At 63.7% G+C, this 57,671-nt stretch carries 48 protein-coding genes and 2 pseudogenes (1 of these 50 running past the window's edge); 18 read left to right on the top strand and 32 right to left on the bottom strand.

Annotated elements, in window-relative coordinates; all coding sequences use genetic code 11:
• Positions 1-29: 29 nt before the first annotated feature.
• The 4 genes and pseudogenes from ACT3UA_RS14330 to ACT3UA_RS14345 all read right to left on the bottom strand — a co-directional run.
• Positions 30-416: pseudogene (locus tag ACT3UA_RS14330) on the bottom strand (IS110 family transposase); the annotation flags it as partial.
• Positions 417-485: 69 nt separating this feature from the next.
• On the bottom strand, positions 486-1,412 hold the full coding sequence (locus ACT3UA_RS14335; protein ID WP_141393582.1) for a DDE-type integrase/transposase/recombinase: 927 nt from the start codon (positions 1,410-1,412) through the stop codon (positions 486-488).
• A 29-nt stretch (positions 1,413-1,441) separates the two neighbouring features.
• Positions 1,442-1,681, bottom strand: coding sequence for a hypothetical protein (locus tag ACT3UA_RS14340; protein ID WP_217990411.1), 240 nt, complete (start codon positions 1,679-1,681; stop codon positions 1,442-1,444).
• A gap of 20 nt (positions 1,682-1,701) precedes the next feature.
• Positions 1,702-1,869 carry a hypothetical protein gene (locus ACT3UA_RS14345; RefSeq protein WP_217990410.1) on the bottom strand — a complete coding sequence of 56 codons (168 nt, stop codon included), beginning with the start codon at positions 1,867-1,869 and terminating at the stop codon, positions 1,702-1,704.
• A 176-nt stretch (positions 1,870-2,045) separates the two neighbouring features.
• Here ACT3UA_RS14345 and ACT3UA_RS14350 point away from each other — a divergent pair, with 176 nt between their 5' ends.
• Both ACT3UA_RS14350 and ACT3UA_RS14355 read left to right on the top strand, forming a co-directional pair.
• Positions 2,046-2,300 (top strand): hypothetical protein, encoded by a 255-nt coding sequence (locus ACT3UA_RS14350; protein WP_096254727.1) that lies wholly within the window; start codon positions 2,046-2,048, stop codon positions 2,298-2,300.
• A gap of 169 nt (positions 2,301-2,469) precedes the next feature.
• Positions 2,470-2,658: a hypothetical protein gene (locus ACT3UA_RS14355; RefSeq protein ID WP_141393581.1), complete on the top strand. Its 189-nt coding sequence runs from the start codon at positions 2,470-2,472 to the stop codon at positions 2,656-2,658.
• Positions 2,659-2,928: 270 nt separating this feature from the next.
• Here ACT3UA_RS14355 and ACT3UA_RS14360 read toward each other — a convergent pair whose 3' ends face one another.
• Positions 2,929-3,219 (bottom strand): MerR family transcriptional regulator, encoded by a 291-nt coding sequence (locus ACT3UA_RS14360; protein WP_255248504.1) that lies wholly within the window; start codon positions 3,217-3,219, stop codon positions 2,929-2,931.
• A 124-nt stretch (positions 3,220-3,343) separates the two neighbouring features.
• Here ACT3UA_RS14360 and ACT3UA_RS14365 point away from each other — a divergent pair, with 124 nt between their 5' ends.
• The gene (locus ACT3UA_RS14365; RefSeq protein ID WP_096254729.1) at positions 3,344-3,772 is read left to right on the top strand and encodes an Hsp20/alpha crystallin family protein; all 429 of its coding nucleotides are present in this window, start codon (positions 3,344-3,346) and stop codon (positions 3,770-3,772) included.
• Between the two features lie 350 nt (positions 3,773-4,122).
• A complete protein-coding gene (locus ACT3UA_RS14370; protein ID WP_096287963.1) occupies positions 4,123-4,416 on the top strand; it encodes a hypothetical protein in 294 nt (97 codons plus the stop codon).
• A gap of 267 nt (positions 4,417-4,683) precedes the next feature.
• Here the strand turns inward: ACT3UA_RS14370 and ACT3UA_RS14375 are convergent, their stop codons facing one another.
• The 6 genes from ACT3UA_RS14375 to ACT3UA_RS14400 form a co-directional block, all read right to left on the bottom strand.
• Positions 4,684-5,046, bottom strand: coding sequence for an integrase catalytic region (locus ACT3UA_RS14375; RefSeq protein ID WP_255248503.1), 363 nt, complete (start codon positions 5,044-5,046; stop codon positions 4,684-4,686).
• A gap of 415 nt (positions 5,047-5,461) precedes the next feature.
• Complete coding sequence (locus tag ACT3UA_RS14380; RefSeq protein ID WP_255248502.1) at positions 5,462-5,851, bottom strand: hypothetical protein; 390 nt, start codon at positions 5,849-5,851, stop codon at positions 5,462-5,464.
• 138 nt (positions 5,852-5,989) lie between these two features.
• On the bottom strand, positions 5,990-7,045 hold the full coding sequence (locus ACT3UA_RS14385) for a FecCD family ABC transporter permease (protein WP_096287961.1): 1,056 nt from the start codon (positions 7,043-7,045) through the stop codon (positions 5,990-5,992).
• On the bottom strand, positions 7,032-8,081 hold the full coding sequence (locus tag ACT3UA_RS14390; RefSeq protein WP_096254732.1) for a FecCD family ABC transporter permease: 1,050 nt from the start codon (positions 8,079-8,081) through the stop codon (positions 7,032-7,034). Before ACT3UA_RS14390 ends, ACT3UA_RS14385 begins: the two co-directional genes overlap by 14 nt.
• 1 nt (position 8,082) lies before the next feature.
• Positions 8,083-8,937, bottom strand: a complete 855-nt coding sequence (locus tag ACT3UA_RS14395) for a siderophore-interacting protein (RefSeq protein WP_096287959.1) — start codon at positions 8,935-8,937, stop codon at positions 8,083-8,085.
• Positions 8,938-8,961: 24 nt separating this feature from the next.
• Entirely contained in the window at positions 8,962-9,966 is a 1,005-nt protein-coding gene (locus ACT3UA_RS14400; RefSeq protein WP_096287957.1) for an ABC transporter substrate-binding protein, read from the bottom strand.
• 276 nt (positions 9,967-10,242) lie between these two features.
• Between ACT3UA_RS14400 and ACT3UA_RS14405 the strand changes: the two genes are divergently transcribed.
• Entirely contained in the window at positions 10,243-11,013 is a 771-nt protein-coding gene (locus ACT3UA_RS14405) for a 4'-phosphopantetheinyl transferase family protein (RefSeq protein WP_096287955.1), read from the top strand.
• 26 nt (positions 11,014-11,039) lie between these two features.
• On the opposite strand, the gene entS is transcribed toward ACT3UA_RS14405, so the two are convergent.
• The 11 genes from entS to ACT3UA_RS14460 form a co-directional block, all read right to left on the bottom strand.
• Entirely contained in the window at positions 11,040-12,398 is a 1,359-nt protein-coding gene (entS, locus tag ACT3UA_RS14410) for an enterobactin transporter EntS (protein ID WP_176484248.1), read from the bottom strand.
• On the bottom strand, positions 12,395-12,589 hold the full coding sequence (locus tag ACT3UA_RS14415) for an MbtH family protein (protein WP_096254737.1): 195 nt from the start codon (positions 12,587-12,589) through the stop codon (positions 12,395-12,397). The genes entS and ACT3UA_RS14415 overlap by 4 nt, the downstream gene beginning before the upstream one ends.
• A gap of 49 nt (positions 12,590-12,638) precedes the next feature.
• Positions 12,639-16,664 carry an amino acid adenylation domain-containing protein gene (locus ACT3UA_RS14420; RefSeq protein WP_443438994.1) on the bottom strand — a complete coding sequence of 1,342 codons (4,026 nt, stop codon included), beginning with the start codon at positions 16,662-16,664 and terminating at the stop codon, positions 12,639-12,641.
• On the bottom strand, positions 16,664-24,676 hold the full coding sequence (locus tag ACT3UA_RS14425) for a condensation domain-containing protein (RefSeq protein ID WP_444617070.1): 8,013 nt from the start codon (positions 24,674-24,676) through the stop codon (positions 16,664-16,666). The genes ACT3UA_RS14420 and ACT3UA_RS14425 overlap by 1 nt, the downstream gene beginning before the upstream one ends.
• A gap of 65 nt (positions 24,677-24,741) precedes the next feature.
• A complete protein-coding gene (locus tag ACT3UA_RS14430; RefSeq protein ID WP_096287947.1) occupies positions 24,742-28,017 on the bottom strand; it encodes an AMP-binding protein in 3,276 nt (1,091 codons plus the stop codon).
• Between the two features lie 38 nt (positions 28,018-28,055).
• Positions 28,056-28,301, bottom strand: a complete 246-nt coding sequence (locus ACT3UA_RS14435; protein WP_096287945.1) for a phosphopantetheine-binding protein — start codon at positions 28,299-28,301, stop codon at positions 28,056-28,058.
• Positions 28,298-29,638 carry a lysine N(6)-hydroxylase/L-ornithine N(5)-oxygenase family protein gene (locus ACT3UA_RS14440; RefSeq protein WP_096287943.1) on the bottom strand — a complete coding sequence of 447 codons (1,341 nt, stop codon included), beginning with the start codon at positions 29,636-29,638 and terminating at the stop codon, positions 28,298-28,300. Before ACT3UA_RS14440 ends, ACT3UA_RS14435 begins: the two co-directional genes overlap by 4 nt.
• The gene (locus tag ACT3UA_RS14445; protein WP_096254743.1) at positions 29,635-31,284 is read right to left on the bottom strand and encodes a (2,3-dihydroxybenzoyl)adenylate synthase; all 1,650 of its coding nucleotides are present in this window, start codon (positions 31,282-31,284) and stop codon (positions 29,635-29,637) included. The genes ACT3UA_RS14440 and ACT3UA_RS14445 overlap by 4 nt, the downstream gene beginning before the upstream one ends.
• Entirely contained in the window at positions 31,281-32,462 is a 1,182-nt protein-coding gene (locus ACT3UA_RS14450) for an isochorismate synthase (RefSeq protein ID WP_176484247.1), read from the bottom strand. Before ACT3UA_RS14450 ends, ACT3UA_RS14445 begins: the two co-directional genes overlap by 4 nt.
• Positions 32,463-32,514: 52 nt before the next feature.
• Positions 32,515-33,207: an SDR family oxidoreductase gene (locus tag ACT3UA_RS14455; RefSeq protein WP_444617074.1), complete on the bottom strand. Its 693-nt coding sequence runs from the start codon at positions 33,205-33,207 to the stop codon at positions 32,515-32,517.
• A gap of 62 nt (positions 33,208-33,269) precedes the next feature.
• Positions 33,270-33,818, bottom strand: a complete 549-nt coding sequence (locus tag ACT3UA_RS14460; RefSeq protein ID WP_444617076.1) for an isochorismatase family protein — start codon at positions 33,816-33,818, stop codon at positions 33,270-33,272.
• Between the two features lie 568 nt (positions 33,819-34,386).
• Between ACT3UA_RS14460 and ACT3UA_RS14465 the strand changes: the two genes are divergently transcribed.
• Positions 34,387-34,599 (top strand): hypothetical protein, encoded by a 213-nt coding sequence (locus ACT3UA_RS14465; RefSeq protein ID WP_096287935.1) that lies wholly within the window; start codon positions 34,387-34,389, stop codon positions 34,597-34,599.
• Between the two features lie 365 nt (positions 34,600-34,964).
• Here the strand turns inward: ACT3UA_RS14465 and ACT3UA_RS14470 are convergent, their stop codons facing one another.
• The 3 genes from ACT3UA_RS14470 to ACT3UA_RS14480 are packed head-to-tail and all read right to left on the bottom strand — an operon-like array spanning position 34,965 to position 36,297.
• Positions 34,965-35,144: an integrase core domain-containing protein gene (locus ACT3UA_RS14470; RefSeq protein ID WP_217990409.1), complete on the bottom strand. Its 180-nt coding sequence runs from the start codon at positions 35,142-35,144 to the stop codon at positions 34,965-34,967.
• A complete protein-coding gene (locus tag ACT3UA_RS14475; RefSeq protein ID WP_217990412.1) occupies positions 35,144-35,899 on the bottom strand; it encodes an IS3 family transposase in 756 nt (251 codons plus the stop codon). The genes ACT3UA_RS14470 and ACT3UA_RS14475 overlap by 1 nt, the downstream gene beginning before the upstream one ends.
• Positions 35,815-36,297 (bottom strand): helix-turn-helix domain-containing protein, encoded by a 483-nt coding sequence (locus ACT3UA_RS14480; RefSeq protein WP_217990407.1) that lies wholly within the window; start codon positions 36,295-36,297, stop codon positions 35,815-35,817. Before ACT3UA_RS14480 ends, ACT3UA_RS14475 begins: the two co-directional genes overlap by 85 nt.
• Before the next feature lie 58 nt (positions 36,298-36,355).
• Here ACT3UA_RS14480 and ACT3UA_RS14485 point away from each other — a divergent pair.
• The 3 genes and pseudogenes from ACT3UA_RS14485 to ACT3UA_RS14495 form a co-directional block, all read left to right on the top strand.
• Positions 36,356-36,841 (top strand): annotated as a pseudogene (locus ACT3UA_RS14485) (IS256 family transposase); the annotation flags it as partial.
• A gap of 875 nt (positions 36,842-37,716) precedes the next feature.
• On the top strand, positions 37,717-39,195 hold the full coding sequence (locus ACT3UA_RS14490) for a hypothetical protein (protein ID WP_096287933.1): 1,479 nt from the start codon (positions 37,717-37,719) through the stop codon (positions 39,193-39,195).
• A 25-nt stretch (positions 39,196-39,220) separates the two neighbouring features.
• The gene (locus ACT3UA_RS14495) at positions 39,221-39,796 is read left to right on the top strand and encodes a hypothetical protein (protein WP_096287931.1); all 576 of its coding nucleotides are present in this window, start codon (positions 39,221-39,223) and stop codon (positions 39,794-39,796) included.
• Positions 39,797-40,138: 342 nt separating this feature from the next.
• Here the strand turns inward: ACT3UA_RS14495 and ACT3UA_RS14500 are convergent, their stop codons facing one another.
• Together ACT3UA_RS14500 and ACT3UA_RS14505 are read right to left on the bottom strand one after the other, a co-directional pair.
• A complete protein-coding gene (locus ACT3UA_RS14500) occupies positions 40,139-41,953 on the bottom strand; it encodes a prolyl oligopeptidase family serine peptidase (RefSeq protein ID WP_176484246.1) in 1,815 nt (604 codons plus the stop codon).
• 8 nt (positions 41,954-41,961) lie between these two features.
• Complete coding sequence (locus tag ACT3UA_RS14505; RefSeq protein WP_176484245.1) at positions 41,962-43,194, bottom strand: hypothetical protein; 1,233 nt, start codon at positions 43,192-43,194, stop codon at positions 41,962-41,964.
• A gap of 98 nt (positions 43,195-43,292) precedes the next feature.
• Between ACT3UA_RS14505 and amiA the strand changes: the two genes are divergently transcribed.
• The 7 genes from amiA (at position 43,293) to ACT3UA_RS14540 (ending at position 51,312) form a co-directional block, all read left to right on the top strand.
• Positions 43,293-43,394 (top strand): streptamidine family RiPP, encoded by a 102-nt coding sequence (gene amiA, locus ACT3UA_RS14510; protein ID WP_243400284.1) that lies wholly within the window; start codon positions 43,293-43,295, stop codon positions 43,392-43,394.
• Positions 43,395-43,476: 82 nt separating this feature from the next.
• Positions 43,477-44,217 (top strand): hypothetical protein, encoded by a 741-nt coding sequence (locus ACT3UA_RS14515; protein WP_176484244.1) that lies wholly within the window; start codon positions 43,477-43,479, stop codon positions 44,215-44,217.
• Positions 44,214-45,245 (top strand): CocE/NonD family hydrolase, encoded by a 1,032-nt coding sequence (locus ACT3UA_RS14520; protein WP_176484243.1) that lies wholly within the window; start codon positions 44,214-44,216, stop codon positions 45,243-45,245. The genes ACT3UA_RS14515 and ACT3UA_RS14520 overlap by 4 nt, the downstream gene beginning before the upstream one ends.
• Positions 45,242-46,630: a YcaO-like family protein gene (locus tag ACT3UA_RS14525; protein WP_096287923.1), complete on the top strand. Its 1,389-nt coding sequence runs from the start codon at positions 45,242-45,244 to the stop codon at positions 46,628-46,630. The genes ACT3UA_RS14520 and ACT3UA_RS14525 overlap by 4 nt, the downstream gene beginning before the upstream one ends.
• Positions 46,631-46,635: 5 nt before the next feature.
• A complete protein-coding gene (locus tag ACT3UA_RS14530) occupies positions 46,636-47,913 on the top strand; it encodes a hypothetical protein (RefSeq protein ID WP_096287921.1) in 1,278 nt (425 codons plus the stop codon).
• Positions 47,900-49,609 (top strand): ABC transporter ATP-binding protein/permease, encoded by a 1,710-nt coding sequence (locus ACT3UA_RS14535; RefSeq protein ID WP_096287919.1) that lies wholly within the window; start codon positions 47,900-47,902, stop codon positions 49,607-49,609. The genes ACT3UA_RS14530 and ACT3UA_RS14535 overlap by 14 nt, the downstream gene beginning before the upstream one ends.
• Positions 49,606-51,312, top strand: coding sequence for an ABC transporter ATP-binding protein (locus tag ACT3UA_RS14540; RefSeq protein ID WP_096287917.1), 1,707 nt, complete (start codon positions 49,606-49,608; stop codon positions 51,310-51,312). Before ACT3UA_RS14535 ends, ACT3UA_RS14540 begins: the two co-directional genes overlap by 4 nt.
• 98 nt (positions 51,313-51,410) lie before the next feature.
• On the opposite strand, the gene ACT3UA_RS14545 is transcribed toward ACT3UA_RS14540, so the two are convergent.
• From ACT3UA_RS14545 to ACT3UA_RS14555, 3 genes are read right to left on the bottom strand one after another with little or no spacing between them, the layout of a single operon-like run.
• Positions 51,411-52,406, bottom strand: a complete 996-nt coding sequence (locus tag ACT3UA_RS14545; RefSeq protein WP_096287915.1) for an ABC transporter substrate-binding protein — start codon at positions 52,404-52,406, stop codon at positions 51,411-51,413.
• Positions 52,403-53,224: an ABC transporter ATP-binding protein gene (locus tag ACT3UA_RS14550; protein ID WP_096287913.1), complete on the bottom strand. Its 822-nt coding sequence runs from the start codon at positions 53,222-53,224 to the stop codon at positions 52,403-52,405. The genes ACT3UA_RS14545 and ACT3UA_RS14550 overlap by 4 nt, the downstream gene beginning before the upstream one ends.
• Complete coding sequence (locus ACT3UA_RS14555) at positions 53,221-54,345, bottom strand: FecCD family ABC transporter permease (RefSeq protein ID WP_255248500.1); 1,125 nt, start codon at positions 54,343-54,345, stop codon at positions 53,221-53,223. The genes ACT3UA_RS14550 and ACT3UA_RS14555 overlap by 4 nt, the downstream gene beginning before the upstream one ends.
• 277 nt (positions 54,346-54,622) lie before the next feature.
• On the opposite strand from ACT3UA_RS14555, the gene ACT3UA_RS14560 reads away from it, so the two are divergent.
• Positions 54,623-55,195 (top strand): recombinase family protein, encoded by a 573-nt coding sequence (locus tag ACT3UA_RS14560; RefSeq protein ID WP_096287908.1) that lies wholly within the window; start codon positions 54,623-54,625, stop codon positions 55,193-55,195.
• A 346-nt stretch (positions 55,196-55,541) separates the two neighbouring features.
• Here ACT3UA_RS14560 and ACT3UA_RS14565 read toward each other — a convergent pair whose 3' ends face one another.
• Together ACT3UA_RS14565 and ACT3UA_RS14570 are read right to left on the bottom strand one after the other, a co-directional pair.
• Positions 55,542-56,150: a recombinase family protein gene (locus ACT3UA_RS14565; RefSeq protein ID WP_096287906.1), complete on the bottom strand. Its 609-nt coding sequence runs from the start codon at positions 56,148-56,150 to the stop codon at positions 55,542-55,544.
• A 202-nt stretch (positions 56,151-56,352) separates the two neighbouring features.
• Entirely contained in the window at positions 56,353-56,739 is a 387-nt protein-coding gene (locus ACT3UA_RS14570; RefSeq protein ID WP_096287904.1) for a TipAS antibiotic-recognition domain-containing protein, read from the bottom strand.
• A 464-nt stretch (positions 56,740-57,203) separates the two neighbouring features.
• On the opposite strand from ACT3UA_RS14570, the gene ACT3UA_RS14575 reads away from it, so the two are divergent.
• Positions 57,204-57,671 carry the 5' portion of a recombinase family protein gene (locus ACT3UA_RS14575; RefSeq protein WP_096287967.1) on the top strand. It continues 138 nt past the right edge of the window, so 468 of the gene's 606 nt are visible here — the first part of the coding sequence; its start codon is at positions 57,204-57,206; its stop codon lies off the right edge, out of view.

Here is a 57,671-nt window from a genome sequence, read left to right on the forward strand (position 1 = left end):
CACGGCGGCATGATTTCCGGGACGGTTCAGTCCAAAGCGTCTGATTTGCCGACGCCTCGATTCTTTTTCGCATCCATACGTGGTGCTTCAGCGACAGAGAAACCGTGGGTGGCCACGGTGCCGGCCAGAATGGCGCCGTAAGATGCTGCGCCCTCGATTACCCAGAGGCTATCAGCATTGCCTTCGGTGCGGCGAGCCACCCATTTGATGGCCCTGTTGATGCCTGACCCTGTGGTGGGAAATTGTCGGGTTTCGAGTAATGCTCCATTTGAGGCGTTCACAATGGCATAGACGTGGTTGCGTACGTGAGTGTCGACACCCACGACAAATGGGTGGCTATAAGCGACGATAGACAATGCGGTTACTGTACTTTCCTGAGCTGGACTTGGTTGGTAGCCGTGAACGGCCGGTACCAGTCCGGGTAGGATCACTACGGAACAGAACTGTGACGAGTCACGCCCCCGCAAGGGCGGACAATCTTCTAATCAGGCTACCGAGGTGGGCCGGACAGGTACCGGCCGCTCCACACTCGATAAACGGACAAGTCCATAAGATGACACCTTCGGGTCAGTTGTACCATGAGTCACATCTATCAGACGGAGTGGCTGGTACCCATCCTGCCAGCCAGTCCCAGACCAGCTAGAACAAGTCTCACAGTTGTACCAAGGGACATACCCATTCAGGTAAGCCCGAGCGTCCTCAACCGAGACGAAGACTTTTGGATATCCCGGGCGATACTTCATCGTACGGAATCCCGATTCGCTGAACGGATTGTCATTAGACACATTGGGCCTGTTATGGCTCAGCCGCACATGTCGGGCCTCTAACGCGTTTTTCAGCGCGTTGGACTTCATTGCAGGCCCCGAGTCAGCGTGTACCACTTGCGGCACATCATAGTCCTTGAAGGCCTGCTCGAACATCTCCACGGCCATATGGTCCGCTTCGCGCTCCTCCACCCGGTAACCTACGATCTGCCGGGAGAAAATATCCATGATCGAATAGGCCTTGAACACGCAGTTCTTATATGGCGAATACAGATCAGTAATGTCCCAGCTCCAGATCTGTCCCGGTCCGGTGGCCTTCAAAACAGGTTTTTCCCCTCTCGTCCTGCGGTTTTGTTTCCGGGTTGGTACCTGTGGCCGCAACATCTGCTCTTCTAGCTGCGCGGCAATACGCCACCACGCGCGTCGGGAACCGAGCATGAGGCCTTCATCCCAGGCCGTGGCGAAGGAATGGTCCACAGAGTTGTCTCGAGCCCAGCCGGCAAGGATTCGCTCTTTGATGCGTTCACGATCAGCCGGGCTGATCCTAGTTGAATAAGCGCGGTCGGCTTGATGAACAGGATTCGGTGTTTTCGGTCGTGGGCTGATTCGGTAGTGCCAGGTTGAACGGGAGATCCCGGAAATTTTCAAGGCCTGGCGTTGCGAACCCGTCAGGTTCTTTAAGGTTCGGACGAGTTCGTTTTCCGCGGCGAGGAATTCTTCTGTTCGTTCGTCTTCGATGCGGCGGGCCCTTGCTCGTTCAGCGTGTGCAAGAGCCCGATAGCTTTTCCCAGGGCCTCATTGGTTCCTTCGAGCTGGCGGACACGTTCACGCAGTGCAGCGAGTTCAGCTTGCTGTTCTGCTTGTTCTTTGGCTCGTGCTGATTCTAGGGCTGAACGTTGGCTCGGGGTGGTGTTCATCCTTCCATGATCTCGTGGAACTAGGTTGCGGTCGAGGTCGCCTTCGAACACAAGGGGTTCCATCGGTAGAACGTGGCTTTGGAGAAGGGCTGTTGTGTGAGCCAGACGGTGCGAGTGCCGTGGGGCTGGAGGTTGTACTGGTGGACGTATTCCCTGATTTCTTCGCGAGTGACGCCGATGGTGCTCATGGTGTTTCCTTCTGTCAGTGGTGGGTCTTGGATGACTCACATACAGCCTGACCGAGAGGGGAGCTAGCTTCTCCTATGAGAAACTTCAAGCTTTAGGTGGAGCTGCAGCCGCTCTAGGAGCTGAGCTGTTGGGTATTGCTGCCATTAAAACTGCGTGTACTTAAGGAGTGAGTTCCATGAAGAATTATATTAGGCCTGTTCTGACCCTGCTGTGCGTTGCACTTGCTGCGGTGGCGTATTTTGCCTTCAGCAACATCTTTGTTGCTTTGATTTTCGCGGCGTGTGGCGTGATGCTCTGGGCCTTTTTCGGAGAGAAGTATGATGCCTCCGTGGAGATCACGAAGAAGGTTGATCCTCGGGAACTGAAGGAATATCGCCGTCAGCATCCTGGTGCGTCCATTACTGACGCGATTCGAGCAACTCAGCCTTAGATTCTCAAAAGCTATATCCAGAGGGTGCCCCATTCACTGGGGGTACCCTCTACTCATATTTAGAGATGGAGACATCGGCTAGGCGGGTTTTTCCTTGGTGCACGGTTGGCCCGTGAAAGATATGTTTGGTGGCTCGGTCAAGATCAGGGGCTAAGCCCTCCGGGTTTCAATGGATAAACAAGTCATCAGTCCAGAAGTGCAGCATCCTGCGTTTGAACGTGCGGCTCTTCTGAAGGGGTACGAGTTAGCCCTGATTGAAGAGCTTGTGGTGTGCGCACGTGATGTGGCAAGCATTCCGTTTTGTCCAGCCTTCGCGGGCGGCGCGCTTCGCTATGACGCACTGCGTCCTGCCACATAACGCTCGTGGATTGCGGTTGGCGTAGCGGTAGCCCGGGGACTGTAGAGAGCTCGCTGTTGGACCCGATACTGGCGCAAACCACGCTCTCCTGCAAGGTAAAACACGCCAAGCGTGGATCACGCGAAGCGCGAACGAGCCGCCAGGCGACTATAGTATGCACGCAGCGTGAATAAACTGTGCGCAATTGCGTCAGCACGAAATACAACTTGCGCACAGGCAATATTGCCGTGAATACCTGCGCTGGGACAAACCCGTCTGACAGGTACGCCCCTACCGTTTCGAGAGCCTTGCGCGCAAAAGGCGGTTCTCCTCTTCCAAGATCAGCACTCTCTCTATTCCAGCCAAATTCAACCCCTCACCAAGCAGCTCAACTATCCTTCCAATACGCGCCAAATCCACCCGCGAGTACTTTCGAGTACCTCCGTTGGTGCGCCGAGGAACCACCAACCCCCGTGACTCATAGAGCCTCAACGACTGCACACTCAACCCGACCGTACCCGCCGCATAGGAGATCGAATAGTTATCTTCACCTGGTAGGGCATGAGCTTTAGAAATTTCCAAAAAATTGATCTTTCTTCTTGCGCCATCTGATATTCATGTGATATAAAATCTACATCATTGGAGATAGATTTTGGATCTGGCTCCAAGTGCACCATCAGCAACATTGCCGAGGAAAGGAAGAACAATGATGATGCAAAATGATGTCCTGCGCGATTTCGACCGACTGGTCCAGCGGACTTTCAACACCCAGCTCAGCCCCGAACGCGTCAATGCCATGCCCATGGATGCGTGGCGCGACGAACAAGGATTCCACGCGGAAATCGATCTCCCAGGAATTGACCCGGAATCCATCGACGTGGCCATTGAACGCAACGTCATGACCATCAGAGCTCAACGTCCTAAGCCTGAAGGACGTCGCAACGTCTTGGGCAATGAACGAGTGTGGGGTCATTTCAGCCGGGAATTCATCCTTGGAGAGCACCTGGACACGGAGAACATCAGCGCGAACTACGCCGACGGGGTACTGAGTTTGGACATTGGTCTGGCCGAGTCAGCCAAGCCGCGGAAGATCAAGATTCTGCGCGGAAAGTCCACGAAGTCCATTACCAGGTAGAGCTGATGGAACAGTGCCATGGAAACGTTGCTCGTTTACCTGGAAGAACTGCTCGCTGAGGACGATAGGGACTTCTTAGCACAGCTCAGTGATCGGCTCGACCAGTTCATAGTACGGCGAAGCGTTGCGGACTAGGTTCGGCTTCAGACCGGTCGAGTAGCAGGAACATGATACCTAGCTGGTACCACCGGCAGTTCGGCTATCGCACTCAGGTGCTGACCTTCAGATTCCCAGAAAAGAACAGATCCCCACCCATAGGGCCACCATACTCGGTAGCGGCAGTGGGTCGAACGGGCCGGTGCCCAGCTTTAGGGCTGAGCACCGGCCCGAGAGCTTAGGAGCGTGAAAAAGTGAACGGATCACTACTCAGTATTCACCTGTCTGACGAACAGGCCACGGAACTGCAAAACGCTTTGTGCAGTCGTCGAGACCATTACGTGGAGTTGATCAACGGCCCAGGAACAGAAACCAGTGCTGCACGTCCAAAGGTCGAAAGGTACTGGAAGGGAAAGGTGCAGGACATCCAAACGCTGATCGACTCGATCAGCGTTCCCCTTTATGGGGCGCAAGAGAATGCGTCTATCTCTGCTCGCACCTCTAAGAGTGCAGAAGCGCTGCCAAACATTTATGAAGCGCCCGATTGAGGATTACGAGCTATCAAGCATTTGAAGCCTTGGAAGATGCCAGTAGCAGCATGAGCAGTCGACCATATTACGCTGCTGGCCCGTGTAGATGGCCTGAGCGATTGGAAATATAAGGCCGCCTGACCTTGAGGCAAGCCGCTAGTTTTCCGCTGACTAGTGAATTCATCACAATTGGTTCCATCGCAACGGGGCCTTGCCGCCAATCAGCTCATGATGGGGACCCGCCTTGCCTCATGTCAATATGCTTACGAAAATTAACCCCGTGCCTCAACTAAATTGCTCGCCAAACTCACTACTAGTTCCATTGCTACGGAACTTAGAGCGGGCAATTAGCTGCCCCTGAATCTCCGCGATCCGCCTGGTGAGCGCCGGATTTAAAGAATACTCGCGCGCTGCGAGCTCTGCCGTATGCCTTTCATCCATAGCCTTCAGCTCGATAATCCGTTGATAAGCGGTACGCGGAGCATTATGCGTCCGCTTTCTGCGCCCTGACCTCGCGGTGCCATACCCGCTGGCGTTCACCATGGGCAACAAATGGTTCTTCCGCTGGTCAACCAACACCCAAGGCTCATTGAGTAACGCCATTTCTTCCCGCGTTTCATACCGGAACCTGAAAGCGTGCTTGCGCACCCAACCACTATTTCATTGCTCCACATGCACATTATCGTTGTGCTTATACGGTCTGGCCCGCGTCAGCGCGAGGTGGTTCGTTTCGGCTCATTCAATGAATGGCACATTGATAAATCCGCCGCTGTTATCGAAGTCGAACCCTGTCACCGGACACGGCAAACCAGCTACAAGGCTCTGGATGCCGGCCATCACATTGCAGTAGGCGCGGTTCTTCACCGCAATAATCACCGTCCAGCCAGCGAATACGTCGGTGAGCGTGACGGAGTACAGATATTCGCCTTAGAGGTTATGCTCGCAGTGCGACAGTATCGACTTCAAAGAATCCGGGTTCTTGCTCCATTGGAGTACCTGAGCAGCGGACTTTAATTTCCGAGCGGAGCATTGAGCCGGCCTTAGTCGCGGAAAGAGACAATGGCTATCTAGCATCGAGAAACTGCTTCGGATGGCGATTCATCGTGGCAGCTGACATGCACTGCAGTTCCGCTTTCACCTCGTCGGTGAGTAGCACGGAGAGTTTTCCGAATTCATCGAAGCGTTCACGGCATTTGATGTCCTCGGAGATTGTTGCGGCGAGGTATTTGCCGCAAGGATCCCCGCAGAGCGGCCAGATGCGTTCCAGGATCCTGAAGGACGCCAGTTGATACTCGCTGGCCCTGCGCCGCGGGACGGTGTAGGTATCTAGCCGGTGATCCGTTGGTGTTCTGCGCTCAGACGGTGTCTGGTGTTGGCTCTGGATCAGCCGGTGGGCGCGCGGAGATAGTCCAGAAGAATTCCCTTTTCGCGTTTCGTGGCTTTGGCGAAGCATTTGATGATTTGATGTCGAGTGTTCATTCAGAGTCCTTATTTCATCACTTCAGCAGAACCCTTTGCTCGTTGGAACGCCAGAGTTTTCGCGAGCAGAAGTAAATGAGGCATGGGCTTCGTGTGGCGCTTTGATGAGGGGTCAACGCGCCCCCTTACGCGAAAGCACCCCCAGGATCCACACCAAGAACGGCGCGCCGGCAATGGAGGTGACCAGACCGACCGGCAGCAGCACCGGAAACAGGTTCTGTCCGATCAAATCCGCCAGCAGCATCAGCACCACACCGGTCAGCGCCGCCCTTCCGGGCGTGGGATGGGTCGTCCCGAACATTCGCTGGGCCAGCTGTGGGGCGACGAAGGCGATGAAACCCACTGGACCAGCGACCGACACCGTGGCGCCGGCAAGTAGCACCGACAGGGCCAGCATCAGCAGGCTCGCGGCACGCACCGGCAAACCCAGGGCCGCGGCCGCGTCGTCGCCCAGTGCCAGAACATCCAGCCACCGAGCGCACAGCCCGATTAGCGCGGCGCCTGCCACGAGGACCACCAGCGCCACCGGGGAGAGCAGGCCCCAGGTGGCCAGCGACAGGCTTCCGGTAAGCCAGACCATGGCGCTATTTAGGTCCGGCAGCTCCGCACGCAGTAGTAGCCAGCTGACCCCGGCACCCAGTCCAGCGTTCACTCCCAGCCCCACCAGCACCAACCGGAAGGAGCTGATGCCACCGCGGTAGGAAACGGCCAGGACGACCGCCCCGGCCAGCAGGGCGCCCAGTGTCGCCGACAGCGGCAGCCGCCATGGGCCCAGCAGGAGGATGGCGGGCACGGCGTTGGAGCCGACGATGGAGGCGACGGCACCAAGGCTGGCGCCCGAGGTCACCCCAATAATATCGGGACTGGCCAGCACATTGCGCAGTACCGCCTGGGTGACCGCACCGGAGATACCGAAGCCAACGCCCACCACGATCGCGGCTAGGGCACGCGGACCCCGCAGGTCGCGCACCAAGAACATGGTTCCCGAATCGGCTTGGCCACTGATCACGAGCCACCACAGGCGCAGGTCTAACCCCAGCCCCAGTGCGTTGACCAGCAGCAGCAGCCCGGCGGCGGATAACACGCCCCAGCACAGCAAGGAGCGCCAATGCAGACCGGTGGCGCGCACCGCCGGAGCCGCCGGACGGATGAACTCAGAGACTGTCAACGGCTCTCCTCATGCGCGGGCTGCGCGCGATCAGAATAAACAGGGGTGCGCCGAGAATAGCCAGCATGATGCCCACGCTCAGCTCGCCGGTGGGCAGCACCAGCCGGCCTGCGGTATCGGCCAGCAGCATGATAGCTCCGCCCAGGGCTCCGGAGAGCCACACCGCGCCAGGTAGCCCGCCAGGTGCAATCCGCTTGGCCAGGTGCGGGGCCGCGAGACCGAGAAAGGCAATGGCTCCCATCGAGGCGGTCGCCGCTGAGGCAAGCACTACCACGGCGAGCAGGCCTACGAGCCGGTCCCGGATGACGTTGCGCCCCAAGCTGGAAGCCACATCGTCGCCCAGCGCCAGCGCGTCAAGCGAGGAAGTATTCAGGACGGTGAGCAGCAGCCCAAGGGCCAGCCACGGGCCCACGTCCCAGAGCACGGAGGCGTCGCGTCCGGACAACGAACCGACGGTCCAGTAGCGGAAGCGGTCCATGGTGACCTTATCCAACAGCACGACGGCGCTGGAGACGGCATTCAACACTCCGGTGATGATGCTGCCGGCCAGAATCAGGCTGGTGGCGGCGTTGGCGAGCCGAATGCGCGCGGCCAGGCCGAGCACCATCGAGCCGGCAACTAGCCCCCCGAGCAGGCCGAAGACGGTGTATTGCGCGGGCGAAACAAGGTGGAACACGCTGATGGCCAGAACCACCCCTGCGGCCGCTCCTGAGCTTACGCCGAGCAGGCCCGGATCGGCCAGCGGGTTACGCGTGTGCGCCTGGCACAAGGCTCCGGCCACGCCCAGTGAGATGCCGCAGACCAGGCCGAGCACGGTGCGCGGCACTCGCAGAGCCATAACCGAGGCGTTGGCTTCAACGAGGTTTCCCTGCTGACCGCGCAGGTAGGCCAGGACATCGACTGCCGGTACCGGCTGGGAACCGTAGAGCAGGCTAGCGGCGACGGCAAGCAGCAAAGCCACGGCGCAGGCGACGAAGACCGGCAAGCCTTTGCGGGCCGGCCGGTCCACCGCCAGGTCGCGCAGACCGGCGCTCATGCTAGTCCTCGTCGTGATGGTGGTCGTGGTCTGTCTGGCCCCGGCGCCAGTAGCCGTCGACATCCCAGTTCTCGCGGTCCAGCCCCAGATCGTTCTTCAGGTAGCGACGCAACGGCTTAATGGACATCGACTCGCCGGCCACCCAAATGAAGCCCTCCCCCTGGGGCAGTTGCTGGGCTTTCACGGCCTGCACCAGCAAATCGGTTCTTCCTGCCGGGGACGAGCCGCGATGCAGCCAGCTGACCTGCAATTGTGCTCGGCTGTCCAGTACGATCTCATCGGCCGCGTCGTTGACCTCGATGAAGGCGAAAACCTTCGCCTCGGCGCGCAGGCCTGAAACCCATCGGGCCAACGCCGGCAGGGCGGTTTCGTCCGCGGCCAGCACATACCAGTCGAAGACGTCCTTCACCCGGAAGGAGCCACGCGGGCCGAGCAGGGCCAGTTGCTCGCCGGGTTGCGCGGTGCCCGCCCAGCGTCCGGCGACTCCGTGCTCATGCAGTACGAAATCCAGGTCCATCCATCCAGCCGCCGGGTCGGCATCCCGGATGGTGTAGTCTCGGCTGGTCATTGAGCGTCCATCAATCCACCGGTCGCCCACCACCGTGGGCAGCACGGCACGGCCTTGCTCATCGCGGTCAAAGAATACCTTGACGTGGTCTTCGGCTGCGACACTGCGAAGCGACTTCAGGTCCTCGCCGACTACGCGGATGCGCACCATGCGTGCTCCCAGCGGCTCCACCGATTCGACGGTCACTAGCCGGGGCACGAGCGGATGCGTATACGTGGCGTTCTTGGGATTTTCTTCGTCCGGTGCGATGAGTTCGCCGGAAGCCGGATCATGGGTCGTGATAATCATGGATAGGTCCTTTGGACTTGGGGACTAGAGGCTCTTGAGTGATTCTTCGATCTGCTCGGCCACACGCAGGGCGGCGCCATAGTTGTCTGGGAAGAAATGGGTCAGACCGAAGGCGTGCTTGTCCTTGAGCGCTGACAGCGAGGTCCAGGTAGCTTGTCCTTCGAGGGTGTCAAGCGCGTCGGAAGCACCGTCGGTGTACTGCGGGTAGTAGATCACCGTGGCGTCGTCGATCTTGGAGAGTTGCTCAAAGGAAAGAAACACGCCATTTTCGGCTTCTTCGTTCTTGACCGCCTCGACGGCCGGCGCCCCCAGATCATCCAGGACCTTGCCAATCCAGGAAATCTTGGAGTAAACAGTGACCTCCTCGTAGGCGTCCACGGCCGCGAAAGCATTCTCCGACAGCTGCTTGGCGTAATCGGACTTCATCTGGGCGATCTTGTCCTCGTAAGCCTTCTTTTGCACTTGGGCCTGCTCGCCGTTGCCCAGAATTTCGGCCATAGCCACCGAGGCGTCGCGGGTACCGGCAGAACCGTTGGTGCGGATCAGCACGGTGGGTGCGATGGCGTTGAGCTTTTCGAATTCGGCTTTCTTCTCGGAGCTCAGTTCCTCCGAAGCATCGTCACCGCCGCGGATGAAGCCGATCATCATGTCGGGCTTCAACTCAACGAGATGCTCGTAGTCCCATCCATCCGGGGTAAGAATAGACGGAAGCTTTTCCACGGCGTCGAAATCTGCCGCGTTGCCGAAGGAATCGTCGAAGGTGTCGCCGGCGGTGGCCAGCGGCGTCAGGCCGGCCTCAACGGCAGGCACGGAACCGCCTTCCAACGCCACCACTTGTTGCGGGTCTGACGGGATACTGACCTTTCCGAACGCGGTATCAACGATGACAGTGCCGTCAACATTCTGCGCTGCCGCGGTGGCGGAAGTACCGCTCTCGCCGTTGGCATTGGAACTGGCGGCACAGCCAGTGGCGAGCAAGGACAGAGACAAGGCCATAGCGGCCCAGCGGGCGCGTGGAGTGAATTTCATGTGCGAGTACCTTCGGAGTCGTCGAGTCTAGCGAAAACTTCGGTGACTGAGCAGATCACCTCGGCCAACGTTATCATAGGCTCACCTTACTCAAAAACGTTCTACTGTGTGTTCGTAATTATTCATCTTTATTGACCCGGTCCTGTCGACCGAAGCCCCACGGCCCAAGCGGTCGCGATTTGGCGCGTTGGATTCGGCGCGCTGGAAGTGGCATGGAAAGAGAATCAGTCGCGTGAGCCGTACCCGATGCGGCAGAATCCGCCGTAGGCTGGAGGTGTGGAACCCGCAGAACATCTCCGCCCCGCCCCGCAGCCCGCTGCACATCTGAGCTATCTCACCGCCACGGTCGACGAGGTCCGGGTCAAGGTCGCCGAGCTGGGGGGCTATGCGCAATTGCTAGGCCCCGAAGCGACCAAGGCCGGCACCTTCAAAGACCCTGCCGATGCCGCGGCGCTGCTCGCGTCCAGGGCGTTGCTGCGTCTGCTGCTGGCCCGGAAACTGCACGTCGATCCCCGCGCTTCACGTTTACTGCAACTTACCCGCCACTGCCCGAAGTGCGGCGTCGCAGACCACGGCCAACCGCGCCACCCGCAGCGCGCCGTATCGCTGTCCCGTACCAGGGAGCTGGCTATGGCGGCCGTGGCGCCTGCCGATGTCCTGCTGGGCGTCGATGTGGAACGTGGGCCGGGGCTGCACCCTCCGGGAGTATTCCCCGGGTTCGATGATGCGGTACTTTCTCCCGGCGAGCGCACCGCAGCGGGTGCCGCGGTGCGCCCCGACGCTCTGCGCTTGACCTTGTTCTCAGCTAAGGAGGCCCTGCTCAAGGCGGCGGGGGTGGGGCTGGCTGTTGACCCGGCCAGTTTCCAGGTTTCCACCGGCCCGCTGGGCCCGCCCGCTCGGTGGTCCCAGGTACACACGCCCGGCGTGGAATCCGGCCCGGTGTACCTGCAGCCAGTGGACGTCGGCCACGGGCATGTGGCTTCACTGGCCTGCACCGCGCCCCTGCCGGTCGAGCGGTTAGAAACCTGGCAACTGCTCGGTTCATGAACGTCAGGGACGACGCCGGAGCAGGCCTATGGGCCGTCAGCGCCCCGGAAGCTGGGATCAGCTTCCGGGACAATGATCTCTTCCGGCGTTTCGGACTCGATCCGGAGTGCGCGCAATTCGCGAGCACTCAATACCACCACGGCGCTGAGGCCGGCGGCTAGCGCGCCGCCTGCAGCGATCGCTCCGCCTGGTCCTAACACCTTGGCCAGCAACGAGAGTAAGGGCCCGCCCAAGGTATCACCCACGGTACCTTGGGCGCTCCATACGGCGCTGACCCGGCCGAGCAACCGGTCCGGGGTGCGCCCGACGATAATCGCATAACGGAATATCTCGGCCAGCACATCCCCCACGCCAGTCAAGGCCATGGCTGCCAGGGCCAATGGCAGCGAACTGGTCAGGCCCAGGGCCAGCACGCCCAGGCTGGAAGCGCACAGTACCACCAGCAGCACTCGGCCTGCGGGCCGCACCCGTCCGGTCCAGCCGCTGCTCAGCGAGGCGAGCAAGGCTCCGGCTGCCGGTGCTGAATACAGCAAGCCGGCGGCTTCAGGTCCCAGCCCCAGCTGGCGCTCGGCGAACTCCGGAATCAGCACGTACGGCGAGGCGCACAGCAGCTGGATGAACCCCAGCAGCATGATCGGGCCAACCACCCGGTCGCGCGCTACATATGCCATGCCCTCACGGGTATCGGCCCATGCCTGCGCGCAGGTGCGACGAATGGCACCGAGTGTTCCGGCCTGCCGGATCTGCGGATCAGCCGCTGCCTGTTCGTCGATGCCCGGCTGCAGTTCAGGCAGTCCCCAGAGCAGGGCCATGCTGGCCAGACTCGCGGCGATGACCCAGAGATACAGCCAGCCCGGGCCGATCACTGCGTATAGCAGGCCGCCCAGGGCGGGGGTGAGCACCATGCCCAAATCCATGCTGATCGCCATGAGCGCACTCGCGGCCGGGAGCTGGATCGGTTCCACCGTGCGTGGCACCGTGGCGGACAGTGCGGTGGCGCTGATGCCTCCAGCCAGCCCATCCACGGCCGCGGCCACGTGGAATGCGGCCAGCATCGGCTCAGCGGCAAAGGCATTAACTGCCAGGAGCGCGAAGCCGGCTATGGCTGAACCGCGGGCCGCCAGGATGATCTTGCGACGGTCCAACCGGTCCGCCATCAGGCCGCCGGACAGTGCCCCCGCGAAGCCGGCCAGGCCCATGACGGTTGCGACCAGGGCGACGTGGACGGACGAACCGGTCAGGGCATAAACCTGTAACGGAATCGCAGTGCTCAGCACGCCGATCCCCGCGATGGATACCAGACGCCCCCAAAAAATCAGGGTGAACGCTCTGCTGCTGCGCAGCGGACCCAGGTCGATTGAATGGCGGCGCAGCCACCGGATCACTGGGCGGATTCCCGCGGTGTGATATCAGTCCAGTGTTCCTGGACGTAGTTATTGGCCGCGTCCAGCTCGGACGGGCCGAATACCTGTGTCCAGCCGGCCGGGACCTGCGCGAAGTCGGGCCAGAGGCTGTGCTGATTCAACTGGTTGACCAGGACGAGGAAACTGCCGTCGGTTCGGTCGAAGGGATTCATGGTTTTGCTCCTTGTGCTATATGGAAAGTCAGGTAGGTCTGTTGACGGGTCAGCTGCCGGTGTGCCCGGCTTCGGTGCGGGCCAGGTCTTCGCGTAGCTGCGGCCCGACGATGCTCAGTGCTGCCGGGCTGGTCATCTCATGGTGCCCAGCCTCGATCAGCTGCTGGGCGAAGGGCCCGGCACTGTACTCGGACCAGCCGGCTGCGGTACGTGCCGGATCGCTGGCGACCACCCCATGGCGGCTCATCGTCGCGGTATACAGTCGGGTGTCCGCTCGGACCCGGTCGTAACGGGCACCGGGCAGCACTCCGACGCTATAGCCATAGGAGTCCATGATTGCCTCCAGCTTGTCGCTGGCGAAGTGGCTCCAGACTCCCTCGGCCTCTGCCAGAAACTCCAGCACATCCGCGCGCTGGTACGGGCTCCTGAGCCACTGGGGTAGCTCGCGCAGCGCCCCGGCCAGCAGAAAGTTCAGTGCTTCCTGCTCCAGCTCGGCGGCGTCCTCCGGGGCCGGTCCTTGGACGGGGTTCACGGTGACCGGGTCCGCATCAAGCAGCGAGAGCGTGAGCACCTGTTCCCCGTCCTTCTCCAGCGCACCGGCCACCATATGCGCCAGGTGTGCTCCGAAAGACCAGCCCAGCAGGTGGTACGGGCCGTGCGGATGGCGATTGCGGATCGCCTGCACCATGGAATCGCGCAACGCAGCCATGTCCTGCGGGGCCGGCCCAGTGAACCTCGGAGACTGCAACGCAATGATTTCGCGTCCACGGCCCAGATGCCCGGCCAACCCGGCGTAGCTCCAGCCCAGGCCACCGGCCGGGTGGAAGCAGTACAGCGGGGCGCCGGCCCCGCTGCCGCCAGCAAGCGGCAGTACCAGGTCGAAGGAGGAATCGGTGCCGGCGGACAGTTTGGAGGCCAGCAGTTCCACGGTGGGCGCCGCTGCCAGAGTGCCCACCGTCAGCGTCGTCTCGAAGCGCGAGCGCAGTAGCGAAACGGCACGCATGGCCTTGAGCGAATCCCCGCCCAGCAAGTAGAAGTCATCCTCCCCGTGCACCGAGTCCACGCCGAGTACGGCGCAGAACACCTCGGCTACCGCGGTCTGCGCGCCGCCAGACGGCGCCCTGCCCGCGATCGGGGCAGGAAGCGGCAGCGCGGCCACATCCAGCTTCGTGTTCGGGGTTAGCGGCAGCTTGCCGAGCAGCACCAGGTGGCTCGGGACCATGTAGTCCGGCAGCTCGCGGCGGGCCCTGGCCCGCACTGCGTCCACCAGCCCGGCGCGGTCCTCCTCGGTGTCCGCACCGGCGGCGGGTACCAGATATCCGATCAACGCCATGTGGCCCTGCGTCATCTGTCGAGCCAGCACTGCGCAGGAGCCGACGCGCGGATCCGCGGCGATCACCGCCTGTACTTCCCCCGGCTCGATGCGGTAGCCGCGGATCTTGATCTGGGCATCGGAGCGGCCGTGGAAGTGCAGCGCCCTGGAAGAATCGCGCGAGACAACATCCCCGGTGCGGTACATCAGCGTGCCCGGGGTGCCATAGGGGTTGGCTACGAAGCGGGAGGCGGTCAGTGCAGCGCGTCCCACGTAGCCATATGCCAGCCCGTCTCCAGCCAAGTACAGTTCGCCGGGCGCGCCCTCAGCGACCGGACACAGCGCGCTGTCCAGCACGTAAGCTTCGGTGTTTTCGATGGGCCCGCCGACCACCGGCACAGCACTGCTATCGGTGCCGGCGCCCAGGGCGTTGATGGTGTATTCGGTGGGGCCATAGAGATTGTAGCCCTCGGACACGGGGTCCGCGCGCAGTGCATCCCAGACCTCGGCTCCCACCGCTTCTCCGCCCAATAACACCAATGCCGGATGGTGCTTCCCGGCTTGGAGCAGCCCCTCGGCCAGCAGCGCCGAGGCAACTGAAGGAGTCACATTAATGACGTCCACGCAATGCTCACGTAGGTAGCTAACCATCTGCGCTGCATCGCGGCGCAGCGCCTCATTCAGCACGTGCACGGTGTGCCCTTCGATGAGCCAGAACAGCTCTTCCCAAGACATGTCGAAGGCAAAGGACACGGTATGCGCGACAACCAGCGGGCGGTCCGGCACCCGAGCGATAGCCGGGTCGAAGATCTCGCGTCGGTGGTTGGCCAGCATGTTGACCAAGCCCCGGTGCGGTACGGACACACCCTTGGGCTCGCCGGTGGAGCCTGACGTGAACATCAGGTAGGCGCTGTCCGCGTGCGAGTAGTCCGGATAAAGCTGAGCAGCTCCTGCATGGCCGGCGACCACGGCATCATCTAGCACCATGACCCGGGTTCCGCAGGCGGCGAGCTTCTCCGTGTCCCTCCATGAGCCCGGCTCCAGCAGTACCGCATCGGCACGTGCGGTGGCGAACATCTTCGCGGCACGGGCATCCGGGTAGGCCTCATCCAGGGGAATGTAGGCCGCTCCGACAGCCATCACTGCGAAGATGGCGGCCACGAACCGGTTCCCGCGCGGCAGGCCTAATCCCACCGTGGAGCCCGGGCCCAGGCCCTGGGCACGCAGCCAGCCGGCGATCGAGCAGACCTCGGCCCACAGCTCGGCGTACGTGAGGGTGTGCGCCCCATCGATCAGCGCAGGACGCTGCGGGTGGGCAGCAGCGGTGCGTTCCAGCAATGCGACCAGTGAATCCTCGCCCAGCTGCCGTGCGGTACCGGCCAGCCCAGAGGACTGCGGCTCGCCCTCGACCGCGGCCAGCACGGTACCCAACGGGGACTGCGCATGGTCAGCCAGCGCGGCCAGGGTGGCGATGACCGATTCCATCAGGCAGCCCGCGGCCGCGGCCGAGAACTGCTCTCCCTGATAAGCCAGAATCAACCGATAGATGTCGGCAGGATGCACGATGAAGGTCAGCGGGTAGTGAGTGGCGTCCCCGCCCTCGATCTCCACCAGCCCGGTGTCTGTGCTGAGCCTGTCCAGCGCCGCGTCGTCCTCCGGGGTATTGCGCATGACGTAGAGGGTATCGAATAGGGTGCCGATGCCGGCATCCTGCTGGATCGTGGACAGTCCGACGAATTGGGCCTGCAGGCTCTCACCCTGGCGGGTCTGCACCTGGCGCAGCAGCGCATCCACCCGGGTGTGCGGATCCAGCTCAGTGACCACCGGGACGGTATTCAGGAACAAACCAATCATCTCATCCACCCCTGCCAGCTCCGGAGGCCGGCCGGAGACCGTGGAGCCGAAGACTACGGTGTCCTGGCCGGTGAGCCGGCGCAGCGCCAGCGACCAGCCCAGGGAATAAACGGTGTTGATCGACACCTTAGCGGTGCGGGCCAGCGCGATCAGCGCCTCGGTCAGCCCGTCGGGCAGGTCCATCTCAACGACCTCGGGCAGCACTGCGGAACGTGCTGACGCTTCCGGAGCGACCAGGGTGCCGTCGTTAAGACCAGCCAGCAGGTTGCGCCACACGCCCCGGGCGGCCTCGGCATCCTGTTCGGCCAGCCACTGGAGGTAGCTGCGGAACGGGGTCGGCTCGCCCAGGGTATCGTCCCGGCCTCCGGCACGGTAGTGCCGCAGCAGCTCGGTGACCAGCAGTGCGTCGGACCAGCCGTCGATCAAGATGTGATGGTTGGTGACCACCAAGGCGCCCCCCTCGACTCCCAGATCGGCATAGGCGAAGCGGATCAGCGGTGGACGGCTCATCTCAAACTTCGTTTGGCGCTCATCGACCTGCAGTCGTTCGAGCCCGCGAACGGCTTGCGGGTCTGCCGATAGGTCCAACTGGCGCCAGGGCAGTGGAAGGAAAGCGGGGATGAACTGCACGGGAGTGTCGAACTGTTCATGAGCGAAGCCGGCGCGCAGAATCGGATGACGCTCGAGCAAGGTGGCGCAGGCTTGGCGCAGTGCGGGCACGTCCACCGGCCCGGCGAAGCGGTAGGTGGACTGCATGGTGTATACGTCCAGCGCCTCCGGGTCGGCCAGCGCGTGGAAGAGCAGCCCGTTCTGCAACGGGGCCAGCGGCAGCACATCGATGATCTCCGGTTCGGCCTGTTCGGCGTCCTGGATATTGGTGTTCCGGGCCTCGGTAGTTGGCGTGGTCACTAGTTTCCCTTCAACAAATTGGTCAGCGAGGCCATCGAGGCCCCGTCAAGCGTGATCATGGGTTTGACGGCGTCCGCCGCCGGCGCAGAAGCCGCGGGAGCTTTCCCTGGATCCCCGGCAGTATTAGCGACGGCCGTGGCGGCAGGTGCGATACGTTGCACCACGGCGGCCAGATTGGCGGCGATCGGGTTGGCGAAGACCTGGGAGATCGTTGCCTTGTAGCCAGCCTTGCGCAGGGCGGTCAGCAGGGACATGGCGGCCATGGAGTCGCCTCCGGCGGCAAAGAAGTCGCTGTCAGTGCCGCCTACGGGCAGGCGCAGCACCTGCCCGTAGGCGGCGGTCACCGCGTTCATGGCTGCTGCGTCCGCGCCGTGCGCTGCGGCATGCCGGGCACCCGCCGAGGTCAGGGCCTCGCGCGCCGCAGCCAGCCGAGTGGACAGCAGGCGGCGCAGCACCGGCAACGCGGTGCCCAGGGCCAGGCACTCCAAGGCCACGACCAAGGCGGAGAGCACCTGACGGGCGACGGATTCGGGTATTTCAGTGCCGAATTCCATTTCGACTTCCATGAGGTCGCCCACCGAGACACTGACCGATAGCGGGTATTCGGTGGCGTCCTCAGAGTGGATCTCGCCCAGGCGCGGGGCACCGTCCGGGGTGTTGCCCTCGGCTTGCGGATAGTTCTCCACGACCAGCAAGGTGTCGAACAGGGTGCCGAGGCCCAGGGCGCCGGTGATCTTCGACAGCGGCACTCCGGCCGATTCAACGATCCGCTGGCCAGCTGCGTGGGCGGCTCTCAACAACGCCTTGGAATCCTTTTGTTCCAAGTTCATGGCCACCGGCAGGGTGTCGATGAACATGCCCGGCAGCTCGGACATGCCCGGCACGTCGATGGCGCGGCCGGAGCTGACCGTGCCATAAACCGGAACGTCCGTGTCCAACAGTGCGCCGAGCACCAGCGCCCAAGCGGCATTCGCCGCGTCAGCCACCGTGGCCGAGGCCTTGCGGGCGCGATTGGCCAGAGCCTTGTGCACGTGGGCGCCGAGCTCAACACCGATCATCGTAGGCAGCGCGGTATTCTCCGGATCGCGGTGGCGTAATACGTGGCCCGGACGGTCCCCCGTCAACACCCGGCCCCATTGCGCGACCCGGGCCTGGTCGTCGCGCGAGACCAGTGAACGGGCGAAAGCGTCATAGCCACTACCGGCAGGGGCTACCGGCTTCGGGGCCGGGGCGCCCCCAGCGGCTCGCGCGTAGTTTTCGAACAACTCATCCACCAGCGGCGGGATGGACCAGCCATCGAGCAGCAAATGGTGGTTGGCCAGGATCAGCTGGCTGTGCGGCTCACCGGTTTCCGGGTGCTCTCCAAAATCGACCAGTTCCAGCCGCAGCAGCGGACCGGTTTCCACGTCGAAGCCGCGGACCAGGTGCTCGGCGCGGACCGCCTGTGCGACCTGTTGCCGGGACTTCAGGTCCAGCCCGTGGCTGCGGCGCACGGCCACCTGCGGGGTGAGCCCGGCCAGCGGGACGAACACCGGTGCGCCGTCTTCCGGCCAGTACACGGTGGATCGCAACTGCGGGTGTACCGCGGCCAGCGCGGCCGCTGCGCTCCGCAGCGTCGTCGGGTCCACCGGACCGAACAGCTCCAGAGCGGTCAGCGACAGGTAGGTGTCGTTCGGGGCGGAGGCTGCGTGCACGGCCATGGCCTGCTGCACCCCGGTCAGCGGCCAGACGCCCTGGGCTGCGGGGCGTTCAACTAGCAGCCGCGAGGTTTCCGCGGCTGCCATCCCCACGATGTCGTGCAGGGCGCCGGTGGTGCCAATGGCCAGCGGGTCTATCCCGGACAAGGCGACCAGCGCGGATCGTGCGGCATCCGGAAGACCGCGACCGGCGGCGTTGGCTGCGGCCAGCTGCCAGCGCAGCACCAGGTGCGGGCCGTCCACGGCCTCGGTGACGTAGCCGTTCAGTTCCACCGGGTGGGTGGCGGGCAGCGCCCGATGCAGTCCCAGCTCGCTTTCCAGTGCGGCGGCGTCCGCCGCCGGCTGCCACGGGCCTTCGGACACGGCCTCACGCCCCAGGTAATTGACCAGAAGCTGGGCGCTGGCAGCGTCCGCCGCGGCGGCCAGTTGGTCGCCGGCAGGACCGGCAAGGTGGCGCAGCATCCCGTAGCTGGCTGTATCTGTTGGCAGTGTGGCAGATGCGGCGCGTGCCGCACGCACCCAGGCTTCGGGTGCCAACCTCTGGGTGCCGCCGGTTGCCGCGGCGGACAGGCGCAGCGGCCAGGTGGCGGTGAACCACCCCACGGTGCTGCCGACTTCCACCGTGTCGCGGGCGTCGCTGAATTGGACGCCCGCCGGGCGTCCATGGCCTTCGGCCTCCAACAGCACGCTGGTACCGGCTTCCAGCGTGCCTACTACCGCGGCGTGTAGCACGGTGTCCATGCCGCAGCCCTCGCCCAGCGCAAGCAGTCTGCGCGTGGTCTCTGCATCCAAGGTGTGCACAACCTCCTGCGTGTCGGCCACTGTTCCCAGCTGCAGGGAATCCGAGTACCGCATCTGTGCCAGTTCCCCTGCATCCAGCACGGACAGCCAGCGCTTGGTCAGCGTTTGGTCAGCGGCCAGGGTCTGTGCTGCCTCATGCGAGGCGGCAGCCCAGGCGCGGAGGTTGGCGGAGGCGGCCGGTAGGTTCCGGGAGCCCTGGACCAGTCGGCGCAGATCCTCGGTCAGCAGGCGCCAGGAGTAGATGTCCACGGCAACGTGATGCACGGCCAGCGCAAGCACGCCGTAGCCGGACTCAGCCGGGCGATACACGGCTGCCGCCACGCGGCCCGACCGCTCATCCAGTTCCCGGCAGGCGGTGCGCAAAACCTCGGAGAACTGCCGCTCACCGGAGTCGGCGGCCAGCGTGGTCAGTGGCAGTGCCGCGTCGGGCAGCACCGCGGCTCCGGAACCGTCTACCCGCAGGCGCAGGGCCGGGTGGCGTTCGGCCAAGATGGTCAGCGCCCGTTGCAGACTGGTCGCCTGGACGCCAGCGGGCACGTTGAGCACACGCAGCTGCTGGAAGCCACTGCCGTCCGCCCCGGTGCCTGCCAGCAGTTCGCGGTACCACGCCAAGGCCGGGGTGTCCTCCAATGCCCCGTCGGCGGCCAGCTCGGCCACCCGGGTCGGAGAAGCCTCGGCGGCGGCCGCGGCCAGCGCGGCAGCAGTCGGATTGCGATAGATCTCTCCCAGCGAAAGGACCAGTCCGCGGGCGCGCAGCGCGCCGACCAGCGCGATGACGGCCATGGAGTCCGCCCCCAGCGCGAAGATGTCCCGAGACGGGTCCACCGAGTCCAGCCGGAGTACCTCTGCAACGGCCTGGGCAGCCAGCGCGATGCGCGTAGCCTGCGCAACGGTGGACACGACAACCGAAGAATTTTCGGCGTCAACCGAGGCAGGCCCGGCAAAATCGGATTCGGTTCTTGCAGCTTCAACCAGCCGCGCGGAGAGCATCTCCAGACCCAGCTGCTCGGGTTGTAGCTGGATGCCGTCGGACAGTGCGGCCAGCGCGGTGCGCACGGCCTGGGCCAGCGCTGCCGCGGCTAGCAGATCTCCGCCGGCCAGCTCGACTTCCAGAGCTACCTCTTCCCCCGGGGTCAGCGTCAGGCACACCGGGTAGTTGGTGCCGTCCTCGCCTCCGAGCGCAGTGACCTCAAGACCGGAAACGCCCGTTTCCCCGCGTTGCGGGTAGTTTTCCACAACCAGCAAGGTGTCGAAGGGTTCGGCTCCGAGCACCGACTTGATCCGGCCCATACCCAGGTGGGCTGCACGAGCCAACGCGGTGTTTTGTCGGCGGGCCTCATCCAGCAGCTCCGTGCAGGGGGCTCCTGGACGTGGCTGCAGACGCACCGGGGCGGTGGTGATGAACATGCCGATCATCTCATCGATGCCCGGAACTTCCGCATCGCGGCCGGAACGGGTGGCTCCCAGCGCTACGTCAGCTGTGCCGATTACCGTGGCCAAAACGGTGGCCCAGGCGGCCTGGGCGGCGTCGGCCAGGGTATGCCCCGAAGCACGAAGCGCGGCAGAAAGCTCCGCGGTGGGCTGCGCCTGAAGGTAGGCGGTGGCGCTCACGGTGCCTTCGCCAGCGCGGGTCAGCGCGGCCAGCGCAGTGGGTGCGCCGAAGCCGGCGAACTCGCTACGCCAGGCATCCTCCAGCTCCCGGGAGCTGGTTTCCAACTGGGCCAGCCACTGAAGGTACCCGGTCATCGGGCGCGGTTCGGACAACCCGCCGCCAGCCAGCAGGGTGTTCAGTTCGCCGGTGAGCAGCGCGGTGGACCATCCATCCACCAGCAGATGGTGCAGGCAGAGGACAAGTTCCCAGGCGCTGTCCGCGGTGCGCAGCAGCTTTCCGCTGGCCAGTGGTCCGGTAGCCAGGTCCATCGGCTCTGCGCGCAGGGCTGCCTCGACCCGGCCCACCGCGGCGGACACATCGGGCTCGGACCGCAAATCTGCGGCCTGCAGCTTCCAGCGCATCCGGTCCAGGATAGCCAGGCGCGGGGCGGGCAGGTCGTGCTGGAAGATCACGCCGCGCAGCTGGGGGTGACGTGCGGCCAGCGCATCCAGTGCGTGGGCGATCTGCGCGGCACCGGGCAACGAGGCTTCGTCCGCGGCGGCTATGCGCCAGCGCGTGGTGGTCTGATACGTTCCGTCGGTTTCGCGCTCGTGGTGCAATACCATGCCCAGCTGGGTGGGGGTCAGTTCCCACACGTCTACCACGTTGGCGCCCAAGCTGGCCGCCCGGGCGGCCAGCACTGCGGCGCGTTCGGCGCCCAGGGCGGCCAGCCGGCCGGTGGCGTCGGTGCTATCGGGCGCGGCCTCAGGCTGCCGCGCTTCAAGTTCGCGGGCGATGCCCGCCAGCGTCCCGGCGGCCAGCAACTTCGCCACGGAGTAGCCGTAGCCCTCACGGTGCAGCCCGGCAATGACTTGGATCGCGGCGATCGAGTCCCCTCCCAGTGCCATGAATCGCTCCCCCGGATCCGGTGCGCAGGACAGGCCCAGCACGCGAGTGACCACCGCGGTCACCGCGGCCAGTTCGGCGCCCGGCGCCTCCGCGGCTACGCCGGATTCCGCCGGCGCAGCCGCGGAGGCACCGCCGAAGTCCGGGGCAGGCAGGGCACGGGTATCCAGTTTGCCGCTACCGGTCACCGGCAGCGACTTCAGCAGCACCACCGCGGCGGGCACCATCACACGCGGCAGCTTGAGGGCGCAGGCGGTGCGCAAGTCGGCGGCCAGCCGCGGATCGCCCACGGCGGCCGGGTCAGCCGGGACCACCCAGGCCGCGAGACGTTCTCCCAGCCGCGGGTCCTCGACCTTCAGCACCACGGCACGGCGTACGGAGTGCTGGCCGGTCAGGAAGGACTCGATTTCTCCGGGCTCGATGCGCACGCCGTGCAAGGAGATCTGTGCGTCGGTGCGGCCGAGCAGCGCCAGCTGCCCGTCCGGACGCCGGACCGCGGCATCGCCGGTGCGGTACAGGCGCTCCCCCGGGGCGAAAGGGTGGGCGGTGAAACGAGCGGCGGTCAGCGCACTGCGCGAAAGGTAGCCGTCGGCCAGCTGCGGACCGGCCAGATAGAGTTCGCCCACGGTGCCCGGGGCGACCCGGCGCAGCAGGGAATCCAGGACCAGCGCCCCGGTGGCGCCTACAGGTCGGCCGACCACCGGTTGCTGCGCGTCAGTCACGGCGGCGGCAAGTGCATCCACGGTGGCTTCGGTGGGGCCGTACAGGTTGTAGACGGCGGAACCGGACTCGCGGGCCAGCTGTCCCATGCGCCGCCACAGCGCGGCGGGGAAGCTCTCGCCGCCGGCCACGCAGATTTCCGGCAGTCTGGTCATCGCTGCGCTGGAGATTACCGCATTCCACAGGGTCGGGGTGAAGTCCAGGTAGGCGATGCGGTGCGCGTCGACGTAGTCGGCCAACGCGAACGGGTCCAGGTACTCGTCCTCGGTCAGCAGATGCAGGGTATGCCCGGTGAACAACGCCAGGAAGGCATCCCAGTGTGCGTCAAAGTGGAAGGCGGAGGTGTGCGCCACCTGCAGGGTGCGATCCGTCGGGTAGAGCTCGCGCTGCTGGCGGGCGGCTAGGTGGGCCAATGCGCGGTGAGGCACGGCCACGCCCTTGGGCTCGCCGGTGGATCCGGAGGTGAACACGATGGCGGCGGTAGCCGCTGCCTGCGCGGCGAACGGCGCCGGGGCCGAGCACGATCCCATCCCGGTGGCGCGCAGACCCTCGCCATCCCAGATCAACGCCGGGATGGCGAGGTCTAGCGCGCGCTCGACGCGGGCGGCGGGCCATCCGTTGTCCAGCACCATCAGGGTCACGGCGCTGCGCAGCGCCGCCAGGTGAGCCACCACGATATCGATCCCGCGCGGCAACCGCACGGCCAAGGTCCGGTGGCCGGTGGCGACTGCCAGCAGTCCGGCCAGACGATCCGCGGTGTCCCTTGCCAACGCATCGAGCTCCGCGTAGGTGTAGCTCATGCCGCCGACGACCAAGGCGGTGCCTTGCGGTGCGGCGGCGACCTGGCGGGCAAAGAGCTCGGGCAACAGTGGCTGAGGCCCGGCGTAGTCGCGGGCGGAGGTCTCAAAGCCGGTGACCTCGGCCGGGTCCATGAGCTCGACGTCGGCGATGCGGGACTCGGCGTCCAAGGCCAGTGCGGTGAGCCCGCGGACCAGGGCCTCTGCCAAAGTGGCTGCCACGTGCGCGGGGACTCGCCCATCGTATTCCAGTTCGAGGTGCCAGCTGTCCCCTGCACGCACGTGCACGTTGACCGGATAGTGGCTGGAATCGCCGGTGGCCTTCAGCGTGGCCTCCAGCTCATTCAGCGCGAAGTGACCCCGAGCGCCAATGGCTTCGAAACTGAGCAGCGACCACGCCAACTCGCCGGTTCCGGACAGGGCGCGCTCAATGCCCGGCACGCCAAGGTGCTGGTGCTCCAGGCTGCGGTTCCACCACTGCTGCTGGCGCACCGCGGCGCCCAGCAGGGTCTGCCCAGGCTGGTAGTCGCCGGCGGCGAGCACGGTCTCGGTGAGCATGCCGCAGACGGTGTCTGCGTCCGGGCGGGAGGGATCGCGCAGGGCCACGGGCAGGGCGAAGATGTTGCCGGTGGTACCGGCCGCGAAGTCCGCGGCCAGGGCCCAGGCGGTCCGCAGCGCGGTAGCGGGCGTGAATCCATGGGTCCGGGCGGCGGCGTTCAGTGCGGCGACGGTGGAGCTGGGAAGCTCACGGGTTTCGCTCGCCTGGCTGGTGCCGGCCAGCGCTTGCGCGCCCAGGAAATGCGGGCGCTGCCCGGTTTCGGCATGGGCCAGGCTCTCGGCAAAAAATGTGGCAGCGGCCTCTCGATCCGCGGAGGCGATCCAGCCCAGGTGGTCGGCGTAACTGCCAGTGGCGGCGGGCAGGTCGGCCGGGGCCGAGGCGCCGCGTACGGCGGCCAGCTCTCGCAGCCACTGGCCCAGCAGCAGCGGCATGGACCAGCCATCAAGGACAAGATGATGCGCAGTGATGACCAACTCATGGGACTTGGACGATTCCGAGACCAGGGCGAAACGCAGCAGCGGAGGCTCCTGCAGGTCGAACCCGGCCGCGATCTGCGCGCTTGCCAGGGCCTCGACCTCCAGCCCGGTGGTGAATGCCCGGGCGGCCAGCTCCTCGTCCCACGGCTCTACGAAGGAGACCGGGTCCCCAATCTCGTCCAGCAGGAAGCCTGCACGCAGGTTTTCCACCCGGCGTAGCAGACTCATCGTGGCGGCGCGGGCCTCGTCCGGGTCCAACGGTCCTGTCAGCTGGACCCGGCTCTGACCGACGTAGGGGTCGGTTGCCTGCGGATGGTCCTGGAGCATCAGCGTGTGGGCCACCAGGCCGCGCTGCAATGCGGTGGTAGGCCACCAAACCAGCTGGGCATCTCGTGGGGCGGGCGCCGGCCCGGTGTCGGGCAGGCCGTGGGAATTTTCGACGTCTTGTCGGGTCAGTTCGATCATGGGGTCCTTTGGGCTGCGGTTTATAAGGCAACGAGGTCAGAAGATGTGTAGGGAAGCTTGCGCGCCTAGCGGCGCGGGCGGCGCTGGCTCAGCATGGCCGAAAGCCGGCTGCGGGCCGCGGCATCGAGCTGCACCAGATCCGCCGTGCCGGCCGGCTCGTTCACGGCGACCGGCTCCGGGGCCAGCCCAGAGATTTTGGCCGCAATCCCGCCGACGGTGCGCTCAGTGAAGACTGCCCCCACCGAGGAGGAGTAGCCGGCCTGGCGCAACGCGGAGACCACCGCGATCGCGGTGATCGAGTCCCCGCCTTCGGCGAAAAAATCCGATTCGACACCCAGCGCATGAACCTGGATGCCCAGCTCCGCGGCCATGCAGGCGGCCACGGCCCGTTGTTCCGGACCGGTCGCCGGGGCACTGACTGGGGCGTTGGCCGGTCGGGGATCTGGCAACTGACTCTCGTCGAGCTTGCCCGTGCTGCCCAGCGGCAGCCGATCGATGGGGGTCAGCGCATGCGGAATCATCTGCGGCGGCAAGACCAGACAGAGCGCGGCACGCCACCTTTCGGTGTCACCAGCCAGCATGGTTGCCTCGGAATTCGAGGGAACCACCCACGCCAGCAGCTGCGCTCCCCGTGCCCGGACCACGGCGTGGGCGATTCCGGGCAGCGCGGCCAGCGCCGTTTCCACCTCGCCCACATCTATCCGGTAGCCGCGGATCTTGACCTGGCCGTCATCGCGGCCCAGAAAACGCAGCAACCCGTCGTGGCCGAGAACCGCACGGTCCCCGGTGCGGTACATGCGAGTGCCGTCACCGGCAGGATCTGCCACGAAACGGGAAGCGGTCAGTGCCCCCTGCCCTAGGTATCCGTGGGCTTCCTGTGGCCCCGACAAATACAGTTCCCCGGGCAGGCCGGCCGGTAGCGGCCGCAGCGCGGAGTCCAGCACCGCTGCCTTCAGCCCTGCCAGAGGGCGGCCGACCACCACATCGGGGCTCTGCGCCACGTTGGCGACCAGCGCGTCCACGGTGAATTCGGTGGGGCCATACAGATTTTCCACGATGAGATCATTCAGGTTCCGCAGCTTCTCCCAGAGCACCTGGCTGCATCCTTCGCCGCCGATGGAGAGCCGGCGTACCGGGGTTCCGGGGTCGAACAGTCCCGTGTCAAGCAGCGGTGCGGCCAACGACGGGGTCATATCCATCCAGGTCATGGCGTGCTCGCGCACCTGAACGGCGAGCGCTTCGGGGTCGCGGGCCACTTCGTGGCTGATCAGGTGTACATGATGGCCCAGCGCCACCCCGAGCAGGGTGCACCAGGCCCCGTCGAAGTGCAGTGGCAGCGACTGCGCGATCTTCTCCCCGGCCGCATCCACGAAACCGGCATGCCGGTGGTATCCGGCCCAGTGCGAGAAGGCTTCGCGGGAAATCACCACGGCTTTGGGCTCCCCGGTGGAGCCTGAAGTATGCAGCAGGTAGCTGGGCGTAGAGCGGGGAACGGCAGCTACCGGTAGCGTTCCGGTCGCCACGGGCAAGACGGACGGATCCAGCACCGGATAGCCGGCCCACCCCTGCGCATCGGTGGCCAGCACGAGCGGGGTTCGCGGATCTTGGCCGGCCAGCCGTGCGGCGATGCGCTGGTTGCGCTGCGCTGGAGCGTGCGGATCCAGCGGGACACTGGTCGCGCCGGCCTTGGCGATACCGAGAATCGCGGCCACGTAGTCCAGTCCGCGCTCCAGGCCGATCAGCACGTAGCGCCCGGTTGCGCCGCCGTTCACGTGCGCCAGCACGGCGGCGGCGATCGCGTCGGCCCGGGCGGCCAGTGCCCGGTAGCTGAGCGTGACACCCTCGCAGGTGATCGCGGCGGCTTCCGGAGCGGCGGCTGCACTCGCCGCGAACAGTTCCTCGAGCACCGCCGGGGCGGTTTCGGCCGCGGCCGGTCCGGCAAGCGTGGCCAACGCGGCGTCCGGCGCCAGGGCCAACGTGGCGTGCCGGGTTGCCGGGTCCGCCGCGGCGAGCTGCTCCAGCAGCAACCCGTAGGTTTCCAGCAGCACCGCAGCGTCCGCCGTGGCCAAGGTCCCTGCCGGCGCGGTCAACACCGCCACGATTTTGCCGGTTTCGCGGTCCGGCAGCAGATTCAGGCAGATGTCGTCCACCGGCCCCTCGCACAGGGCGTACAGCGACACGGAGCCGCCGGGCACGCTCAGCGGCACGTCGAAGGCCTTGATGTTGATCTCGGTGCCGGTCAGCGTGGTGCCGGAACCGACCAGGCGCAGATCGCGCATGAGCTGCTCTGAGCGGTACCGGCCGTGCCGGGACAGCTCGGCCCGGGCGGCGGCCACGGACTCTAGCAGCTCTCCCACAGTCCCAGAGGGATGCAGGTCCAGCACCAACGGCAGCACGTTGATGGTCGGAATGGCGCATAGGGCCGCAGCCCCGGTGCGGTTCATGGCCGGTAGCCCGATGATCGTGCGGCTGGCGCCGGTCAGACGGGCCGCCAACAGGGCGTGCGCGGCGATCGCGGCATCCGCCCAGGTCGCCCGGGTAGTTTCGGAGGCAGTCGGGACCGTACCGGAGAAACGGCCCAGGGAAAGCGGGCGTCCAGTCAGGCGCAGCCGTGCGGCGGCGGACGCGTCGGGGCGCTGCCCGGCGGCGCCGAGCAAGCCGGCCAGCCGCGTGGGGCGATAGTCCTGCCCGTCCCCTTCCAGTCGGGCGTGCCAGTAGCCGCGGTCACTTTCCTCCGCGGCAGATCCGTGGTAACGGACTTCCGCGGCAAGCACCTGGCCCGGTTGCGTGAAGGGTGTTTCCGGGACTGGGCTCCCGGCGGCCAATGCCGTGTAATGTTCGGTCACGCGGCGGGCGAGCAGCGTGATGCCGTAGCCGTCGAAGAGCACGTGGTGGGCGACCAGCACCCACACCGCTACCGGCTGCAAGTCCGTATCCAGGCTAGTCAGCAGCAGTTGTTCGTGCAGTAGCCGCGACTCCAGGGTGATGTGCGGTAGATAATCGGCGCGCAGCTGTTCGGCCAGCTGCCGGTCAGAGTCGCCGGTGAGCTCCCCGCGCAGCACACCCGGAGGCAGCAGCCGGGGCCCGGAGGGGACGGCTGGGCCGTCACCGGGCACTAGCGCCATGTGCTCCGGGGCGAAGCGGGATCCGAGCCACGGCACCTCCGCCAGGGTGCGTTGCACCGCATCGGCCAGGGCGGCGGCGGAGATACGGCCACGGAAGACCAGGGCGTCGCCGACGGAAAAGTCCGCGGAGCCGGGGGCTGCGAGTTCTGCGTGAACCATACCGGCTTGGGCGTCGGTCAACGGCACGGTGCGCACGGTGTCGGGGGCGAGAGTCATAATCGGTCCTTCGAGGAGCTTCGGCTGGGAGGTGGGCGTCAACGAACCGGGGCTGCGTCCAGCACGGCCGCGACCAAGGCTTCGACGTGTTCGCTGGCGGCCAGTCGCGGGAAGTCGACATTTGCGCCGGCGGCACGCCAGAGCTCCACCAGGTTCATTAGGCGGATCGAGTCGATGCCCAGGTCTGCTAGGGCATCGCCGGGTTCGACCTCGTCCGCGGACAGCCCCGCGCAGGCTCCAAGGTCAGCCCGGATTCGCGCTTCGGTGAGTTCGGCGGTGCTCATGCGTGGGCCTTTCGGTGTGCGGTCGGTTGGGTAGCCGCAGGGCCTGCGGCAAGGATGGACTCGAGGATTTCCCCTGCACGCACTGCCACATTGGACAGCAGCGTCGCAGAGATTCCGTGCTGGTGCTCGGTCTGCCCCACCAGGAAGAGCTTTGAGTCATCAGGCAGAACGGTATGTGCGCTGTAGTCGCGGCGGGTCGTGGGTCGCCCGAGTTCGTCCCGCACCAGCATTCCTGCATGGCTGCCCAGCAGCGTGGTCGGGTCCAAGGCACGGTATCCGGTGGCGAAGATCGCCACATCAACCTCGAGCGTTCCGCTGCCGTCGCCCAGCCCCTCGGCCAAGCCCAGCTGCACTGCCGGGGTTCCGTAATCTTCGCGTACCGAGTTCACTCTTGCTGCTCGGTGCCAATTCAGCCGTTCGGCACCCAGCCACTTGTCGCGGTACTCCAAGTCGTAGAGTGCGGCAATAGTGTTGGGGTTGACCACGGAATTGTTGGTGTTCCGGTGCGCTTCGGTGAGCTCCTGGCGGACCTGGGGATCCGCGGCGTACAGCTCGTCCACGGTCATCGGGTCGAAAATCCGGTTGGCGTAGGCCGACGCATCGGAGGGGATCAGCCCGAAGCGGGAGATCACCGAATGGATCTGTGCTTGCGGACAGCGGTGGTACATCTGCTCGATGACCTCGGCTGCACTCTGCCCGCCACCGATCACCGCTACGCAACGAACGGCCGCGGTGTCCAGCACGGCGACGCGTTCCAGGAATTCGGCACTGTGCCAGACGCGCGCCCCGGAGCGCACGCCAGCGGGAAAGACTGGCTGCAGTCCTCCGGCGAGCACTACGTGCCGGGCGGCCACCGTGCGCACCCCTGACTCGTCGGCGACATCCACTTCATAGCCGGTGATACGCCCTCCGCTGGTGCGCGGCACCACACGGACCACTTCGGACGAGTAGCGCACGTATTCCGACAACTGTTCGGCAGCCCATCGCAGATACGCCACGAACTCGATGCGCAGCGGCGCCATGGAACCGCGGTTGAAAAAATCTTCCATCCGGCCCTGGGTGTGCAGGAAATTCATGAAGGTCAACTCGCTGGTGGGATTGCGGAAGCTGGACAAGTCCTTGGCGAATGCCACCTGCATGCTGGCATCCTCGAACAGCAGGTTCTTGTGCCAGCCGGGCTCGCTGGCGCGGTCGAGGAACAGGGCCTTTAAACGCAGCCCGCGCCCGGCAGCGCGATTGTGCTCGTGGATGGCGGTGGCCAGGGCCATGTTGCTCGGCCCGAATCCCAGGCCTACAACGTCGTATGTCTGGTCGGTGGTTATTTCGGGGCGGCTCATGCTTCTCCTTGCGGTGAGGTGGCGCCGGGGCGCAGGGTATTGCGGCTGATCTTGCCAATGTGGGTCTTGGGTAGTTCGCCGACTATGGTGATGACGTCTGGTATGTGGTGTTCTGCGAGATGTTCAGTGCGCATCCATGCCCGCAATATCTTGGCACGAGTGGGGGTCGTACGGTCACGCGGTACCACGTAGGCATGCGTTCGTTCGCCCAGTGCCTCGTCCGGCACTCCGACGACTGACACATCGTGAACTGCGGGGTTCCGCAGCAGCACGGCCTCGATCTGCTCTGGGCTGATCTTCTCGCCTCCGCGGTTGATAACGTCCTTAGTCCGTCCCACCACAGTCAAATATCCACGGGCATCTCTCACGACGATGTCCCCGGAGCCGTAGAAGCCATCCGGGGTGAAGCACTCCGCGTTGGCCTGCGGGTTGTTGTAATAGCCGCGGAAGGTGTACGGACCGCGGACCCAGAGGTTGCCGGGGGTGCCGTCCGGTACCGGTGTTCCCGCTGAGTCAAGCACCAGCACTTCGTCGGCCACGCACATCGGCTTGCCCTGGGTGGAAACGACGGTCTCCGGATCGTCGTCCAACCGGGTATAGCAGACCAGACCCTCCGCCATCCCGAAGACCTGCTGCAGTGCGCAGCCTAGTTCCGGGGTTATTCGTTCGGCCACACCGCGGGACAGCTTGGCGCCGCCCACCTGCAGCAGCTGCCAGCTAGACAGGTCATAGCGATGCTTCTGGGAGGAGTTGAGCCAGGCCAAGGCCAGCGGTGGCACTGCGGCCACTACGGTGACCCGATGCTCGGCGATGAGGCTGAAAATCCTCTCGGCGCTGCCGTCCAAGGCGCAGACCACTGTCCCACCGGTGGCGAAAACCCCCATGTACCCTGGCGAACTAGCCGCGAAATTATGCGCCAGCGGAATCCCGGATAGATAGACAGTGCCATCATCCAGGTTGCAGATCTGCGCTGATCGCTCGAAGGAATAGGCGTAATCACGGTGTGTTTTCGGAATCAGTTTCGGTCGGCCCGTGGTGCCACCTGACAGTTGCAGAAAAGCCGCGGCATGAGCGGGGCGGGGACAACCGGCGCGTGAGACTTCCCGGCCCGCTGCCAGCAGATCCAGGCCTTGCTCGTACAAGTCCTCGGCATATACGACAGACAGCAAGGGCAGTCGGTTGGCAAGCTCTGCGCAGAATTCCTGCGGATCCACGCCAGGGATTCGACTGCTGGTGATCAGCATCTCCGCTTCCGAAGATCGGGCCAGATGCTCCAACTCGCTCGCGCGGTGCGAATGCACGGCGAAGACCGGGATGGCCCCCAGCGAGATGACCGCATACACGGCGTCAAAGAATTCAAGCACGTTAGGCACGTGAATGATGACTCGATCGCCAGCGTTGATTCCGCGGGCAGAGAGCGTGGCTTGCGAAACATCAATGCGGCTGATCAGTTCGGCGTAGCTGATCACTCGTTCCTCGTCGATCACCGCAGGGTGGGCTCCCCGGCGCATGGCAGTTTCGCGCAGGACTCGATCCAGCGTCCGCCTGCCCCAGAAACCATCGGCAAGATACCGCTCGGCGAACTCGGCAGGGTAGGGAATGACACCGTGCAGCATCGGATCATCGGCGACCAATGGTTGTTTCATAAGCTGCTTCCTGCCCGGTCAACGCCCAAGGCGCAAAGCATGGTTCGAAATTTCGCGGCTGTCTCGCTGTGTTCATCGAATGGGTCCGAATCTGCGACGATTCCCGCTCCCGCATGCAACGTCGCCCGATTGCCGTTGAGCACAGCGCTGCGCAGCAGCAGCGCCCATTCGCCTTCACCGTCTCGGTTCATCCATCCCACCAGTCCGCCATAGAATCCCCGGGCGTCTGGTTCCAACTCTGAAATCAGTGCCTGGGCGGCCGCGGTAGGGGATCCGCAGATGGCAGGAGTCGGGTGGATGGCCAGTGCGGCGTCCAGGGAACCGAGCCCTTTGTACAGAGAGGCCCGAATCAGGGTTCCAAGATGCCACATTTGACCGGTGGGCAGCAGATCTGGGCCGGAAGGCACGATCAAGTCCTTGGCGACGCTGCGCAACGCCGTGGAAATATGCCGAACAACAAACTCATGTTCCGCTAGATTTTTCGCAGATCCAGCAAGAACTGCCGCCGCCTTCTGGTCCTCGGTTCGGTCTGTGAGCCGCGGAGCTGATCCAGCCAGCGGATGGCTGGTCAACTGGCCGCGGAGCACGCCCGCGATGAGCTCCGGGCTGTTGCCGACGATGCTTGCCTCTTCCTGAGGCAAGCCGATCGTGAAACTGTGCCCGGCGGGATTCTGCTGGTACAGCCGTTGCCAGACCGATTCGGGGTTCCACTCTTTGTCGGCGAAAACTTCCAACGACCGAGCAAGGACGACTTTCTCCACGGTGCCTGTTTTAATCCGGTCAATGGCAGCACCGGCTGCACAAATGAATTGCGGGTTGTACTCACCAACGACTTCGGCGACCGTCGACGTTTCCTGCCCACCATGCGTTAATCCACGCATCGGCAAGTCTTCCACCTGCTGCGGGACAAACAGAAAAGGGTCGGCGGCGCGGTCGAACGGCACAACGCCAGCCAGGATACTTCCCGGAGGTTGCTCGGCAAGCAATTGGCGCGCGGCCGGACCGAGGCCCAGACGTCTTGCCCTCTCGGCATCCAGGGTCGCCTTGATGCCATGACCAATCAAGGCTCGTCCGTAGGAGGCGAACCTAAATGTTGCTTCGTCGGTTCGGGGCGTAGGGGCTGACGGATCTTCAACCGCGGTTTCTTCATGATGGTTTTCCAGAAGCTGGGCGTTCATGCTCTTGAGTCCTTGGAGGGTAGAGAAATTGATTCGTGAAACTGCAGCGGGTCTAGGAAAGAGTTGCTCCACCATCGACTGTCAGTTCAATTCCGGTCAAGTGCTTGGCATTCCCCGATAAGAGGAAGGCCACCGTATCGGCGATATCTTCTGGAACGGCAATCCGGCCGAGCGGGATGCCGTTCCTGAATTGAGCCGGATTTCCTGCTACCGATGCCCGGTCCATTTCGGCTTCACCGTTCATTCCTATCAGCATGGCGGTCCGTGTGGAGCCTGGGCTTACAACGTTGGCGCGGATACCGTGGGCAGCAAGTTCCAACGAAAAACAACGAGTCAGCATCGTTGCGGCCGCCTTGGAGGCGCAATATCCAGCCATTGCGTAGCGCGGAGTACGTCCTGCGTTGGAGCTGACGGTCACGATACTGCGGCTGTTTCCGGGGTCCCTGTCTCGCTGGTTGATCATGAGGCGTGCTACTAGCTGTGTAATTCGGAGCACAGATGTCGTGTTTACCGACTGCATGTGCTCCCACTGCTCCAACTGAAGGTCGAAAAGTTTCCCCGAGTGAAGTACGCCGGCCACATTGACCAGGCCTTCCAGAATCTGTCCACGTTCAATCCGGTTCTCGATGGCGGCTTCGAGTTCTCTAATCCCTCCGGTTGAACTAATATCGGCGCTCAATACATCGTCACCGGTGCGGTCAGTGGCAAGCACAGAGTAGCCTGAATCCCTCAGCTTTGTGGCCACCGCACTTCCTATACCGCCGGCCGCTCCAGTGACTACAATCAGCGGTCTAGCGACCAAGTCGCTCATCGAGCCGCAACCAATGTGGCTTGAATCTGCTTGAGAACTGATACTGAGTTGACCACAGAGGCGCAACGTCCGTAGCCATAGTTGATAGCCAATTGGTGTTCTTCCAAGGAAAAATCCGCTTGTGCATCAGCAACAAAAAACGGCTGAATATCACGCATGAATGCGTCTAGGGCGGTTGTCAGGCAACCGATATGCGCGTAGACACCGGTGATGAGCAATTGATCTCGCCCGGCTTGTCGCATCCATTCCTGGAGGTCGGTCCTGGCGAATGCACTGTAACGCCATTTGCTGAGAACCAAATCGCCAGCTCGTGGTGCTAGCTCCTGGACAATCTCTTCGCGACCGTCGTCGGTTAGTCCTGTACCCCAAAAGTCGGTGAGGAGTGCGCGATCTGCTGGCGTTTGGTTCGGCGGCTGAGCCGTATATACCACTGGCACCCCAGCGTCATCAGCAGCATCACGAAGAGCAAGAATATTCTTCATTGCCACTCGGATTTGCGACTGTGGATCCTCATGGTCGAAAGCCTCGACAAAGTAGCGTTGCATGTCATGAATTAGCAAGACCGCACGTTGTGCGTCCGCCTTCCAAGTCACTCGTGGTTCCGGCAACTGTCCGTCCGGTAGTCGATATCCCGGAATCGAGGGAAGTCCCACTGCGTCACCTTTCGCGTAAGTATTACGTTGTGGTCTGAGCGACCACGATTCATAACCTTATATGAGGCTAACCTAATTAAGTAATGGAGACGTAACCTAAAAACGCGTCGATCAAAAACTCTCACCCACCAGAAGGCACAGAGGATTCCATTCAGAACAACCCGATATTCAGCACTTATTAAGTGCATCCATACATGTTTATAAGAAGTTACTGACAATCATGGATGTGGCGTTGAAAGCAATAGCTTACGGTGAACTTGAATATCACTAGATTAATATCTCCTAATTACCGCACGCAGGTCGTGACTTCTAGAATTTTCCGGCCTCTCGGCGACTCGCAGCAGATACGTCAGCCACCCGCAAATGACAGGTTCCAGCCCGAGCACAAGTCGCGCATCAGGCAATGCGCGGCCTAGATTAGCAGCACTTTTCTGCCCGGAAGCCTACCGGGGGCGCCACCGTGCGATACCGGCTGCTGGCGGTGCTATCCGCGCGTGGTGTGGTGCCAATGATCCTGGCCGACGCGAGGCCCGACGACGAACTTCATATCCGTGCGCTAGGTGGGCAGGCCACGACGCTCTCTCCTGCGACGGTGCCTTCGAATCACTTCGACTTCGGGCCACTGGTGGCCAGTCTGAATGAGATTGACGAGGAGAAGGCCCGCGATATTTAGACCGTCGAAATGATCGGTGGTCGCCGCCCTCTCAGGGAGGGCACCGTCTCGATGATGCTTGGCCGCCCCTTTACAGCCACATGAAGCAACGCATCCTACCCTGGCGATCAATGAACTAGATCCACATCTGGGTGACGCTCATACCACCGGTCCACGAGCGTTTGAATTCCTGGGCCAAGAAACTGTAGAGCTATGGCGCAAAGTTTGGGACCTAAAAGAGGATCCGGGCTGGACCGCCCAAGAGAACCATTTCTACCATTGCCGACAAGGTTTTGAAGGCAACGAGCGAATGGCAAAGCCGCCCTCTGGACCCTGTCTTGAACTGGTCCCCGAAAGTTGGACAAGGTAATTAAAGTCTAGACGGGTCAAGCTGCCAGGGCATGGCACCGATATTCAATCGGTGCCATGCCCTGCAGTCGTTCTTGGCACCGGACGTGGTTATACCAGTCAATATACTCATTGATTTCCCTGGTCAGATCGGCAACGGTGGCAAAGTGCTCACCGTGATACATCTCCGATTTCAGGTGACCAAAGAAATTTTCCATCACCGAGTTATCGAAACATTACCCTTGCGAGACATGGATTGCACCGCACCGTGCTTCGTGAGCAATTGACGCCACGACGAATGCTGATATTGAAATCCTTGGTCCGTGTGCACCAGCAATCCAGATGCCGGTCTCTGCGATTCGAAGGCCTCGGCCAGGCTGGCACTGGTAAATGCTGTTGTCGGCGAAGTCGAGATCGTATGGCTGATGATGCAGTGATCAAACAAATCCATGATCGGTGACAGATACAGTTTTCTGCCAGCTACCCGGAACTCAGTCACGTCACTGACCCACTTGGTGTTCGCCACCCTGGTTTGGAACTGACGTTTGAGTAGATTCTCCGCGATATGACTGGTTTTCCCTTTGTAGGAGGAGTACTTGCGTCGTATCCGCACCTTGGATTTCAGGTTCAGCTGATCCATCAGCTTCCAGACCAGTTTCTTCGACACCTTCCAACCCATCTTCACCAGCTCGACTCGCACGCGGCGGTAACCGAACCGATGTTTGCTTTCGGTGAAGATTGCTTGGATTTCTTCTTTGAGCTTCTGGTGCCTGTCAGGTTCGGTAAGTCGTTGCGCATGGTAGAAATACGTTGATCTGGCCAGCCCTGCTACTTGGAGCAGGTCAGCTAGATCGTGGTCCGACTTGAGGGTTGCGATCGCCAGCGTTTTCAGGCGTGCCCCTGGTTCCTCAAGTCCCGCAATTTTTTTAGGTATGCGTTTTCCGCTTGAACACGCTTGAGTTCGCGACGTAATTTGTCTTCTTCACTCAAGACCACTGGTTTTTCGGAGCCTTTGGGCCTGCCCTGAGTTTTGAGCATCAGCGCTTCATCGCCACCCTCACGATGTTGCTTAGCCCATTTCCCAACCAACTTTTGTGAGCTGAGATTAAACTCTTTCGCAAGATCCATCCTCGTTTCGCCGGTCGCATGCCGGTCAACGATTTCCTTCTTGATCTCAAATGAATAGACGGCTTTCGTGCGTTTTTCCATAAGACATAGCCTGCCATGAAGCTGCCAGCTTCGATAAAGACGGCGAACAGGTTCTGGCTTCACTCGTAGTTCAGTTGAGGCTGCTTTATAACCTAAGCCTTGCTCGAAGAGGTCGACTAGTCGTTCTCGTTGTTGCTCGGATAATGTGCTTCTTGCGCGCATTGAAAAGCTCCCCAGATGTGGTTACTGATTTCTCAGTCCAACATTTGGGGAGCAGTTCATCTACCCGGTGGTGTTCATTGATGCGATCCACGTCCAAATCCGTGACAGCCAGGTTGCCAACCGTCCGATCTACGTCGCGCTGGCAGTGGCCACCGAAGGCAACCGAGACATCTTGGGGTTGTGGGCTACAGACGGCGGGGAAGGAGCGAAGTACTGGCTGCAAGTGCTTGCCGAAATCAAGAATCGTGGCACCGAAGACGTGCTCATGGTGGTCTGCGACGGACTGCAGGGTCTGCCTGATTCCGTGGCGGCTGTGTGGCCTGAAACGGTAGTGCAGACCTGCGTGGTGCATCTGATGCGTCATTCGTTCAAGTACGCGTCCAAAGCTGACTGGCCAGCAATCTCTACCGGACTGAAGCTGGTCTACCACGCTGCGACGCTCCCTGAAGCGGAGGACCGCTTTGCGGACCTCAAGAAGGAGTGGGAAGAACGGTATCCGGCGGTGATCCGTATGTGGCAGAGGGTGTGGAGCGAAGAATGGCCGTGCCCCCAAGGTCGGGCACCGGGTCGCATCTGCTTGAAGGCGCTGGGACCGGTGGCTGGAAGCAAGCATTGCAGCAGTTGACGATGGCTTACCCGGAGCGTATTGAGCCTTATTTGACGTAAATGCTAAGAAGCCCTAAATAACGTATGTGACTAGGGACTTACACAAACAAACTGACAGGCTCCTACGCCGAGGGCCATGTAAGGAAAATACTTGCCTCCGTCATATAAGATTAATTTTCGAAATTTATTCTCTTCGACTCACTATCGACATACGCTATAGGCAGGGCTCAATAGTTGGCCGATGCTGATCATGGGGATGGTCATCATATAAGTGTTCCGCTATGGGGATGGTTGAACCGCCACCTGTCCTGAAAGGCCCCCACTCAAAAATGAACTACTCCCCAGAAGTTGGACTGAGAAACCAGCAACCAACATCTGGGGAGCAGTTCAGCCTGCACCGCCTTACGAATCCGGGCGTTAACCGACCCAAGAGCATGGGACCATCCCGGATATTATGCAGCCAGTTTGCTGGAGGATTTTGTAGGCAACGAGCGTCGTTCTATTTCAGCTTCAGGAGTTTCGAACTATCTAGTCTCACTCGATCCTGACGTACAGGGCATTTTCAGAGCGAGACATTCGGTAGACATCTGGTCCGCTATCCGCCAATGGCCGGCAACGGTCGGTCACCGGTCATCATCCGCTCATCGTGCCCGGCGATGAGGGGCTTTGCAGTCCTCAATAAGTACGCTAAATTGATGTTTTACATGCATTCACCGAATGCGTGGCAGGCCTTGGAGACCTCCTCTGACCCGTCGTGACGGTTACGAATTCCATCCGACGCACCGATATTTTCTGCATAGAACCAGGAACCACATGCCTCCTCGCGTCACTGGAGTACTCATCTCCGCAACCCTTGCTTCCGGACTGCTCATTGCTGCCGCCCCGGCACAAGCCGTAGAAACCAAGAACACAGCGCCGACTCTCATCGCCGTGCAAAGCGCAGCACCTCAGCCAGATACACACGAGCCGCAACACACGTTCCAGACAAGCGCGCCCACGCAATCCGCGGACCCCTCTCACACCCCACTGCTAGATGAAACGGCAGAGAGCAACCAGCCTGCTCCACGCATCGAAGAGGCGAATAGCAATCAGCAGCGACCGGCTGAAAATCCCAGTGAATCGCAGTCCCAGACTGAAACCGTTCTACCGGGCGAGACACTAGAGACGGTTGAGCCAACCACAGCTCCTTCAGCAGAGCCTGCACCAGAGCAAACCTCGCCGGACCCAACCTCAGACTCTTCTCAAGATGCTACCGGCAGCACACAGACAGAACCCCCTGCCCAAGCGCCGGTTGAAACTTCAGTACCCGAAGCTCCCCAACTTCTGGAAACTCCGCGACAAAACAAGCTCAAATCCTTCGGATACATCGACGGGGGGCTGACCAAAGAGCAGCAAGTTATTATCGAGAAGCTTGAGAACAACGCTCCTGAAGACGCTGACGACTGGAGCGATGCGCAATGGGAAGAATTCTGGCAGTCAGATGAAGGTATTGAATACAATCGCTTGCTCGAAGAGTTAGAAGCTACTTACCCTCAGTGGGAAGACGACGTGTCTGATAAGGAGCGCGAACTGTGGGAAAAAATCGAAAGCCTCATTCCCGAAGGCAGTGAGTATTGGGATGAATCCCAGTGGGAAGCCTTTTACAAAACTGAGGAAGGCAAGGAGTTTGACCGTCTGTACAACGAGTACCAGCAGGATTACTGGGATTACATCGATGAGGATGAAGGTTTTGAACTCTCCGATGAGGAGCGGAAGTTCTACGAGGAGATTGAACGCCTTTCACCCGAAGGCAGCGAAGAGTGGGACGAGGAGCAGTGGAACGCTTACTTTGTCACTGACGAGGGCCGCCACTTGCTTGAGCTCTCGCTTTCCTTTGCATTCGACACAGCTGAATCGCCTGAAGAGTTGAAACTAATCATTGAGTCATTTCGTGAATACTATGCCGATGCTTCCGAATGGTTTGAAGACTTCATGAACCGTTATCTAGGCACACCGAGCGAAGAACCAAAAGCCACGCCGACTACCGATGCAGAATCTTTGAACACCACACCGGGGCAGGAAGTACCGACCAAGTCGGACAGCAATCCAGCGGCAACAGTGGTCAAGGCCGTTGCCCAGCGCACAAAGCACGAACCAGAACCAGTGGCGAAGAAACAGCCGGCAGAACAACACGTCCAGGATGAACTGGCCAAGACCGGGTTCAATAGTCTGATCCTTGCGGGAGGTAGCGTCTTGGTCATACTTCTGGGAGCATTTTCTTTGCGGCTCGCGCGCAGGTCACGGACGAGATAGTCTCCGGGTAGGAAACTAACAGCTCATGAATCCCCTCGTTTTTATGGCCGCGGTTGGGGCAGTGCTTACAACTTTCATTCTCGGATTCAGCTCCGCGGGATTTCACGCAGCTGGTTCGGGGAATCGCAAGGAGTTTGCCTTGTCACGTGGTGGGGCTGTGCTCGTTGTGCTGCTCATGACCGGCGGTTGTTTACTGGTGCTGATCAAACCAGTATTCATCCATCCGCTGTGGGTGCGGTCTGCCGTCTTGTTCGGCTTACCGGCAGTCGCCGGCTATGTTACTGGCCGGTTGGTTTCCCGGCCGATCGATGAAATGAAGCAAAGACTAGTTATAACGCCTCAATTTTCTGAGATCACTCCGATCTCACTCCCAGGCTCTAGCACCTTTGTTGAAGGCGGCGAACTCCCGATGATTCCCAAGCATCTGGTGGAAGAACTTCGCAATTGGAATCAGGTGTTTCTTGAAAATTTTGATCCGGTATCAGGATGGCCCTCGGAAAATCAAGCCGAGCGACAGCAAGCGGCAGCGCTCGTTCTCCAAAATAGGCTTAGGGAGGCTATTGGAGATGAATATATCATCGAAGTAGCGACTTGGTTCTGATATCTACGCCAAAGAAGGGGTGGCTTGTGAAAAAGTGAAATATCCGACGCTAAGCTTTAGATGCGCGTCGCTGCCGCCTGTATTTGCCGGGCTTGATCCTGTTGGTGCGTGGCCAGGTGTAATCGCCGGTGAGGGTGATAAGTTCCCATCCCAGAGGCGAGAGGGACCGAAAACAGATCAGGGCCATGGGGTTGCGATCCAAATTCGTGAGGGGTATGGCATTCCTCGAGCGCGACCATTTGCGTGGGCCAGAACGGCGGTCAAGATGCGCATCACCTCCAAACTTTCGACGGCGGCGTGGAGATAGACGTGTCGCCGGGATTGCCTGCTAGGTTTCGTTGACTAACCCCGAATCGGCCAGTGCCGATGGTCAGCCGCGAACGAGAGTACGGTGGCAGAGAAATCCAGCAGGCTGCCAGAGGCCCGTTGTGCATGACCGCCGCCATGCTCCCTGTGCAGCCAGGCACCGCCGCCGCGGCACCGGATCCCGGCGACGAATTCCTCCGCTGCAGTGTTGTCGACCCGTTCGTCATTGCCGAGCACGCAGCACAGTATGGGTGGAAGCCCGTCGGTCGAATCCAGTGCGGCCAGGAGATGGAGAGGGGAATAGGTGGCGCGTTGCTGCCCGGTGGTTCCCCCATCGGCCCCGAATTCGTGGAGCCATTGGGATCCCAACCCGTGCCGCTGCAGATCGACGGTATCCAGCAAAGGTGCCACCACAATCACCCGGCCGAAGGCGCCGGGCTCCATCAACGCGGAGGCACTGACCACCAAGCCGCCATGGGAGGCACCCACGGCGGCGAGGCCCTCTACCGTCGTCCAGCCCTGAACCACCAGGTGGCGGGCCACATCGATCAGGTCGTGGATGGCACGCAACTTGTTGGCCCCTCGTCCGGCCTCGTGCCATTGCGGGCCCAGTTCCCCGCCCCCGCGTACCTGAGCTGCCACATGGATGCCGCCGGCGGCAATCCACGCGGCCACGCTGGGTTCTGGCTCGGTGCGGTGCACAACCCCGAAGCCCCCGTAGCAAGAAAGCAGCAGCGGCCGCGGAGATGCGGGGCGCTCCTTGGAAATGTCGCAGGTCCGTGCCGAGACGATCACGGGGATCTCCACTCCGTCGCGGGCGGGGACCAGCAGCCGATGGTGCGTGAAAGCGGCGGAGTCCCTGCCCGGCGGTTGCTGAGTGGCGGCATCGGCCACCGCCTGGAGCTCCAGGCAAACGACGCCCGAGGGACGTTCCGGGGAAGCGCTCTGGACCCACAGCGCGCCGCCGTCCGGATGCGTGCTGAGAGACAGTGCGGTGAGTTGCTCGGCTGCCTCCAGCTTCCACAGCGTTGTCCCGTCCCGTGTCACCTCGGTGCCGGCGGGCCCCTCGGTGGCCAACACGATTCCGTGCGGGCCACTTAATCTGGCCAAAACCTTGTGCCCCGGGACGTCCACCGGAAGCGGGTCTGGACCCGTAATTCCGATCCAGCCACCGTCCCGGTGTATCCAGCGCCGCGATCTGTGACCGGGGATGCGCACCGTGAACTGCAACGATCCGTCTGTGATTCGCAGGCTCATCCTTTCCCCGGCGCCCGGGGTTCCGAGTTCCTCGGGGAACGGAAACGGCTCCGGTGGCCCGGTGGGACCGTTTGCGCCAATTGCGCAGCGCCAGATGGCTTGTTCCGGGGGTTTCCCGGAAAGTACCCAGAGCGACGTTCCATCCGGGGCCCACACCGGGGCGGCATGCCAGGATTGGGGGCCGGGCAGAGGCACGGGCGCCGTGCCCGCCGCGAGCAACCAAATCTCGGCCAGTTCGCCGTCCGCCGGACCGAGCAGGGCGGCGACCTGCATGCCGGAGGGATCGAGGGCGAATCCGCGCACCACCCGGTTCGCGGGCACCGGAAGCGCGGAGCCGGCCGGTGGGGGTTCGGGCGGGTTGCCCGGGGCCAGACTCCGGCGTAGCCAGTCATCGGATACGCGGTACAGCGCGGGGAATTCCTCCTCGGGGCTGCGCCAGGTGTAGACGGCGTTGCTGCCGGCGACCTGTGGCATGCCTTGGCGTGGTGTGGAATCCCAATGCAGCAATTGGGTCCGGAAGTACTCGTGGAGCGGGGGCTTTTCCTTCAGGTCCAACGAGGCCGGAGCCACGCCGTTTCCCTTCTTCGCGGCCATGGTCCGGATCATCGTCCCACCGTGTCGCCGGGACCGGTGGTTGCGCGTTTGAGCCAAGCCAGGTGGCCGCCGTCGTTCAGCGGCGTCGGAACCTCCATGGTGACCAACGCAGATCCGGGAACCCCGGTGTCCACCAGATGCACCTCGCCGTGCCCGCCCCGGGTCACCGCGACCCATTCGTCGCTGCCCGAAGCCGCGATTGCCCGGCGATCGGCGTTGTCCCATGGTTCGGCACCGCGACGCGGCGCCTGGTCCATCGGCGGCAGGCTCCATCGGCCGCGCTCCTGCAGGGTTTCGGCGTCATAGACGCGCAGGTCGTCCCCATCCGGGTGGATCCGGGCCACGGCAATGGCGGTGCCGGTCAGGGCAAAGCGGAAGATCATCCCGTCGCCCAGTGGTGCGCTGCGCGAGGTATTGGCGTCGATGTTATGGACCCACAGCGTATTGCCCCAGGTATCCCACCGGCTCGGGTGCTCCCCGCCTTCGCGCAGCACGGCAACCAGTAAGCGCCGCCGGGGGCAATGGCGCAGGAAGTAGGCGCGGCCCGCCGCTTCCCAGGGACGCATCGGCAGTGGAACGGGGACCCGCCCACGCACGTCGAAGCACTCAAGGCCGCGCTCGGTGGCCACGAACAGGGTGCCCGTTGCCGGATCATAGGCGTCTCCGTGGCCTTCGGTGCCGACCGCTTCGTGGATCCCGCCGCGCAGCTGCGGGCAATGTACGCCGTCGGTGAGGATGGCATCGATGGAGATGGATTCGATGGCTCCGGGTTCGCGGTGCCGCAGGACCGCGCGCGGTCCGTCAGGGGTTGCTGCCACCACAACGCCGGGTTCGCCGGAGCGGGTGCGGATCCGGCGGGAGTATGGGCCCGCTGCTGCCCGCAGGTCCACGACGCTGAGCAGGTCACTCCACGGCTCCCAGGATTGCCCAAGGCCAGTGCTGACGGCAATGAACCGGCCCGCGGGGTCGCAGGCCAGGTGCTCTCCCGGGATGGCTACGGAAATTCGGTGTTCAATCGCCGCCGCGGGATCCGTGTCCGTGGCGGCGAAGGGATCCATGACGATGAGCGATCCGCCCGCATTGTCAATCCAGGCGCACCGTCCGTTGCCCAGTGGCAGGATCCCGGCGTGTTCGGCCAGGACCACGCCGGGGATCCAGCCGGTGATCTCTTGGGTCGCGGGATCGATGAAGCCAACCGTTCGGGCCCGCTGGTCCGCCACGACAAGCATTTCGTGTTTCATGGAACCTCCATGACGCATTAGTTGAGAATGATTCTCATTAAGTATACAGTCTTCTTGTTGCCAGAACGGCAATGACAACACCTACGAAAGGAAACCCCATGGAAAACACCGTGGTACTTGCAGAAGTAGAAGAGACCGAGCAGTTGGCCCACCTGTCGGCCACCCACTCGAACGCGCTCGTCGAGAACCCGTTCGACTAGTCGCCCATTCTCGACTGCGGGGTGGATGTCTGGCATCCACCCCGCAGTGCCGCGCCCGCGAGCCAACATTTTGAAAGGACCCATGAGTAGCCCGGCCATAGATGATTTCGAACTCCGTGGACACACCACGGTGCGTTCCTCCGACGGCACATTCCTACGCGTGCAGACGCCCACCGGGGCACCGGCGCGCATGCTGGATCCCATTCGCGGCCAAATAGGCCAACAGCTGGAAGCCCGCGCAGTCCAGAGAATGCGTCCGCACCCCGGGAGAGAACGCCTCGCCGTGCTGTGCCCTACGATCGGGTGGGAGTCTGTCCACACTGCTCTGACTGGGCTCGACATTCAGGACATCGACGACGGTGGAACACCGGTGGCGGCGCATGGCCTGGTTGTCCAGGTGGCAACCACCCCGGCGGAGCGTAGCCTCCTGGACGCGCTGCCGGACAGCGGCACCGCCGTGCTGCGGTGCTACCGCGAGGGAGAGATCCTCTTTGTGGATCCACTCGCACTAGCCCCGGGTGACCCAAGTGGTTCACAGGTGCTGCGCCGCCGGCTGGCTGCCTCGGTTGCCGCTGAAGAACTGGACGTTTGGCTTGGGACCGCACGGCCCGCTGATGGAACCCTCGAAGGCCTACCCGCACTTGCCACCCAATTCCTTGGCGCACGGATCCGGTCCATGGTCGCCGCATGGCAATACGACACGGACGAGCTTGCCGCACTGCGGCGCAACCTCTGGCGGCTCGACACCCGGACGCTGTGCAGCAGCCAACATCCGGTCCTCGGATTTGCCGAACCGGCAGAAAATCCCGGTCGACGGCGATGAATCCCAGATCCCGCACCTCACCCCAGAGACTGAACATCGCACTGGGTGACGGCACCGTGCTGGCTGGCGACCACCATCGCTCCGTCCACGACACGGCCCGGGGAACGGTGTTGATCCGCACGCCGTATGATCGGCGGCAATATCGGGCCCAGGCAGGCGCATGGCAGGCCCAAGGCCATGACGTGCTCGTCCAGGATGTACGCGGCCGTTACGGTTCCACCGGAACGTGGCGGCCCTACGCGACCGAGGGCCAGGACGGTGCGGAAACCGCGCGATTCCTGGAGCGCGAGGGACTGCTGAACGGGCCGTTGTTCTTGGCCGGTGCCTCCTATGATGCCCATTGCGCATTGGAGACTGCCCGCCGCCTCGAAATCGACGGGAACCAGTTGCGCGCCGCCGCCGTGGTCGCCCTGGTCCCTGCCCTTGGACTCTTTGAGACCGCCAGGAACCCGGACGGGTCTCCGCGCCTGCGCGACCGGATCGGCTGGTGGCACATGCACGGTTTCGCTGCCGAATCGCGGGCGCCGCTGGCCAGTCCCGACCTTGAACGCCGGTGCCACGAGGCCAGGGAACGCGGGTTGGCCCACGCGATGCCCGAGAAGATCTACGGGGCGGACGCCCCCGGCCAATGGGACAGGCTGTGGAAGGCGCCAAAACTGGATCTTGGCACCCGCTATGGAAATTGCCAAACGGCTCTGTTGGTGGTTTCCGGGCACCGGGATTTCTTTGCCCACGAGGCCCTCGAGCTGGCCGAGGCCTGGGCAACGGGAAACAGCGGCTTTCTCACCGGCCCGTGGGGACACCGGCTCACCGCCGATCTGGAGCCAGGGTCCGCATCCTCGCTGCGCCGCCACGGAGGACTCATGGCACGGATCCAGGAATTCCTTGACCGTTCCGAGGTTCTCCCGTTCACCCGTGAATTCAACCCGTTCCGCGACGACATCGATCCCTGGGAACCGTCCGACCGAACGCGGCTGCGTGCCACGACCAATTCACCCGTCCCAGCAGAATGCGAATTATCCCCATGACCACAGCCGAACACCTTGGCCTATTACCGCTGCATACCCTGGTGGATGAACACACCGGGATCATCCGCCGGGTCCGCTCGGTGCTCACCCCCGAGCACGCACCGCCCGCCTACACCTCCATGACCGCCGAGGTCTCCGACGCCCGCTGGCTGGGCGACTGGCCCGCCGACCGCGTGTCTCTGGGCACCACCTTCGGCGATGAACGCCAGGCCTGGATTGCGGCGGTGGCCGAGGGCATGGAACGCTACTGCGGAAACTTCATCCCGGCGGACGTCCCCGATACCGAGCACTTCATCGGCAACGCCCGGCAAGCAAGGGCCGCCGGGCACCGTATCGTCCCGCTGCACGAGCTGCCCCGATTTGCCCCCTGGCAGCTGGGACGCCCCGACTTTCCGTACCGGACCCTGGACGAGGACACCGAAACGCTCTGGACCTCCTGCCGCCGACACGTCGACGGGCAAGAGGTCTGGCTGCCCGCCAGCCTGGTCTACCTGAACTGGCGGCAACGGCGCTTCGCCGCGCTGCCAAGAATCCACCACCTGAATTACGCCGGAATCGCCACCGGGCAGGGCTTCGCCGACGCGCGGGACCGAGCCCTGCTGGAAACCGTGGAACGCGACGCCCTGGAATTGTGGTGGCATCTCGATGGCCCCACCCGGGGTATCCGCACCGACTCGATCCCCGGGCTGGCCCAGGACATGGAAGGCTGCCGACTTCAATACTGGGTAGTGGAAATGCCCAGCGAATTCGCCCCGGCCATGGCCGCACTGGTCTACGACCCGGACACCGGGCTCTATGCCGCAGGATTCTCCTGCAAAAACGACCCGGCCGACGCCGCCCGCAAGGCGGTGTTGGAGGCGGTCCACACGTGGATCTACACCCAGGGCACCACCGACGCGGACGGCTGGGTCTTCCAGGCGGTCGAGGCCGGGCTCATGGCCCGCGGCCTCTACCTGGAACACCGGGCGGACCGTCGCTACCTGCAAGACGCCGGCGAGCAGTTCGAAGCCGTCCGGGACCTCGGGGCCCACGTGCAGGTGTGGCTGGACCCGCAGATGCATGCCCTGGCCGAGCGCTTCAGGGCACCGGCCGGCGGGCTGGTGGACATCGAGACAGTGGCTGGCGTGCCCATGGAGGAAGTCCACCGGAGCCTGGCCCGGGCCGGGCACCAGGTCTACACCCGAGAACTGACCACCGAGGACGTTGCCCTGACCGGCTTGAGCGTGGTGCGGGTCGTGGTCGGCGGTCTGGTGCCCAACGCCCCTGCGGCCTTCGCCTACCTGGGGTGTCCGCGCGTCGCCGGAGCCGCCGTGTCCCGCGGCTGGCGGGACGTGCCGCCGGTAGCCCCGGGGGATTTCACCCTCGCCCCGCCACCACACATGTAGGAACCATGACACCCGATAGCAATCCGCACCACGGCCGGGAATTCACCGCCGCCTGGTCCGAGCACATGCCGGGATCCATGACGCACCCAGGACCCCGCCAGAACACCTGGGGTACCCCCGCTGGCGCAAACCACGCGGTTGCCGACGCCTCGGTGCCGATCGCCGAGGTTCTCGACACGCTCTGGAGAGCCCGCGGTGTGCACACGAATCCCGCCACCGGGGCACCGGGGACCATCCCGCAACGAGCGATCCCTTCGGCCGGGGCGTGTTATCCGGTACAGGTGCATCTGCTCTGCGGCACCGGCTGCGACGTGCCGCCGGGAATCCACGCCTACAACGCGGAGGATTCCACCACGCACCGCCGCACCGCTGCCGCGCCCGCCATGGCCGGCGCCATCCTCGTTTTCAGCGTGCTGCCGCAGCGCACCGCGGCCAGATACCACCACCGTGCCTTACCGCTGCTGCTGGCTGACACCGCCTATGCGCTTCTGGGTGTGTCCCGCCATGCGGCCTCCCGCGGGCTGAAGAGCCGGTGGCTCACTGCCGACCCAGCAACCCTGGCTGCCGTCGCCAGGCTGCCGGACTACGCCGCGTGGCAAGGGCGCTGGCCGGACACCGCACCGGAGCTGGCCTTGACTGCCCTGGCTGTTGGCGCCGGGGATGAACTGCCGAGCCTGGCCCAGTGGGGCATGGCTGCCGCGGGGCCTGCCGGTCGGCCGCAGCCATGCCCGCAGCGGCAACCACGCACCGTTGCTTCGGTGGAGCACTGGGCAGCCGGACCGGGGCTCCGCCACCCCGAGCACGCATACGACCTGACGCCAGGGGCGGTGCTCGGGACGGTTGAGCTGTTGCGTCGGCGTAGCTTGCCGATTCACTCGCCGATTTCCAATCTCGCGCACCCGGTGCGCCGGGTACCTTGGGGCGTGTGGCGACGGCTGTTGGGAGCCTTCCCGCTGCCGGCACCTGCCGGGTGCGACGTCGTGGTCCTTGGCCAGGAAGACATTGCCAAAAGGGGGTTGCACCTTGAATGCGCGGGACAGGAATGGGTCCACTCGTTGGACGGGATACTGCTCCTTCGCACCCGCGCGGCACCCGACGAAGCGGCCATGTGGTGGGCCGCCGGTGCCGCCGCGCACCTGCTCTATTCTTCCCTGGCTACCGGCCGGGAACACACTTTCCGGCCAGTAGCCGGCTGGACTGGGACCCGGGACGGGTTCATCACGCTGCACGCGCTCGGTTTCCGGGCACAGAGATCGGAAGGAAACACCCATGTTGGTCAATAAGCGCCTGAAGGCCCTGACCCGCGGCCACAACCGGAGACTGAACGCGCTCACCGCCATCGTGTGCCTGGGCTCCGCCAGCTATTGGGTGCAGGCATGGTTCCTGGCCGGCGCGCTGGCCGGGCTGCTGCCCGGCCAGGGGCACTCAGCGGCGCAGGTGGTTCGGGACCTGCTGGCCGTGTTCGGCTGCGGGCTGCTGCGGGCTGCACTGCAGCAAGTCCAGACCCGGCTGGCTAGCGGACTGGGCACCGCGGTGCGCCTGGAATTGCGCGCCACCCTGGCCGCGGCGCTACTGCGTCCGGAGCGCTTGCGTGACAACACCGAGCGCAGCGGGGCGCGCCGCCTGGCCCTGAGCGAGGGGGCCGACGGCGTGGAACCATACGTCACCGCCTACATCCCGCATGCACTGCAGCTGCAGATCCTGTGCCCGATCCTGCTGGCCGCAGTGGCAATACTTAACCCGATGCTCGCTGCGGCGCTGCTGGCCGCCGTCGTGGTTGCAGTGGGTGCCCCGCGGCTGTGGGGCCGGCTCCTGGCCCGGCGCGGCGCCATGCACTGGGATTCCTACGAGGCGTTGAGTGCCGACTTCCTTGAGGCGCTGCAGGGCATGCGCACGCTGAAGATCCTCGATGCACTCCCGCGCTTCCGGGCCCGGCTGGACGAACGTTCCGAGGCGCTGCACCGCGCCACCGTAGCCACCATGCGGGTGTCGCTGGCCGACACCGCACTGGCCGACCTCGGGATCCAGGCCGGCTTGCTGGCCGCCGCGGCACTGACCGCCCTGGATGTCCTCGGGGTGCTGCCCGCGGGGCTCGGCACCTCCCCGGCCCTCACCTTTTTCACGCTCATGCTCGCCTCGGAGGTCTTTAGGCCCGTCCGCGACCTGGCCCGCCAGTGGCACTCCGGATACCTGGGCATCTCCGCCCTGGGTAGCATCGATGCGGCGATCGGCGCCGAGGGTGCAACACCCTCCGAGCCCCGGGCCGATGCCGCAGCGGCGAACGGCGCCGCGGCCGGTGATCGGCGGCGCCACGGCCACACCCTGACGCTAGAGAACGTGTCCTTCCGCTACGGACCCGAATCTCCCTGGGTGATGCACGGGGCCACCGCCAGCATTCGCCGCGGCGGGATCACTGCCCTGGCCGGTCCCTCGGGCGCAGGGAAAAGCACGCTCTTCGACATCATGCTCGGGTTTCTGCCCGCCGAGGGCCAATGCCTGCTGGACGGGCGGCCCCTGCAACCGGATGACGTGAGCGTGGTTTCCCAGCACAGCTACCTGTTCCCCGGCACCATCCGGGCAAACCTTGCCGCGGTGCGGCCCGGGGTGTACGACGAGACGATGCGCAACGCACTGGCCTCGGCAGGGCTGGGCACCGAGCTCGAGTCCTGGCCTCTTGGGTTGGACACCGTCTTGGCCGAGGCCGGACACTCGCTCTCCGGCGGCCAGCTCCAGCGCCTCGCCGTCGCCCGCGCCATCCTGGCCGACCGCCCGGTACTGCTGCTCGATGAACCCACCTCGGCGCTGAACCCGGGGCTGGCCGGCAAGCTCATGGATTCACTGCGCGCCGAGGCCCGACACCGCATCGTGGTGATGATCGCCCACCGCACCGAGGCCCTGGACGCCGCCGATACCGTACTGCATCTGCGCGAGGGCACCCTGAGCGAAACCGTCACGACCATATCCCCGGAGGGACCATGAACCCGCAGAACACCGACACGACGTGGCGTCGGGACGATCCCCTGTGGGGTCTCCTTCCGCACCTGTCCGCCCATCGCCTGGCCTTGGCCTGGACAGGGGTGGTGGGCCTGGCGAACAACCTGGCCCTGGTCTTCCTGGCGGTGGCCGGGTCCTATGCGGTCACACTGGCCCTTGTCGAGGGGCAGCTGGCGTCCACACGATGGTGGATCGCCGCCGCAGTGGCGGTGCTGCTGCGCGCGGTGCTCACCTGGCATGAGATGGATTTGTCGCACTCGATTGCATACCGGGTGCTCGCGGCGTTGCGCATGGCGCTCTTTGACGGGTTTTCCCGCGGGGTGCCTTCGCGCAAAGCCGGACAGCACACCGGGCGGCTCGCAGCCACCGCCATGGGGGACACGGAAAAGCTCGAGTTCTTCTACGCACACACACTGACCCAGTTGGCCTCGGCCGTGGTGCTGTTGCTGGGTGGAACCGCGGTGCTGCTGCGGATCGACGTGGCGCTGGCCGCCGGGCTGGTGGTGGGACTTGCAGCCTTGGTGCTGCTCACCCTTCCCTGGCAGCGCGCCAACGTCCGGCTGGGCGAGGAAGTGCAGCGGGCCAAATCCGATCAGTCTGCCTTGGCAGTTGACCTGCTCGCCGGTTCCCGGGAAATCCTCGGGTTCGGGCTACAGGCACAGGTCCAGTGGCAGCTCGCGGCGGCAACGCGGACCGTGGCCCGGGCCGAACGGCGGCTCAAGTCACGTGAAGCCGCCGCCGCCAGCGTGCGCGAACTCTGCTCGCTGGGCATCGTGGTCGCCGTCTTCCTCGCGGCCTGGAACCAGCCCGGACTGGATAGGTTGTGGATCCCGGCCCTGGTCGCTGGAACGCTCACGCTGCTCTCCCCGCTGATGGAGGCCGTTGCGGTGCTCACCCAATTACAGCCCCACCGTGCCAGCGCGGCGCGGGTGCTGGAGGGAATCGCCATGCCTGCCGAGGGCCCGAACGCAGCCCCGACGCTTGCCTTCGCCCCGTCGGGACCGCTGGGCATCGAGGTGCGCGGCGCGTGTTTCTCCTACGGCGACGGCACCCCGGTGCTGGAACCCACCTGGCTTTCGGTGGCCCCCGGGGAGCACTTGGGCATCTCGGGCCGCTCGGGATCCGGAAAGACCACCCTGGCGCGTCTTCTGGTGCGCTTGTGGTCCCCGGATGCCGGCAGCATCGGGCTGGTTCCGCGCATCGGTGCGGCCGTGGACGTGGCTTCCATTGACCTCCACGACTTCCGCTCGCTGGTAACCCTGGTGGAGCAGGACGCCACGATCTTCCACGGGACCTTGTTGGAAAACATGCAGCTGGCAGTCCCCGGGGCCACCGAGGGATTGGCCCTGGATGCCCTGGGACGTGCCGGGCTCCGGCTGGAGGCCGGGCGCTGGCCAGAGGGCGTCCACACGGTCATCGGCGAGGCCGGGGCCGGTGTTTCGGGAGGAGAGCGTGCCCGCATGGCGCTGGCCAGGGCGTTGCTATTGGACCCCAGCGTGCTGGTGTTGGATGAGACCACCGCATCCCTGGACGCCGCCACCGAAGCACTTTTGCTTGATGCTGTGGAGCAGCTGGCCGGGGACATGACCGTCGTGACGATTTCGCACCGGGAATCGACGCTGGCCCGTTGCGACCGCCGTGTCGAGCTGGCGGACCTGCACCGCGCGCCCCAGGCCCAGCCCACCTAGCACCGGCATCGGGAGCATCGGAGCATTGGGAGACGCGAATGCCTTCGGGGCCAGCCACTTGGTTGGCCCCGAAGGCATTTTGGGTGGTGCTGCGGAATCTAGAACGCCTCGGGGTGCAGTCCCTGGGCGATCTGCTGCACCGCATGGATGTTGCCCCAGGAGCCCGGCATGACGTCGCTGGAGTCGATGGCCACCAGGCGGTCGTTCTTTACGGCGTCCAGCTGCGGGAACCTAGTGTGCAGGAAATCGCGGGTTGCCTTCTCGTGGGCCTGATCAAGAGTGGTGAACACGATGACCTCCGGATTCTTGGCCACCAGTGTCTCGGGGGAAATGACCGAGGAGAAGAACTGGGCGAATGCCTTGTCATCGGGGCTGAATACGTTCTCGCCCCCGGCGATCTCAATCATGTTGTACTCGATGCCCGCACCGATGGCCGAAACGGTGTTGCCCTCAACGAAGAGCTCGGCCACGGACGGCTTCTCGACTGTGGCGACCCGCTGCGCGACGTCATCCAGCACGTCCCTTGCCTCGGCAGCCAGGGCCGCTGCCTGATCCGGTGCTTCGAAGACCTTGCCCAGGTTTTCGATGTCGGTGAGCAGGTCTGCCACCTCGGCGGTGCCGCGGCGCTCCGCGCAGCCGGCCGTGGCAATGTAGGACTGCGCGCCTGCCGCCTCGAGCTGGTCGATGCTTGCGAAACCCTGCTCGGCGGTGAACTCGTAGCTGGTGGGCGCATAGACCAGGTCCGGGGCAACGCCCAGCAGCACCTCCCTCGAGGGCGGCCCCTGTTCGGTCAGCTGCGTGGCGATGCCGAGGTTCGCGAGTTCCGGCATCAGTGCCCCGCCTTTGGTCTGGGCCTCGGCCACGACCTTCTCCGCCTGCCCCAGGCGCACCAGCATCTCGGACTGGCCAGGGGTCATCGCCACCGCGCGCTGCGGCACTCCGGCAAAGTCCAGCGTACGGCCGCAGTTTTCAATGGTCTTCGCGGAGTCCGCGGCTGGTGCCGGAGCGGAGGCGGAGACGGACTGGCCGCAGCCGGCCAGCAGCGTGCCGCCCAGTATCAGGCCGGAAATGAGAAACAGGGATTTGTTGTTCATGCGTGTTCCTTGAGTGGTTCGGTGTGGTGGATGGCTTGTTCTAGTGCCCCCGGGGTGAGTCGGGCGACGGCGATCAGCGGCCTGCCGGTGATCGGGTGCTCGATCCGGGCCGAGTCCACGCCGAATCCGGTGCGGATGGCGTTTTCATCCAGCACCTCGTCCGGGCGGCCAATGGCCTGCAATTCCCCTCCCCGCAGCAGGGCCACGTGGTCGCAGAATTCGGTAACCAGGTTCATGTCATGCAGGGCGGTGAGCACCGTGAGTCCGCGGGAAGTGGCCAAGGACATGAGTTCGAGCTGGAAGGCGATGTCTAGGTGGTTGGTGGGTTCGTCAAGCACCAGCAGCGGGGTCTGCTGCACCAGGGTCCGGGCCAGCAGCACACGCTGCTTTTCCCCTCCCGAGAGCCCGGTGAAGTAGCGGGTGGCCAGGTGTGCGGCACCTACCTCGCGAAGGGCTGTGTCGACGAGCTCGACGTCCGCGGCCGAGTCGGCGCCGAAGCCGCGCTGGTGCGGCACCCGGCCCAGCATCGCCATCTCCCGGACCGTGATCGGGAATTCCTGGGTGGACTCCTGAGCCATGACGGCGATCCGCCGAGCCACCTCGCGTCCGTCCAGGTTCCTGACATCGTCCCCGCCCACGCGTACGACACCCGAGGAGGGCTTTTGGGCGCGGTACAGGGTGCGCAGCAGCGTCGACTTGCCGCAGCCGTTGGGGCCAAGGATGCCCAGCACCGTGCCGGATGGAACCGCCAGAGACACGTTGTCCACGATCCTCCGGCCGCCGATCTCGACGCTGACGTTTTCAAAGGAGACGTTCACTGGTTCACCCCCGCCGCGCCGGCGCCGGAGGTGCGCATGAGCCAGAGGAAGAAAGGGGCTCCGACTGCAGCTGTGAGGATGCCCAGCGGGATCTCAGCAGGTTGGGCCACGGTGCGGGCCAGCAGGTCGGTGAGCATCAGGAAGAATGCGCCGCCGAGGATCACCAGCGGCAGCATCCGGCGGTGGTCCGAGCCTACGATCATGCGCACCGCATGCGGGACCACCAGCCCCACGAAGCCGATCCCGCCGCACACCGCCACAGTGGTGGCGGTCAGCAGGGCTGTGGACAGCAGCAGCGTCCGGCGCATGGAGGTAATGTTCACGCCCAGCGCGATCGCCGTCTCGTCCCCGGCCAGCATGGCGTTCAGTGCCCGGGAGCGGGTCATCGCGTAGGTCGCTACCAATGCCAGTGCGATTCCGGGCAACACCAGCTGGGCGTAGCTGGCAGCGGAAACGCTGCCGAGCAGGAAGAACAGCACGCTGTAGACGTTCTGCGCCTCGGTGGTGATGGTCAGGAAGTTGGTGATTGCAGCCAGCAGTGAGCCGAGAGCCACGCCGGCCAGGATCAACCGGGAGGGTGCGATCACCCCGCCCTGCTTCGCCAGCAGGTACACCAGCACCGTGGCGCCGGCGGCACCCAGGAAGGCCGCGGCGTTCAGGCTGAGCCCGGCCACGGCGGTGGATCCCGCCACGATGGCCAGCACCGCGCCGACCCCGGCGCCTGCCGAGACGCCCAGGATGTAGGGCTCGGCCAGCGGGTTGCGGACGTTGGTCTGTAACAACGCACCTGCCAGGGCCAGGGAGGCCCCGGCAACGCCTGCCAGCAGCGTGCGCGGCAGGCGGAAGTTCCAGACGGCTTGGTCCTGAGAGACGGTGATGGAGCCGTCTCTCATCCATGCCATGCCCGGAACCAGGTGCCCGGCGATGATCTTCGCCGATTCCAGCAGGCTAGTGGCCAGCGGCCCGGTGCTCGCGGAGAACAGGATAACCAGCACGATGCCGACGGACAGCATTGCCGTGGTGCCGTGCCGCCGCCAGACGGCGGGCCTGTGCGACGGGAGTTGCGGGGAAGGAGCTGCGGGGCGCGGCGAGTCCAGCGCAGTTCGAGGAGAAGTGTTCACGCTTCACAGACTACCACTAATGATACTCATTATCATTAGTGGTGGTGGGCTGCCATCCCTGAACCCAAGGGGAGTGCGACTGCCACTTTCAATCTCTGGGAATGGCTCAAGAATTGGCAGACGATCCAGCACTAATTTTCCACGCGTCTGGAAACGATCGTTAGCGAGACACTCCTCCTCCGAGTTCGTGGCCCGCGGAATCTCGGGGCCGATTTTGTAACGCTTGCCGTGTACGCGCCAATGTAACGCTCAACCGGGTTGGTGATACATTTTGGGCATGCGAATCGGATACGGACGAGTCTCAACCCGCGACCAGCACCCCGAAGCCCAACACGACGCCCTGCGCGCGGCCGGCTGCGAGCAGGTGTTCCTCGACACCGCCTCGGGGAAACTCGCCCGCAGACCCGAACTCGACAAAGCGCTACTCTCGGCCAACAGGTCCGGCGATCAGCTCGTTGTCACGAAGCTGGACCGGCTCGGGCGGTCGCTGGAAAACCTCATAGACCTGTCCAAGACGCTGCAGGAGCGCGGCGTCGACCTGGTGGTCCTGGATCAGGGAATCGACACCTCCTCACCCGCCGGACGGATGTTTTTCCAGATCATCGGCTCGATCGCCGAGTTCGAACACGCGCTGATGTCCGAACGAACCCGCGACGGGCTGGCCGCCGCCCGGGCACGCGGACGGACCGGTGGGCAGAAACCAAAGCTCGGTCCCCGCCAGGTCAAGCTGGCAAGGGAAATGTATGAGGAAAAGGATGCCGACGGGAAACGTGCCCATACCGTCGAGCACATCGCCCAGGAATTCGGCGTCAGCCGTCCCACCATCTACCGGCATCTGGCCAAACCATGATTCGCGGGCATGGTGCTCCGCAGCAGCACCAGGACAAGTCCGTAGATTGCGGCCTTCCAGCTAACAAGGATTTCTGACATGGCCCTGCGTTCCCTGCTCACGACTGCCGAACGCGGCCAAGTCGGGGTATGAGTAGTAATGGAACAGGATTGCGCGTTTAGCCCTCGACTTGAGAATTTCAGGCTGGCCCGATGAGGGCTTCCCCGGAAGTCTCGGGGTAGCTGGAGATGCTAGGTCCGGGCCATCCGCCATTGGCGTGATTCGGCCTGTGCGATGCGCCGATAGAGACCTGGCGTTCCTTTGACTGCGGCCATCCGGCAAGCAGCTGATGAGTTCCCCGTGAGAGTCATTGGCCTTGGGTAGTGATCCAGTGTTGTGCTTCGATCCCTGCGATGCGCCGGTACAGGGTTGCTCGGGACATGCCCATGTCCCGAGCAACCTGGGTGGCCGGCTGACCCCCGTCGATCAGGCGTCGGGCATTGTCGATCTGGCTGTTGGTGAACCGTTCCCGCCGCCCACCCAAATCCTTGCCCGCAGCCCGGCGTTTGGACACCGAATCGGTGATCCGCTCCCGCTTGATTTCCAGCTCCATCTGCGCCAGCGCCGCCATGACGGTGAAGACCATCGACCCCATCGGCGTGCCGGTGTCCACATCGCCGCCACCCAGGTTCAGCACCCGCAGTCCGATTCCGCGCTCCCGAAGCGCTTTGGAAAGATCCAGCATGTTGGCGGTGGATCGACCCAGCCGGTCCAGGGTGGTGATCACCAGGGTATCGCCCTCCTGCAGGGCTTCCAGGGCCTGGTCGAATCCGGGCCGACTGGCCCTGGCGCCACTGACTCCCTGGTCCGTGAACAGGTCATCGCGGCGCACCCCGGCACCGAGGAGGTCGGTGATCTGCCGGTCAGCATCCTGAGCCCGCGTCGATACCCGTGCATACCCGATCAATTTGCCCATTTGTGGGGTCGCTTGTGAATTCGGAGAATATCTAGCGGTACGGAAGAAAGTTCCGCGTGATTGCTGGCATGCGGGCTCAGCGTCTGTCTAGATCATTCTGCAATCCGCGCACCCAGCCACCGAACGAACGATTTTCTAGGCGAGAGATACGGATGTAGGAACGGTTAGTGGTTTGACGCTGACCGTTCCTACACCTAGCGGGCTAGCGCAAGGAGGTCTGCGCGTAGATACTCATCGCGTCGGCGAGGAACGGCACCATGTCTGGGTGGTAGGCGTTGTGGAAGGCTGCCATGTCGGCGTTCTCCCGATAGTGGAGTGCCATTCCCACGTAGGCGCGGGCTGTTGGGACGTAGAATCTGCAAGCGATCCCATAGTGCAAGGCGATGAGGGTTTGTATCTGCTTGCTGCCGGGGTCTGCGCTGGCAACGAGAGGGCTCATCCGCTTATATAGTGCATCCCAGTCCGCGTGGACCAGTGGTCGGTCCACGTTTTCCCAGTGGTTGGTGGCGGCAAGGCTTTGTGTTTGTTCCTCGTTGAGCGCCTGTCGGCATTCGCTGAGATACGAGGAGCTGAGTGAATCGATGGTCATGGTTGTTCCTTATCAGTGGTGTGCGGTGATGAGCCGCGAAGTCCATGTAAAAAGGGCGCGCTAAAGGAGCGTTCCGCCTGAACGTGTACAGCAATGTCTGAACGCAGGAATCTGCGATCGACTTTCGCCGGCTCAGGCGGGTTTAGACAAGGCCACCATGGTTTGCACTGATAATCATCTGTTCACCATATCTTGTAATCCCCTCGCTATCTTCTCCGTTCGCTCGAACCCCTGGTCACAACCAACGGACATGGTTACAGGCCATGGACTGTTGACGGTGCCCACCGGGTCAGGGCTGTGCGGGAATGGAACGTTTTCGGCATGGTGGACGACTCTGTTTGCCGGGGTCACGATTCCCTTGGTTTCCGGCGGTTCCCTTGTCGGCCATTTTGTAGCATTAGTCAGTGCCGGTTTCTATGGGTCATCTTGCTGCCCTGTTGATGAGTTCCGTTACAGTTGTGGCTATGGGTGAGATGTTTGGGTACGCGCGCGTTTCGACGGCGGAGCAAAACGATGCGCTACAGCAGGACGCTTTGAAGGCGGCTGGTTGCTTCAGGATCTTTTCCGACCATGCTTCGGGAGCACTGGCCACCCGTCCCGAATTGGGCCGGCTGATGGAACAACTCCGTCCCGGGGATACTTTAGTTGTTTGGCGTTTGGACCGGTTGGGTAGGTCGTTGAAACATCTGATCGACACGGTAAACGTTCTGGAGGCCCAAGGTGTTGGGTTCAGGTCCTTGCAAGAGAACATTGATACGACTTCTCCCGGTGGGCGCCTGGTCTTTCACGTGTTCGGTGCCCTTGCGGAATTCGAGCGGGATCTGATCAGCAGCCGAACCCGTGCGGGCCTGGATGCGGCTCGCGCCCGGGGGCGTACCGGGGGTCGTCCTTCGTTGTTGGCCGGGGACAAGCTGGAGACTGCACGAAGCTTG

This window comes from Glutamicibacter sp. 363 (assembly GCF_052379505.1).
Classification (GTDB): domain Bacteria; phylum Actinomycetota; class Actinomycetes; order Actinomycetales; family Micrococcaceae; genus Glutamicibacter.

What these genes read in the sequence shown, in the direction of transcription:
- ACT3UA_RS14545 (WP_096287915.1), bottom strand. Translation starts at nt 52,406, where the DNA reads ATGAACAACAAATCCCTGTTTCTCATTTCCGGCCTGATACTGGGCGGC.
- ACT3UA_RS14480 (WP_217990407.1), bottom strand. Translation starts at nt 36,297, where the DNA reads ATGCGCGCAAGAAGCACATTATCCGAGCAACAACGAGAACGACTAGTC.
- ACT3UA_RS14395 (WP_096287959.1), bottom strand. Translation starts at nt 8,937, where the DNA reads ATGATTATCACGACCCATGATCCGGCTTCCGGCGAACTCATCGCACCG.
- ACT3UA_RS14345 (WP_217990410.1), bottom strand. Translation starts at nt 1,869, where the DNA reads ATGAGCACCATCGGCGTCACTCGCGAAGAAATCAGGGAATACGTCCAC.
- ACT3UA_RS14435 (WP_096287945.1), bottom strand. Translation starts at nt 28,301, where the DNA reads ATGAGCACCGCCGAACTCACCGAAGCGCGAATCCGGGCTGACCTTGGA.
- ACT3UA_RS14530 (WP_096287921.1), top strand. Translation starts at nt 46,636, where the DNA reads ATGACACCCGATAGCAATCCGCACCACGGCCGGGAATTCACCGCCGCC.
- ACT3UA_RS14430 (WP_096287947.1), bottom strand. Translation starts at nt 28,017, where the DNA reads ATGACTCTCGCCCCCGACACCGTGCGCACCGTGCCGTTGACCGACGCC.
- ACT3UA_RS14560 (WP_096287908.1), top strand. Translation starts at nt 54,623, where the DNA reads ATGCGAATCGGATACGGACGAGTCTCAACCCGCGACCAGCACCCCGAA.
- ACT3UA_RS14495 (WP_096287931.1), top strand. Translation starts at nt 39,221, where the DNA reads ATGAATCCCCTCGTTTTTATGGCCGCGGTTGGGGCAGTGCTTACAACT.
- ACT3UA_RS14400 (WP_096287957.1), bottom strand. Translation starts at nt 9,966, where the DNA reads ATGAAATTCACTCCACGCGCCCGCTGGGCCGCTATGGCCTTGTCTCTG.
- ACT3UA_RS14425 (WP_444617070.1), bottom strand. Translation starts at nt 24,676, where the DNA reads ATGATCGAACTGACCCGACAAGACGTCGAAAATTCCCACGGCCTGCCC.
- ACT3UA_RS14450 (WP_176484247.1), bottom strand. Translation starts at nt 32,462, where the DNA reads ATGAACGCCCAGCTTCTGGAAAACCATCATGAAGAAACCGCGGTTGAA.
- ACT3UA_RS14565 (WP_096287906.1), bottom strand. Translation starts at nt 56,150, where the DNA reads ATGGGCAAATTGATCGGGTATGCACGGGTATCGACGCGGGCTCAGGAT.
- ACT3UA_RS14500 (WP_176484246.1), bottom strand. Translation starts at nt 41,953, where the DNA reads ATGGCCGCGAAGAAGGGAAACGGCGTGGCTCCGGCCTCGTTGGACCTG.
- ACT3UA_RS14570 (WP_096287904.1), bottom strand. Translation starts at nt 56,739, where the DNA reads ATGACCATCGATTCACTCAGCTCCTCGTATCTCAGCGAATGCCGACAG.
- ACT3UA_RS14355 (WP_141393581.1), top strand. Translation starts at nt 2,470, where the DNA reads ATGGATAAACAAGTCATCAGTCCAGAAGTGCAGCATCCTGCGTTTGAA.
- ACT3UA_RS14535 (WP_096287919.1), top strand. Translation starts at nt 47,900, where the DNA reads ATGTTGGTCAATAAGCGCCTGAAGGCCCTGACCCGCGGCCACAACCGG.
- ACT3UA_RS14415 (WP_096254737.1), bottom strand. Translation starts at nt 12,589, where the DNA reads ATGAATCCCTTCGACCGAACCGACGGCAGTTTCCTCGTCCTGGTCAAC.
- ACT3UA_RS14525 (WP_096287923.1), top strand. Translation starts at nt 45,242, where the DNA reads ATGACCACAGCCGAACACCTTGGCCTATTACCGCTGCATACCCTGGTG.
- ACT3UA_RS14460 (WP_444617076.1), bottom strand. Translation starts at nt 33,818, where the DNA reads ATGCAACGCTACTTTGTCGAGGCTTTCGACCATGAGGATCCACAGTCG.
- ACT3UA_RS14505 (WP_176484245.1), bottom strand. Translation starts at nt 43,194, where the DNA reads ATGAAACACGAAATGCTTGTCGTGGCGGACCAGCGGGCCCGAACGGTT.
- ACT3UA_RS14350 (WP_096254727.1), top strand. Translation starts at nt 2,046, where the DNA reads ATGAAGAATTATATTAGGCCTGTTCTGACCCTGCTGTGCGTTGCACTT.
- ACT3UA_RS14520 (WP_176484243.1), top strand. Translation starts at nt 44,214, where the DNA reads ATGAATCCCAGATCCCGCACCTCACCCCAGAGACTGAACATCGCACTG.
- ACT3UA_RS14365 (WP_096254729.1), top strand. Translation starts at nt 3,344, where the DNA reads ATGATGATGCAAAATGATGTCCTGCGCGATTTCGACCGACTGGTCCAG.
- ACT3UA_RS14380 (WP_255248502.1), bottom strand. Translation starts at nt 5,851, where the DNA reads ATGCTTCGCCAAAGCCACGAAACGCGAAAAGGGAATTCTTCTGGACTA.
- amiA (WP_243400284.1), top strand. Translation starts at nt 43,293, where the DNA reads ATGGAAAACACCGTGGTACTTGCAGAAGTAGAAGAGACCGAGCAGTTG.
- ACT3UA_RS14490 (WP_096287933.1), top strand. Translation starts at nt 37,717, where the DNA reads ATGCCTCCTCGCGTCACTGGAGTACTCATCTCCGCAACCCTTGCTTCC.
- ACT3UA_RS14440 (WP_096287943.1), bottom strand. Translation starts at nt 29,638, where the DNA reads ATGAGCCGCCCCGAAATAACCACCGACCAGACATACGACGTTGTAGGC.
- ACT3UA_RS14390 (WP_096254732.1), bottom strand. Translation starts at nt 8,081, where the DNA reads ATGAGCGCCGGTCTGCGCGACCTGGCGGTGGACCGGCCGGCCCGCAAA.
- ACT3UA_RS14340 (WP_217990411.1), bottom strand. Translation starts at nt 1,681, where the DNA reads ATGAACACCACCCCGAGCCAACGTTCAGCCCTAGAATCAGCACGAGCC.
- ACT3UA_RS14470 (WP_217990409.1), bottom strand. Translation starts at nt 35,144, where the DNA reads ATGGAAAATTTCTTTGGTCACCTGAAATCGGAGATGTATCACGGTGAG.
- ACT3UA_RS14445 (WP_096254743.1), bottom strand. Translation starts at nt 31,284, where the DNA reads ATGAAACAACCATTGGTCGCCGATGATCCGATGCTGCACGGTGTCATT.
- ACT3UA_RS14540 (WP_096287917.1), top strand. Translation starts at nt 49,606, where the DNA reads ATGAACCCGCAGAACACCGACACGACGTGGCGTCGGGACGATCCCCTG.
- ACT3UA_RS14515 (WP_176484244.1), top strand. Translation starts at nt 43,477, where the DNA reads ATGAGTAGCCCGGCCATAGATGATTTCGAACTCCGTGGACACACCACG.